This window comes from Reichenbachiella agarivorans (assembly GCF_025502585.1).
In the GTDB taxonomy this organism is placed as follows: Bacteria; Bacteroidota; Bacteroidia; order Cytophagales; family Cyclobacteriaceae; genus Reichenbachiella; species Reichenbachiella agarivorans.
Map to the genome: position 1 here is coordinate 1,767,501 of NZ_CP106679.1, position 57,671 is coordinate 1,825,171.

The window sequence follows — 57,671 nt, forward strand, 5'->3', positions numbered from 1 at the left end:
TGGTTTAATATTACCATACTACCATACTCAGTGATGGGGTGACGGAGTAGTGAAAGCGCTGCGAACTGACGGAATAGTTCGTTGAAGGGTGTAGTTATATAGACAGTAGGAAAATCCGCTGACTATGATGAACCTGATAGTACCACAATCCTTCGGGAGCGTGGATAATGCGCCTAATCAGACTTCCAAGAAAAACCTCTAAACTTATGAATATGGTACCCGTACCGCAAACCGACACAGGTAGTCAAGGAGAGAATCCTGAGGTGCTCGAGTGATTCATGGCTAAGGAACTAGGCAAAATCGCCCTGTAACTTCGGGAGAAGGGGCGCCCGCAGCAATGCGGGCCGCAGTTAAAAGGCCCAGGCGACTGTTTAACAAAAACACATGGCTTTGCGAAATCGAAAGATGATGTATAAGGCCTGACACCTGCCCGGTGCTGGAAGGTTAAGGGGGGATGTTATTTCTTCGGAGAGAAGCATTGAACTGAAGCCCCAGTAAACGGCGGCCGTAACTATAACGGTCCTAAGGTAGCGAAATTCCTTGTCGGGTAAGTTCCGACCTGCACGAATGGTGCAACGATCTGGGCACTGTCTCAGCCATGAGCTCGGTGAAATTGTAGTCGCGGTGAAGATGCCGCGTACCCGCAACGGGACGGAAAGACCCCATGAACCTTTACTATAGCTTCACATTGGTATTGGGTAAATGATGTGTAGGATAGCTGGGAGGCTTTGAAGCTGTGTCGCCAGGCATGGTGGAGCCATTGGTGAAATACCAGCCTTTATTTATCTGATGCCTAACCCTATATGGGGACATTGTGTGGTGGGTAGTTTGACTGGGGTGGTCGCCTCCAAAAGAGTAACGGAGGCTTTCAAAGGTACCCTCAGCACGCTTGGTAACCGTGCGTAGAGTGCAATAGCATAAGGGTGCTTGACTGTGAGGCCTACAAGCCGAGCAGGTACGAAAGTAGGATATAGTGATCCGGTAGTTCCGCATGGAAGGGCTATCGCTCAAAGGATAAAAGGTACTCTGGGGATAACAGGCTGATCTCCCCCAAGAGCTCATATCGACGGGGAGGTTTGGCACCTCGATGTCGGCTCGTCACATCCTGGGGCTGGAGAAGGTCCCAAGGGTTGGGCTGTTCGCCCATTAAAGTGGCACGCGAGCTGGGTTCAGAACGTCGTGAGACAGTTCGGTCCCTATCTGTTGTGGGCGTAAGAAATTTGAGAGGCTCTGACTTTAGTACGAGAGGACCGAGTTGGACGAACCTCTGGTGTACCGGTTGTGGTGCCAACTGCACCGCCGGGTAGCTACGTTCGGTGAGGATAAGCGCTGAAAGCATCTAAGTGCGAAACCCTCCTCAAGATGAGATTTCTTTTAAAGGTCGTCATAGACGATGACGTTGATAGGCTACAGGTGTAAAGGCAGTAATGTCAAAGCTGAGTAGTACTAATTACCTGTAAGCTTTTTATAACGGTGCGCGTTTTCTTTCTTTCATGACACAATGTCAAATCTAGTATTTAGTACCTAGTACTGAGTATTTGGACTTTTAGGATATTAATAGCTAAGGCAGTAGGCCGAAGCAGATTGCATGTTGCAATAAGACATTAGTCTAAGATCTAGAATCTAATCATCTAGCATCTTACAAAGACATTATGGTGACTATTGCGAGGGTGTCCACCTCTTCCCATTCCGAACAGAGAAGTTAAGCCCCTCAGCGCCGATGGTACTCCGGTAATACGTGGGAGAGTAGGTCGTTGCCAGCTTTTATCAAAGCCTTGTAGATTGAGTTCTGCAAGGTTTTTTTATGTCTATACCTCAGTAGAAGTCAATTGTCCACTGTCTTAAGAAATCTTTATTGAAGGGCTGCTTTATAGACCTCTATCGCTCGTAGTCTGGAAAAAAAATGGTCTACTATTTTTTTATTCCTTACTCCTTTTAACCAAAGGATGCATTTTCTTTTAATTTTGTGGATTGTCAACTGTCAGTCATAGACAGTATATTTGTGTTCTGAATTGATATTATGGCGGTAGAAATTAACACAGTAAAAAAGTTGGCCAATTTGGCTAAGCTTGATTTGACTCATGATCAAGAGCTCAAAATGAGTAAGGATTTAGGTGATATTTTAGATTGGGTAGAACAATTGTCTGAGGTTGAAACTAGCGATGTTTTACCCTTGGGTAATGTCAATGAGGATTCTGTTCCACTGCGTCGAGATGTTGCCTCTAATTATTTCTCTGAAAAGGAAGCTCTTCTTAATGCGCCTAAGTCGGACGATGCTTATTTCATAGTGCCAAAAGTTCTAAGCTAATATGCAAGATCCTTGGTTTTGGAAAGAGTGGCAAATCGTTAATCGAGTTGTATTTTATTCTTTTCTTTCGTTATTCTCTTGTCTAATTATCACTTTGTTGGTGGTTGTACTAGCTGATGTTTCTTTCTTTTATTCGTGGAATGTCACTGGTTTTTTGACGTACCAGAGTTTACCAGTATATTCCAATCATTCGCAATTTATTGAGTCTGCCTTATCTGTAGATGTTCCCCTTATTGTTCAGAAGGCAAACGCTACCTATTCTTTACAGAATTTTTCTTCGAATGTAATACTGCCAGTTTCTGTATATGCATGTCTTGCGGTTTGTTTTGCCACTGTTACTTTCCTAAAGCGCTTTTGGTTTATTGTTTCCATGGGCGTTATTGTTGTATTGCTGGCCTTGAGTGGCATAGGTTCAACTGGTTTGTTTGGGTTGGATAGTGAGTTTATTGTAGGTGGGGTCAGTGTTTTAATTATTGCATTGGCTTATTATTTTCATGACATTAATATTAACAGAAGCTATATTGTCAGGTTGGGATGTTTTGTGTTGTTATTTTGTGTTCTTTCCTTTCTTATCACTTACTTCTCAACTGCTGATATACCTCTCCTCGCAATGGCTCAGAACGTCTATTGGATAGGAATGATTTTGGGCATCATATTTACATTTTTGGTTGGGCATGAAGTGGTTTATGGTATTTTGGTTCTTACTACACAAGGGAATAAAAGCAATAACTCTAATGGAAATGGCCTTCACTTTTTGATTTTTTCTTTGATTTATCTACTAAATGTTGCGCTTGTCTACATGCGGAGTGCTAAATATGTGGATTGGGATATTTACTACATCAACCCTTATTTATTGCTCTCAGCATCAGCGATTCTCGGTATTCGGGGACTGAAAGGAAGAGAGGATTTGTATAGAAACACACTTTCTTTTAAGAATACATTGGTGATCTACATGGCTCTAGGCTTTATTTGTTTTTCATCAATTTTGCACTTTTCTATTTCAGGGAATGACTCTGCAATGGAAGTGATGGAGGATGCTATTATTTTCGGCCATATAGGTTTCGGAGCGATGTTTTTCATCTATGTAATGATCAACTTCGTTACTTTGTTGCTTAAAGGATTGCCTATATACAAGATTGCTTTCAAGGAAGATAACTTTCCTTATGCCACTTCTAAATTGGCTGGAATGATTGTAGTTGCTGCCTTTTTCTTTGCTGCAGACTATGTACCCTTAAACCAAGCTATATCGGGTTATTACAATCAGTTGGGGGACATGAATTTGTCCTTGGGCAAGGAATCAGTTGCCAAAGAGAATTACCGTAGAGGTGCTATATCAGGGAATGTTTTGGCGCAATCCAACCACAATCATAAGTCCAACTATATGTATGCTCTCCTATTGGAGGACTATAATCAACAGGCCATCTGGTTGCATCATGCTACGCAACGTCATCCTAGTGAGCAAGCTTTTGTAGGTTTGGGTATGGCTTATGAGCGTGCAAATAGATTCTTTGAAGCAGTCTTTGCATACCAAGACGGGATCAGAACTTTTCCTGAAAGTTGGGCATTGAAAAATAACCTGGCGTTGCTCTACCAGCAGATCAATGAATCTGATTCAGCAGTATATTATCTCCAAAACCATGGCAATGCGAATAGTTGGCAATCTTCAGTCATGCAGTCGAATGCATTGGCTTTGGCGGTTGCTAATGGTAAGGAGGTAGACGAAACGGGGCTAAATATGGATCGAATCGATGTGCAAACCAACCTGCTTGCTAGACGGGTGTTGTATGGGAAAGCAAATGTAGAGCATGAGCCACTCGATAAGATAGAAATTCGACTCAACTTGTTTTCTTACAGTTATTTGAGAAACCTAGGATTGTCCAATATTCAAACTGGTGAGCGTCAATATTTGGATAACATCGATTTGTTTTTGCAGCATCCTGACAATGATGCTTATAGCTACGAACTGTCTTTGATCAAGGCAATGAATCTGTATACACAAGGTATGGTAGCAGATGCATTTGTTGTGATGAACCACTTGGCTGAAAGTAATTCTGACCAAGCTTCTTTTTTGAAAATGATTCTTGGCAAGTGGAGTATGGAACTTGAATCTCCATTGTTGGCTGCCCAGTATTTTGAAATAGCTCATGAGTATGGTTATCCTCTATCCATGATTGATTTGGTGCAGGCTTATGCCCAAATTGGGAAGGGCGAGACTGCCCAATATTTGTTGTCTCAAGAGATCGAAAAATTGGATATAACAAAATCTACAGTCCTGAAACAAATGTCGCAATTAGAGCAATCAATTGCTCAAAATGAAAATCCTTGGTCAAAAAATCAATACTCTTTTGATCATGAAAATAAGTTGTTGCGTCAGGCACAAGAACTCCAATCTGATACTAGTCAGCTGTCTCCATTGTATTTGAGATTAGGAGAGATGAATCCGTTTTATGAGCAGGGTGTGATAGCTGCTGCAACCTATTTTGATCAGGAAGTCGATAATCCTGATCAGGCATATGGGATATTGGTAGATGCCATTGAGGTCAACGAATATTCAGCACCTTTGATTATGGCCTACATCGATCAGTGCTTGAAGATGGGTTTGACGAGCTATGCTGAATCTTCTGTGATTAGGTTGATAGATATACTAGATGAGTCGTCCTATCAGGCGTATGAGGTCTTGTTTGAGCAAAAAAGAAAAAGGGCGGAAGAATCATTTCAGTCCTGGTAAGAGTGAATTACTTGGAGAAATCCTTCTCTCCAGCTCTTACGGCCACATTTAGCATGTTTTCTTTCGGAGGTAGTGGGCAGGAGTAATCGTGGTTATAATTGCAATAAGGATTGTAGGCTCTATTGAAGTCAAGGGTAATCCTTTTTGCTCTGTTAAAATCCAAGTCGAGGTATCTACCTGCTCCATAGGTTTCGGATGCACTGGTCAGATCCGCAAATGCTGTAAACAGGGTTCCTTCACTTACATTTTTCAAGATCAGCAGCGTACATTCTTGATCTTGAAGATTGAAATATACATAGGCATATTGGCGATAGGTGACTTGATTGCCATCAGAACTCCCCAATGTAAGTAATCTATTTTCTTCTATCAATTCTACTCTAGCAATGACCTTGTAAGTCTCATCTATGGGGTAATACTTCAAAGCTATGGTACTATCTCTATGGTTATAAAAGGGGGAATTGGAAGAAGTATTCATGAATTGGTCTTTTTCTATTCGCTCCTTGGTGATAGATTCTATGTAAGACGAAGTAGAGGATTCGTCGCTGTTGACTTGGGTGAAAATATAAAAAATCAATACAGAGAGAAGGAGGGCAAGTAAGATTCGTTTCATTGTTTACATCATGGATTCGTCTGCGAAGCTAAAGTAAGCATGATCCGTAAATATTACATGATCTAATACAGGTATCTCTAGGACTCTTCCAGCTTCTTGTAGTTTTTTGGTGAGGGTGATGTCCTCTTGGCTAGGGTTGAGGTTGCCCGAAGGGTGGTTGTGTACCAAAATGACTGATGAAGCTAACACTTCCAAAGCTTTTTTGAACAGGAGTTTGCTATCTACCACTGTTCCACTCACACCGCCAGAGCTTATTTGCTCCTTGTGAATGACGAAATTGCCTCTGTTGAGATAAACTGCCCAAAACTCTTCGTGGTTTAGATCCAAAAGGTGAGCCTTCATGAGCGCAAAAACGTCATCGGATCCAGTGATTTTAGGTTTTCTTTCTGGTTCGGATTCCTTTCTTCGTCTTCCTAACTCAAGTGCGCTGATGATGGAGATAGCTTTGGCCTCTCCTATGCCGCTGAATTTTTTGAGATCATTCAGTGAAAGCTTCGCCAGTTCGTTGAGATTGTTGTGAGTGCTAGATAGTATATTTTGTGCCACCTGTACTGCTGTCAGACTCTTGGTACCACTGCCTATTAATATAGCGATCAATTCTGCCTCTGATAGTGAGGCTTTCCCTTTTAAAATTAATTTTTCTCTAGGCCGATCTTCTTCTGCCCATTTCTTGATGGTCAGATTGCTTGAATATTGCATAGAGTTATGTTTTGCTGTTCTTAAATTTATCTCATTTCCAGATAAGAACTAGCAAGACACAAAAAAAAGTCCAAACAACTAAGTCAGGACTTACAAAGTCTTTCAGAACTTGCTAATGCTTATAGAGAAGCTACTAGCTTGGTCAATTTTGACTTTTGGTTAGAAGCATTATTCTTGTGAATAATGTTGTTCTTAGCCAATTTGTCAATCATGCCAACTACTGTCTTCAATAATTCTTGCGCTTCAGCTTTGTCAGCAGTGTTTTTCAACCTTTTAACAAAAGTACGAGTTGTCTTGTGCTGATATCTGTTTCTCAATCTTTTAGCCTCGTTAGACCTGATTCTCTTTAAAGCCGATTTATGATTCGCCATTATATAAAATTGTTATTTTCTAATTTTGGACTGCAAATTTAGGTTTTATATGTAGAAATAAAAACCCTTTGCTCATAAATTATTGTAGAATTTTATCTGTTGATATAGAGGCATTTGATAGACATAAAGTACATCTTTGAGTTAATAAATCAAGGTGTTTGTACATGCGAAGGATTACGTTTTGCTTATTGCTCTCACTGCTGTCGGCAGTGTCATATGCCCAGCCGATATTCGATACCCATCGATCTGTGGATTCGTTGATCTATGTTTCTCCCAATTACTTATTTGTAGATTCGATTGCATTGCATACTGGGATAGATTCGATAGTTCATCGAGCTATATCCGAAGGAGCATTTCCAGGGTGTCAAATATTGTTGGCTCAGCATGGCCAGGTTTTTTATCATCAGTCTTTTGGGTACCATACTTATGACAGTATGATTGCGGTTGATAATGCGCACTTGTACGATTTGGCATCAGTCACTAAAATAGCTGCGACCACTTTGGCACTGATGAAACTTCATGATGAAGGTCAATTGGATTTGGATCAAACTTTAGCATACTATTTTCCCTATCTCAAACGATCCAACAAAGGTGACATCACCTTGCGTAAGGTATTGGCTCACCAGTCGCGCATTAGAAGTTGGATACCGTATTATGAAGAGTCACAACGTCGCAATGGACATTACCGACGAAAGACCATCAGTCAGGATTCATCTGTTAACTATCCCTATCGGATTCCTGGTTCTGATTTGTTTCTACATAAGGATTATTATGAAAGGAAGCTTAAACGGATGATCAAGAGGTCTAAACTGTACAAGGAAGAAGGCTATGTATATTCTGGCTTGGCATTTTATTTATTTCCTGAATTGATAGAGCGGTTGTCGGGACAGGGTTTTGAGGAATATTTGACTGCCAATTTTTATCTACCAATCGGATCGACTTCATTGGGTTTTACGCCACTCCATAAATATGCTTTGGATCAAATCGTACCTACTGAAATTGATTCTTTTTTCAGAATGGCTCCTCTACATGGTGTGGTGCATGACGAAGGAGCTGCGGTGATGCAGGGCGTATCTGGCAATGCAGGTTTGTTTAGCAACTCATGGGATTTGGCCAAGGTGATGCAAATGTGGTTGAATGATGGGGTCTATGCCGGACAACGATATTTGTCTGACAGTGTGATTCATGAGTTTACCAGATGTCAGTATTGTGAGCAGGGCAACAGACGAGGTTTGGGTTTTGATAAGCCACTCATTGAATATGATCAAATCAAGAGTAGTGTGGCCAAAGATGCCAGCCCAAATAGCTATGGACATTCGGGATTTACAGGGACTTTGGTCTGGATGGATCCTGACAATGGATTGCTTTTTGTATTTTTATCCAATCGTGTGTATCCCACCAGAGATAATAAGAAAATATATGAACTGAACGTAAGGCCTGATATTCACAATTTGGTATATGAATTGCTGAAAAAGCAAAAATCCTGAATGGGCTTCAGGATTTAAGTATTCATACACCTAAGTTTATATTAGATGATTGCTATGTTCGGGATAAAAATATAGAAATATTAAGTTTACTAAAAGGTAAAATGCAATTATTTCTAAAAATAATCACAAAATACAATCAACGGCTATAAGATAGAATTGGAATTGACTTGAGAGAATGGCATTTTTACGATGTAACACTTACATGACTATGAGTAAAAGATTTTTGGTAGTGATTGGTTTGATATGTGCACTGAACAGTAGGGCTCAAATACAGGTATTCAGCGAGCAAGAATCGATCGGCTATGGGTTGAATACTACCTCAGACGAGAGTGATGTGGTGATCAGTCCTGACGAGAGCCAATTGTATTTTACACGAAAAAATCATCCTGACAATGTAGGTGGAGTGCAGGATCCAGGTGATGTATGGATGAGTGAGCACCAGGTAGATGGGTCTTGGTCTGCGCCAATCAATCTCAAGGAGATCAATACTGCTGGATTGAATCAATTCATTGGTTTTTTGGATATCGAAAGAAGAATTTTGATCAATACAGACAATGGATTGATTTCTTATTTTAGAGTGAGTGGCAAGTGGTTTGAGTCTGACCCAATAGAGGTAGCATATTTTAAGAATCAAGGTGAAATGTTCACGGCTAGTTTGTCCAATGATGCTAAAATCATGCTGTTTGGGATGGAGTCATTTGGGACCTATGGTGTAGAGGACATCTATGTCAGCAAGTTGCAAAGTGATGGAAAATGGAGCTCTCCTAAGAATCTCGGTTCGAAAATTAATACCGCCAATCAAGAAATCACCCCGTTTCTAGCTTCTGATAATAAGACTTTGTTTTTTTCTTCCAATGGACTGGGGGGTGAGGGTAGCTTTGATGTATTTATGAGCACCAGACTGGATGACACATGGCAGAACTGGTCTACGCCAGTCAACTTGGGTCCCAAGGTAAATACTGTAGGAAGGGAAAGTTCTTTTGTCCTACCTATAGAGAAGGAATTTGCTTTTCTCATCAGTACCCAAAACAGTGATGGATATGGAGATATAAAAATGGTGCGTGTAGCCCAAGAGATAGAAAAGGCTGAGGTGGTCGAAGAAGTAGTAAAGGTGCAGAAGACCGAAGATAAGCTGGCTATACTGACTGGAGAGGCGAGAGATATCGTAACGAAGAAAGTAATCGTAGGAGCAGAAGTCGAGGCGAAAGTATTGCCAAGTGGGATAGTAAAAAAGGGCCGTACCAATCGTATGGGGCAGTTTACGCTGCACATACCAGAAGGGGAATCCTATGAGATCAAAGTCAGAGCATATTTGTATATGACTGCAGAGCTGGATCTGAATAAAACGCAAGCCGCCCAAAATCAATTGCATGCTTTTGCCTTGAATCCGATCATCGAGGGGAATACAATTTCGTTGGATCATGTTTTATTCATCCAGGGTAAAAGTGAGTTGGTAGCTGGGTCAGAAAAGGAGCTGGATCTAGTGGTAGAGATGATGAAGTACAATCCTGACATCAATATCTTTTTGTCTGGACATACTGATAACCAAGGCAACTCTGATCTGAATCTAAAATTGAGTGAGGACAGAGTTGAGACTGTGAAAAAGTACCTCTTGAAAAGTGGGGTTGCAGCTGATCGAATCGCAGGTCAGGGATTCGGTGGTACCAAGCCTAGAGCAAGCAATGCCAACGAAGAATCAAGGAAACTCAACCGAAGAGTTGAGTTTACCATTCACAAAAAGTAAATATTTATAGCCTGTCGAAGAGTTGGTCTACATCTTCGATCGTGTGGTACATACCAAAACCAAATCTGAGTCGATCCTCTCGGCTGTCGGTGAGGATTCCTAATAGACTTAATTTCTGTTGAATTTGCTGGGCTATGGCTGTGCGGAAAGTTAAGAAATGACCGAAGGATTTCACGCCTTCTTGTTCATGGATCAAATCTGATGTTGTCAATCCAAAGATGGATTGAGATTCTAGCTTGGAAAGAAAGTGGTTTTGCAATGCGACTACATGGCTGTGAATCTGTCTAATATTAATGTTGTTTTTTTCCCATACATCAAAGACACTTTTCATTCTGTAGAGACCCGAAGGATCAGTTGTCGCTCCCAAGAAACGACTGGCATCTGGTGCATAATTTACAATTCTTTTATGATCGTCTAATTCGTTGAATTCCGCAAACCAACCTGTGTACAATGGTCGATATTTGTCTGAGTCGGTAGGTACACTCATGAAGCAGACACCTTCGCCTGACTGGAGATATTTGTATCCTCCTGCCAAATAAAAAAGTCTATCGTGTACCTTGGATAGGTCGGTAGGAATGGCTCCAAAAGCATGGTAGCCATCTATTATGATCATTGTGTCAGGAGAAGCGTGCAGTATGATCTCGTCTATGAAATCCATAACCAAACCAGAGTTGAAGAACACTTGACTGATGTAGATCATGTCGTAGGTGTTTTCTTTGATCTCCACAATGAATCTATCTTTGAAATCTACAAATGGTATCGTGTTTAGTTCTTTAATCGAGATATTGTCATACTCACTGAGTCTCAAGGCTTGCCTCGAAAAACTGTAGAACTCCGAATCAGTTGACAGGATTTTTAAGGGCTTTCTCAGGTCAAAGCAGCTGACCAATCTAAAGAACAGGGTATGAACATTGGAGGCAAAACAAATCTGATTGGGATTGGGAATGCACAGGAAGTCTGCCAAGCTGGCTTTGACACTGTTTTCTACAGGCTTGATGGCTGCTTCCCATTTTTGATCCGCGAGTCGATAGGCATCTTGCACATATTGATTTTGACCATCTGCTACACAGTCAGGCCAAAGGTGATGACTGTGAGCCGCAAAATGCAACTTGTCCCCCATGCCTTTCAGGCTGTGACTGTACAGATGTTTTAGATTCATTTTTTGCCCTGTCAAATGTTACTTGATGATGTTGTCATCGATTAGTCCTTTGATGAGGACTCGTGCATAGGCTTTGGTAGTGGCATTGGATGGGTCTGTGATTTGACTCTGTGACGCCCATAGCAATGCATCCTCTTTGGATGAATTGTCAGCACTTAGTTCATAGAAGTGATTTTCTAGTAGGAAGGAAGTTGACTCTTGGTAATAACCTGGCTGATAATAGGCTGGGCCATACCTGTAGCCATAGTATCCACCGAATCCACCGTAATAACCATAAGATGCAGAACCTTGAACATAGTTGGTCGATTTTTGACTGTCAATGACTACTGTGGAGATGACAGCATCTACACCTTCTTTGAGTAGGATTCGCTTGACATCATCAGCATTGAGGTCTTTCATTTGAATCGGGTTGATAATTGACATCCCTGATACAGCAGTGAATCCTTCGGCGGCCAGAAACTGAACCATATAGTCTTGAAATGTACTGGATATTTCTAGGTTTTTACCTGCTGAAAAGACAGCGATCTTCTTGTATTTGGCTCCTTGGTAATCCGCTTTGGTCCAAGTGAAGGATAATTTGGGAGCACATGACATGCAAGTAAAAATCAGTGTAGCTACTACGAGTATATTTTTCATCAATAGATTCATTTGTGTTTGAGGATGAAAGATATAAAATCTACCTGGCGTGAAACAGCATTTTGGACTGTATTGTTTCCGTTTGTGCTTTAAAACTTGATGTTGCTCAACAATTGCAATTTGTCCTGACAATCGTAGGCGTATTGGTAAAAGCCATCTTCTCCGACCATCAATAAGGTACCGTCTAATGGAATGACATCAAAGGCGTTGACATTTTTGTGGTGTTTGATCAGGTTTTCGTGAATTTTGAGTGGGTCATTGGCATTGTATAGTTTCAATCCTTGATCACCCTCTGCGATGAACAAGCAATCTCCGTTGAGTCCTAATCCATGTGGGTTGAGCATCTGGTGAGAAATCACCAGCGAAGGATTGCTGAGATCAGAGATGTCTATCACATCCAGTTGATTGGTGAAGTTTTGGCATTCGGTACCAGATCGCAAAGTGACATAGGCGTATTGGCCTTGTACTGCCACTGGGTCACAAGCATTGATGTGTTCGTAGGTTGAGAGGTGGGTTGGGAGTGCTGGGTTGGAATTGTCATAGATGTGCATGCCGCTTTGTGCACCTAGAAATAGATTTCCCTGATAAGGAAAAATGGTTTCAATTCCCCATCCTAGATCAATCGTGTTTCCCTGAATGGGACTGTCCAATGTCTTGATGTCAAAGAGTTTCATTTGATACTCGTTGATCGTGTAGAGATAATCGCTGGCTATGGTGAATCGTGCCATCGAACCTCCGATGCCTGCTCCTGCGCTACTGGCTTGGGTTGAGGACAGTGAAACGTCAAACTCTCTACCCCAACTATCCGTAAATCTCATATCTTCTCCACAGGCTACATCATATTCTCGCTCGACAACATTGTAATCGATCATGACGCCCATCTCTGAGTCGATGTAGTAGTACTGATCAAACACATTTTCGAGCCGGTTTACTTCCATGATGTTGCTCTTGTCACTGATATCTAAGATGACCAAATCCATGTAGTTGTCGGCGTAGAGGAAGTCACCTTTGGCAGCCAAGTCCTTGTTGCCTGGCAGATTGATAAAACCGATTTTGATAGGATTGCTAGGGTTGGTGTTGTTGATGACATGGATGCCTTTGTTGATTTCGCTGATAAAAATATGGTTGTCTTTGAAGTAAATTTTGCCAGGTGCATCTAGTTCTTGAGGGCTGATATAGTCTGCGGTGACCCTTACTTCGTTGATCGGGGCATAGACAGGTTCATAAGAGATGTAAGTAGGTATGTCACAAGTTTCTTGACAGCCCTGTGCCATGATGGACAAAAGGATGACGATCAACGTAGTGAAGAAAATGATCTTCTTTACGGCTTTTTGTTCCTGTCGAATTTGTGCTAGGGTTTTCATAGTGTTAGAAGTTGTATTTGAGTCCAAAGGCTACCCCGATGTTCTGTGGTTTGCCTTGGCTCTCATTGTTGGAGTTAGTGAAATTGGTCAATGCTTGGTTGTAATTTGGTTCCAATGTGATTTGGTACTTGTGCCATACCACATAGCCAAACTCTACACTGGTGAGAAAATTGAAATAAATGCTTTCGTATTCTGCACGTGTATTGAGATCGTTGCTTAGTTTTTGATCCGAATCCTTGTTGACGAGCTGTGCATCCAGTAAGAAGTTGGATGAGAGGCCAGTATTGAGCACGATGTTGAACCGTCTGTCCAAAATGACATACCCTGCTTTGATAGGGACGCTCATGTATCGGTACTCATTGCTCAGGCTGGCTTCTGTGGATTCAAAATTCAACACACTGTTTTCGGTGGCTTCATTCAATGCTTGATCGTTTGAGTTTCTCGTGAGCGCATAGAATTCATGGCCATCCGATACGACAGAGGTCTGTGCATCTGCCGTGTTGAACGCTTGATAGTGCAGACCTGTACTGAAGATCAGCCTGTTTTTCAATTTCGTGCCTACATTGATACCACCAGAGATGGCATAACCAGGATCGTATTGGAGCTGTGAGTTGTTGAGAGATTTGGCTGAGGATTGTGAGACAAATTCCATGCTTTGATCACTCATCAATGAGGCAGATGATGAACTTCCCGAATGGAAAGAAGGATCAAAACTACCTGAAGACATACTGACCCCAGCCCATAGCTCTGCATGCTTTTGGTCGATGATGTAGGCGGTATTGGGCACACCATATAGGAAGTCTGGTATCGCACTGGCCGTGAGTCGAAAGTCATCAGGACTCAAGTGCTCAATGGAAATTTCAGCTAAAAACAACTCATAGGTTTGTTTTCTAGATCTAAGACCTGCTTTGACCTCATAGTTGGGGTCGTTTGTTGCAGGGAGTGTCAATGCTGGTTGATCCAAGGGAGTCAAGGAGGATTTGTTACCCTTCTTTGTAGTCACATTTTCTAGAGGTTGTGGAGATTCTTCTTTTGTCTCCGCGAGAGAATTGGTCGAAGAGCGGACACGGTTGTACTCAGCAGGTGTCGTCACTTGATGTGCATTTTGAGTTGGTTGTGTAGTGTTTCTATAGTCGTGAGACCAATATCCAAGCCCAAAAACCATCAGTAGGAAGACGCACGCGGCAGCCACCCATTGGTAGATCACGAGTCGTTTTTTATACTCCTTGGCCGTCGCGTTGGCCAGTTGTCCGTCAATAGCGACCCATACGTGTGCAGGGGGAGTTTGCTCCGCTTGATCAAAGGCATCCGCCCATTGTTGCTCGAATGAAAAATCAGCCTCTTCCATAGTTTTTCTTCGTTTCTTGCATTCTGTTTTGAAGCAGTTGTTTGGCTCTCGCGAACTGGGATTTTGATGTTCCTTCGCTGATTTCCAGCATCTCTGCTATTTCCTTGTGTTTGTATCCCTCTATCGCATACAGGTTAAAAATCACCTGGCTGCTTTGTGGTAGTTCTCTGATCATGTTGAGCAGCTCATCCATGCTGTACTCTGAGATTTTGAAGCTTTGACTCGGGGTGTTTTTCATATCCTCGATATCTACCATGGGATAGAGATACAGTTTGCTGCGCTGATAGTTGAGCGCGGTATTGATTACTATCCTTTTGATCCAATAGAACAAAGAAGAATTCCCTTGAAATCCTTTCAATTCCTTGAACACCTTGACAAACGCATCTTGTAGGATGTCTTCGGCTTCTTGCTGCGCTTTGGAATAGCGCAGACAGATCGCATACATCTTGGAGGCATACTGATGATACAGCTCCTCTTGTGCATGTCGGTCTCCCTTTAGACAACCTTTGATTAGTTTGCTTTCATCTTGCTGCATGCAGATGTGTAGTTTTCTTTTTGTTCTCTCCTTAGACACAGTGTCGTTCGCTTTGGTTGGAACGCACTAGAATTTTTATCTGTTATACAGATTACTCATGAAATGTAAATTTCAACTTAAATTATTTGTGAATAATCACTGTGCCATCCTTAAGGCTGATTATTATTGAAAGATGAAAATAGACTACATAGGTAATAGGTTGAAAATGTGTGGGTTGATCATGCTGTGCTTTGTTATGTGCTGCCAGCATGTCCGTGCTCAGAGCGGCAAAGTATATGAGAATCAAAAGTTTCATGATCAAGTCGGAGTGGTACAGCTCTATCCTGTACTCAATGTAGGTAATGAGGAAATGGAGACTCCAATCATTCCGATCGGACAAACGACAGACTTGATGCTTCGTTTTGATATGCTGACTGTAGAATACGAAAACTTGCAGGCCAAAATCATTCATTGCAATGCAGATTGGACACAATCAGTACTCAACGACATGGAGTTTATGTATGATTACAATGTTTTCGATATCCGGGATTATGAATATTCGATCAACACTGTGGAACTTTATGTCAACTATTGGATGACACTTCCCAAAGTTAAGCGATCTGGTAATTACATCATCCAAGTATATCGGGACAGCAGACCAGACAAGGTGTTGTTTAATCGTCGTTTTGTAGTATTCGAGCAAGGTGTCAATATCCAACCTAAGATGCGGTCTTCTACTAGCGTCCAATACAGAGTCAACAACCAGCAGATAGATTTTGAAATAGCATACTCAGGCCTACAGGTCAACAATCCGATGGCGGAGTTCAAAGTAGTATTGAGGCAAAACAATCGCTGGGACAACGCCATTGTCAATCTTCGGCCTACCAATGTCAATCGTGCAGCATCAAAACTGGAATACAGACATTTCAACTCTGAGAATAATTTCAAAGGAGGAAATGAATTCAGGTTTTTTGATATTCGAGTCCATACCTTCAGAGGGATGAATGTAGCAGCTGTCAAGAATGAAGAAAAGCGCCTTGATGCTTTTTTGGTGAGAGACAAAATCAGAAGCCAAGCGGTCTATTCGCAGGTACGAGACATGAATGGAGCCTTCTTCATTGCCACCAATGAGTCAGGTGCGAGATACTTGGAAGCCGACTACATTCACGTTCATTTTGATCTGATTTCCCCAGAAACCAACGATGAAGTCTATGTCATCGGTGCGTTCAATGACTGGCGAAAGGATGACAAAAGTCGAATGATTTACAACCGACAAACTCTGTCATATCAAGCATCTGCTTTGTTAAAACAGGGTTTTTATGACTATATGTATTGGGTGGATAGTGACAATCCTTATTGGTTTGAGAACTCCTACTACCAGACGGAAAACAAATATGAGATCATTGTCTATTATAGAGGGTTTACCGATTTGGCAGATAAAGTGGTGGGCTACACTTCCTTTACTTCAGAATTCTGATTCAGAGGTTGACGGTATTTTTGGAAGGGGATGACCAAAATATTGCTGAGACTTTCGTTTTCTTCGGGTGCCATATGCGTGTCGATACCATATTTCAATTGACTCATATCTGGTACATAAGCGAAAGTCCCAAATAGCCGATCCCAGATTGAAAAGATGTTGCCATAGTTGCTATCTGTCCATGGTTGGCGGTAGTGATGGTGTACTTTGTGCATGTCAGGTGTGACAAGGATGTAACTCATCAGTCGATCATACTTGCCAAATAGCGATACATTGGCATGAGTGAGATGTGCAAATAACACGGACAAACTCTGATAAAGCATCACCACAGAGATGGGTGCACCGATGACCAATACCGCCAAAATCGTGAACCCTATGCGAAATACCGTTTCTCCAGGATGATGTCTCAGACCAGAAGTCACGTCAATATGAGTGTCTGTATGATGTACGAGATGAAATTTCCACATCCATCGTACTTTGTGCTCTATGAGGTGAACGAGATATGCTCCTATCGCATCCATCAACAATATTCCTAACAACACTTGAAGCCAAAGAGGCATTTTGACAAGGTATAGCAGACCTATTTGGTGAGACGAGACATAGTCTGAGGCCATCAAAAGCAGTCCAGCCATACCAAAACCGATTACCATGGTAGTGAGTGTAAGAAATAAGTTGAGTCCAGCATGTTTGAATTTTTTGTATTCAAATTGAAAGAGAGGTATGACTCCTTCCAATAGCCAAAAGATCATCAAGCCTCCTACCAAGATCGAGGCTCTAAACCAGGTAGGCACCTGTGCAAAGAAATCCAATAGTGCTTCCATTCGTCAATGCTGTTTGTATAAATCTAAGCAATTATTGTCTTGATTAGCAAAAACTTGAAATGATCTCCGTCAATTTGTATTCATTCACTGGTTGACTATATTATCTTTATCAACCTAAAATCTGTTATGGCTACACTCAAGATATTTTCCCCGTTCGATCAATCCTTGATCAAAGAAATTCCTTTCAATACAGCAGAAGAAGTGTTAGGAGCATTGGATAGAGCACATCGACTGTTTCATGATCGATCTCAGTGGTTGGGCAAACACGAGAGAGTTAAGATTCTTGAGAATATAATATTCTTAATGGAGGAACGCTACGATGAATTGGTCTTTCAGTCGGCACAAGAGGGAGGAAAGCCACTCATTGATACGAAAGTAGAAATGGATCGAGCCATCAATGGGGTCAAATTGGCGATTCAATATATCGGGCAGCAAGGAGGGTACGAAGTGCCAATGGGTCAAACAGCCTCCTCAGTCAACCGCATGGCATACACCATGCGTGAACCCATAGGGGTAGTGGCATCCATCAGTGCCTTCAATCATCCGATCAATCTGATGATTCATCAAACTATCCCCGCGATTGCAGTGGGCGCCCCAGTGATTTACAAACCTGCCAGTGTTACACCACTGACCGCTCTGTTGATGCAGGAGATATATGATGCGGCAGGTTTGCCCAAGGGCTGGTGTACTACGATAGTGTGTGAGCGTGAAGTGACGGAGCAACTTGTGTCAAGTGAAAAAATAAACTTTATGTCCTTCATTGGGTCAGCACAGGTAGGTTGGTCACTGCGGTCAAAATTGGCTCCAGGGACACGCTGTGCCTTGGAACACGGAGGTGCCGCGCCCGTGATCGTGGAGCCAGATGCAGATAGAAAAGAAATGATTCCAGCTTTGACCAAAGGAGGGTTTTATCACGCAGGTCAGGTATGTGTGTCGGTTCAGAAAATCTTCGTACATGAGTCCATCATGGAGGAAGTGCTCGAAGAACTAGATGGAGCAGCTAGAAGCTTGATTGTAGGTGATCCTCTGCTGGAAGAAACCGAAGTAGGTCCCCTCATTCAGCCTCAAGAGGTAGAGAGGATTGAGACCTGGATTCTGGAAGCAAAGAAGTTGGGAGCCAAAGTAGTATGTGGAGGAGAAAGAATTTCAGATACCTGTTTTGCACCCACTATATTGCTCAATCCTAGTGAAGATAGCAAGGTCTCTACCGAGGAGATTTTCGGGCCTGTCATTTGTCTCTACAGCTATACAGATCGCAATGAAGCCATCAGCAGAGCTAATGGATTGAGGTATGCCTTCCAAGCAGCGGTGTTTACCAAGGAGCTCAATGTCGCACTAGATACAGTCAAAAAATTGAATGCAACAACCGTGATGGTCAATGACCATACGGCTTTCAGAGTGGATTGGATGCCGTTTGGGGGACGTGATCAGTCTGGCTTGGGTTTGGGAAGTATCCCCCATACCATGCTAGATATGACCAGAGAAAAGCTCATGGTCATAAAAAGTGCTGTTTTATAGATGGATGTCAATGAAGCAGGCTTTTACACTTACTGTATTGTACTTTCTTTTGCAAGGCTTTTATGTCATTGGTCAGGATAGCACCAAAGTACTTGTGGACTATGGACTCCAGGGACTGTCGTTTACTTATGGAGATTATTATAAAATGAACATGCAGTGGCATCTACAGTTTAGATACGCCAACCTGACTGGAGCCAATCCCGATTTTTATGTAGACGATGAGGATAACCTCAACGGTTCATTCAACATTCAGAGAGCTCGAATAAAAGTATCAGGACATGCATTCAAACCTTATGTGGAATACTATCTGATGTATGATTTTCCTAGTAATAAATTCCTCAACTGGGATGTGACAATCAAAAAAATGCCTGAGTTGCAGTTTAGGTTGGGACAATGGAAAGTTAACTACAATACAGAACGATATGTCTCCGCAGACAAGCAACTCATGGTGGATCGATCGCTGGTCAATCGTTTTTTTACATTTGATCGCCAAATCGGAATGATGGTTATGGGAGATATATTTGAGGGTAAAAGAGGGTCTAGTAGGTACCAAGTCAGTCTGTATAATGGCGAAGGACTCAATACTGATAATGAAAATCGATTCTATCTATGGACAATTAGGTATCAGTGGAATTTTTCACGAACCAATCCCAAAATGTTTTTTGCAGATATCGAACGATCTCAAAAGGTCACTGGTTTTTTGGCGGCAGCTATAGCCGAAAATACCTCGGGATATACTCAGTTTTCGAGTGAAGGTGGTGGGCAGCTCCTTGGTTTTGCAGCAGGTACAAAAAATCAATATCGATTGAGACAGGCAACCGTTCAGATGATGCTGAAGCACAAAGGTTTTTCGATGATGACAGAGGCACACCTCAAGAATGTCTATGACAATGAATCGGATGAAGTCACGGAAATACACGGTGGGTATATTCAAGGGGGATATTTTCTCAATGAGATTTTGGATTGGATACCCAAGCCATTGCAATTGGCAGGACGTATAGGTGTCGTGCATCAGGATAATTTCTCTTTAGATCAAAGAGAGTGGACGATTGGAGCCAATTGGTTTCTTATTGGACACAACAATAAACTAACTTTTGATTTTTCTCGATTGGACAATGTGGATTTTGAAGATACGGGAGACGAGTATAGAATGAGGGTTCAGTGGAATTTTTCTTTTTAACTCACCTTCTGTTGCTAGAATCTTTGTTCCTATAAAGAATGACTTTATTATCGCATAATAAAATAAATGGTGAAAGTATGAATAAGGATAAAACGAAGAATTTTTCGCACAGCGTATTGTTTTGGTTGAAAGAACCTGAGATCGCCACTGTACGAGCAAAGTTCGAATCAGAAGCCAAGAAACTCATAGCCGAATCGAGGTACGCACACTTTAGTCATTTTGGAGTGCCAGCTGGTACGGATAGAGCGGTGGTGGACAACAGTTATACCTACTCGATGATTGTGACTTTTGAGACTGTAGCCGACCATGATGCTTATCAGACCGAAGATGCACACCTTCACTTCATCAAAGAGTGCAAAGAACTCTGGACAAAAGTTGTGATTTATGATGTTTTGAGTCTCTAGATGCGTTTGTTCGAAAAGAAATTTTCAGAGATCAGTCCTTGGAGTCTACTTTGGCTTCTCGCGACTATTTTTGGCAATCCCATCTACAACGTCATCGTGTATCTGATTCTCATTCAGGTAGGTGCATACATAGAGGTCAGTACCAATGTGACTTTGGTGTCTCAGTCGTATTTTATATTGTTCTTGCTGATCATCTTTGGTGTGCGCTATGTGGCATATCGAATCTTCTATGTCGTCAGACTCAAGGACCAAATGAATACGGCCTTCTTTGTAGAGGCATTTTTAGAGAGACACAAGTTTCAGGTCGTAGGTATGGTTACATTCCTGATGTGGACTCATGAGGTGGAGGGAAACATTGCTGGGTTCATTTATTTTCCAGTCACCATCCTCTTGACGCTCTCTGTGTCAATTGTGACGCTGAATCGACTTCTAAAAATGCGTAAGTATTTAGACAAGTTTAAAGCAAGGACTTAAAGAGTTTGTTTTTTGGTTTATCCAAAAAATTGGGCTGTATGAAACGCCTACCAAAATAAATTTTGAAATTATTTACACCCCGTTCTAAGTAGGCCGCTTCCTTCTCTTTGGCACCTGAAGAAGTGGCAAACGCAGATAAACCTCCATAATAAGTTGTTCCGTTATAACCCAGTGCGACTCGAATCGCAATAAACTCATCTAAGACAGTATTGGAATAAGGTTCCCTTTGATCTGTAGATTTTGCTTTCTCTATTTCTGGCCCAATGCCCAAGGTGCATGTCATCGACAAGAATACTCGTTTAAAGACCACCAAGTTGTAAGCATACCCTCCAGTAATACCGAAGTTGTAGTAATCAGTGTTTCTAAAGTCATTTTGATAATTGGCTCTGGCATTTAGTTCGTTAGGGATTAGAGTAGAATCGGCAGTCATCGTAAAATAGTTGAAAAAGATACCACTGACCCATGATCCTGCACTCTTAACCTGACGTTCGGTTTGTGTAAAGGCTGCTCGATAAGAAAAATTTTCATGATTGAATACATATAGACCAGAAATTCCCGCGTTGATTGTTTTTAAATCTGGGCGCTGAGGATAATTCGTTAGATTGTATTGTTGAATGTAGGATTCAGGGTTGCTGATGTAATAGCCTTTATATTGTTGTAGAACTAAATCAATGGCTAAATATCTAAGGAAAACATTAGACTGAATATCTAAGGCCTTAGTTTTTCCATATTTCGCATCATCATTATTCAACAGAGGCCAGTTAAATGCAATGTTGAGAGAAAACCAATCAGTACTCGCTCCCAAACCCATTTTTATATTCTCATTGGGTTTGTAGGTAATGGACTTTCTTGTGTAATCATCATGGTGTGAAATGGCGGTTGACCTAATTGAGGCAAACCCTCTGACAGATAACTGATCAGAATAATCAATGATGTAATTGGGGTTGTAGTCAATAGAGTCTCTCCATTCGTTGGGTTGTCCTCTCATTTCGGTGATCACTGTTCCCCAAAGCGAAATAAAGAAAAGCCAAAATACTCTTTTGCCCATGTTCTAAATTAATAGAACGAAACCGTAAAGAAAAATCGAGAGAACGTTATTACAAATACTGGGTTACATCTATGACATGCATACCCGCTGTTTTAGCTGCGGTCATACCAGGTTTGCCATCCTCGAATACTATGCAATCTTTGGGATCTACTTGGATCAATTCCGAGCAGCGCAAAAAGGTCTCAGGGTGAGGTTTGAAATGAGTCACATCGGTGGCGGTCACCACATGATGAAAATATTCTTGTAATCCGAACATATTAAACATGCGTGTTACAGTGTCTCGATTACTCCCTGTCCCTACTGCCATGGGCAATTTGCCATGAAAGGCACGAACGATATCCATGATAGGTTCGATCAGCGTGATTTGATCCAGCTTGTCATCTACATAATTTCGTTTTCGCTCCAGAGCCAGCTCCACATCAAAATTCACAATGCCATGCTCCTCTTCGATCATGAGCATCGTGTCTTTGGTGGGAATACCACCTCTACTCAGGAAGACAGCTTGTGGATAAGTAACTCCCCATGGCTCAAGGCTGTAATTGTATGCTTTGAGATGCAGTGGCATAGAGTCAATTACCGTCCCATCCAAATCAAATATTAATCCTTTTATTCCTGCTGGTATCGGTATCGTTACTGCTTGCATTTCTTTACTTTTTGTGGCAAACTTAAAGCATAGATATTTCTCATGAAGGACTGAAAATGTAAATAATAGGCTATTTTGGTGAATCTTTTTCCATCACAATAGGTTGACTAGATATGTTTATCATCAAGACTCCAAAATCGTATCCCGAACTTGAAACCATCGAAAAGCCGTTTCGGGATTTGTCCTTGTCCTACCGGGTAGAGCAGGACGATGCACTTAGCGAACCTCTCATCGTCGAGGGAAAGAGAGAGCATGTAGGAAAGCAAGCTATAGAAGGATTGATCCAAGAGCTGCGAGATTACTACGGAGCTCATTACAACTGCAGCTGTGCCAGATGATAGAAGAGATGCTTTACAATTACAAGGATGGTTTGGAATCCGAAAGGTTAATCACACGATTGCTCACCAAAGCAGATATTGACGTTTGGGAAGCATATTATTTGAGTGGAGGTCGAGAAAAGTATTTGCTGGATTTTGGAGGAAACACACCCAAAGAAAATGCCCGTTTGGCAGTGGAGCGTCAACTCAGACGATATGAGAGCAAAACTTACGGTTTGCAAGCATTGATCGAAAAGGATTCAGGTTTATTGATTGGACAGTGTGGTCTATTGGTAGAAGAACTGGACGGAGAGACTCAATTAGAGTTAGGGTATCAGCTGTTCAACGACTACTGGGGAAAGGGATATGCGACAGAAGCTGCTAGGATGTTTATCGACTATGGATTTGCCGTGCTGGATGCGACTTCCATAGTGGCGATCATCAATGTGGACAATATCAGTTCTCAAAAAGTAGCATCACGGAATGCTATGAAACAAGAAAAGCAAATGGCGTACATGGGGTCTCAGGTGTTTGTGTATCGTCTTGTGAGACAAGATTGGGTAAAGTTGTAATAAATCAATATTGCCTGCATACTAATGCTGCATGAGAACAATAGGAAATGTTATTTGGTTAGTTTTTGGAGGAGTGTTCATTGCCATAGAGTATTTGGTCAGCAGTATTGTGATGATGATTACGATCATCGGCATCCCTTTTGGGATTCAAACTTTGAAACTAGCGATGCTTGCCCTTTGGCCTTTTGGGAGTGAAATCAGAGAAGTGCCTCAATCGGTAGGTTGTCTGTCCATCATCATGAATATTTTGTGGTTCTTTGTTGGCGGTATCTGGATTTGCCTATCTCATTTAGGTTTTGGGATTCTCTTTGCCATTACGATCATCGGCCTACCTTTTGCCAAGCAGCATTTCAAATTAGCCTCTTTGGCTTTGACTCCCTTTGGTAGGGAGGTAGTGGATAGAAGATGATACATGGATTCAATAGTAATTTAACCGAGTCAAGAGTTCTGTCAATGCAGGACTTTTTTTGTGTCTGGAGAGTCTTTCTACAAAATAAAGTATGCGCGCATACTTTATTTTGTGGATTCTTTTGTACTTTAGAAGGCATAAAAAAAGGGTTTCTGTTGAGAAACCCTTCTGTTAATGAGGTGTGGTGATGAGTGGATTCGAACCACCGACTCACGGATTTTCAGTCCGATGCTCTACCAACTGAGCTACATCACCCCGTTAACGAGGCACAAAAGTATAAAAGTTTAGCAAGGCTGCAAACGAATTGAACAATATTTGAAAATAAAAAATAACAATTTTTATGACCCTGATCACTCAAGTAATTTTTGTCGTAGTGATGGCTATCCCGACCTATTTGATAGTCAAGAGAATACGACAAATCAGAGGCAATATCCTCCGAGGAAAACCATTGGATCGCTCTGATCAACCTGCTGCCAGATGGAAGTCCATGTTGTTGGTTGCATTTGGCCAACAGAAGATGTTTAAGAAACCGATCCCTGCATTTTTACACTTGTTGATCTATGTGGGGTTCTTGGTGATCAATTTGGAAGTAATGGAGTTTATGATTGATGGCCTACTAGGAACTCATCGAACCTTTGCTCCATACCTTGGTTCATTTTACAATGTCGCGATGAACTTCTTTGAGTTCTTGGCTTTGGGCGTTTTGATTAGTTGTGTAACTTTCTTGATTAGGAGAAACGTGATCAAAGTGCCACGTTTTACCAAGCCAGAGATGAAAGGCTGGCCTGCGATGGATGGCAATTTGATTTTGATTATTGAGATTGCCTTGATGATGGCGATTTTTAAAATGAACGCTGCGGATCAGGTCTTGCAGGCTCGGGGTGTGGAGGGGTATCATGACACAGGTAGGCTTCTAATCTCCTCTTCTTTGATTCCTATATTTAATCTTTTCGGGACGGGTCTTTTGGTGTTTACTGAGCGGGCTGCTTGGTGGTTCCATATCGTGGGCATCATGGCGTTTGCGTTGTATGTGACCTATTCTAAGCACCTCCATATCTTTTTGGCCTTCCCAAATACCTACTATTCTAATTTGAATGCCAAAGGCAAGATTCAAAACATGGATGCTGTGACCAACGAGGTGAAATCCATGCTTGGGTTGCCTGTAGAGGCAGCACCTGCCAACCCTGAGGAGATCGGTAGGTTTGGAGCGAAGGATGCACCAGATCTGAGTTGGAAGAGTCTCATGGAGTCCTATACCTGCACCGAGTGTGGTAGATGCACCGCAGAGTGTCCCGCTAACCTCACGGGCAAGACTTTGTCACCTCGCAAGATCATGATGGACACCCGGGATCGAATCGAAGAGATCGGTCAGGGCAAAGGAGAAGGAAAATCTTTGTTGGGAGATTACATCACCAAAGAGGAAATCAATGCTTGTACCAGTTGCAATGCTTGTACAGAAGCTTGCCCGATCAATATCGATCCGCTGGCGATTATCCTAGAGATGAAACGCTATGTAGCGATGGAGGAATCTGGGTCACCTGCCTCATGGAACGCCATGTTTGCCAACATAGAAACCAATTTTGCACCGTGGAAATTTGCGCCTAGCGATAGGTTCAAGTGGGCGGAGGAATTAAACAACGAAAAGAAATAAGAAGATGAGCGAAACGACGATAAAAGCACCTACAGTAGCAGAACTTCAATCCAAAGGCGAGAGTCCCGAAATCCTGTTTTGGGTGGGCTGTGCTGGGTCATTTGACGATAGATACAAAAGAGTGACGATTGCCTTTACAAAAATATTGAATCATCTGGGCGTGAATTTCGCTGTGCTGGGGCCAGAGGAAAGCTGCACTGGCGATCCTGCTCGCCGTGCAGGCAATGAGTTTCTTTTCCAGATGCAAGCCATGTCCAACATCCAATTGTTGGATATGTACCAAGTCAAGAAAATAGTGACAGCTTGCCCTCATTGTTTCAATACCCTGAAAAATGAATATCCAGACTTAGGAGGCAATTATGAAGTGATTCATCACACGACTTTCCTCCAAGAGATGCTCAACAATGGTCGCTTGAAAATAGCAGGTGGAGACTACAAAGGTCAGAAAATCACTTACCACGACTCCTGCTATCTCGGCAGAGCCAATGGTGTGTACGAAGCGCCAAGAGAGCTGCTTAAATCTCTGGATGCGGATCTGGTTGAGATGAAACGCTGCAAGACCAAAGGTCTCTGCTGTGGTGCTGGCGGAGGACAGATGTTCAAAGATGCTGAGAAGGGTAACAAAGAAATCAACATCGCACGTACCGAGGAGGCACTAGATACAGGTGCAAAAGTGATTGCTGCAGCTTGTCCATTTTGCATGACTATGATGTCCGATGGCGTCAAGAACAAAGAGAAGGAACAAGATGTCAAAGTCAAAGACATTGCGGAGCTGATACAGGAGTCTATGGGCTAGGGACTCTTTTTAGACAATATTTTTTATTAGCTTCGGATCATGGGTTCGAAGCTAATTTTGTTTTTGGGATGTCTGCTTTTGATCAGCGGGTCTGGTCATGCGCAGAGTGTGGAAGAAGTGCTGCAGCGACATTTTGCTGCGGTGGGAGAAGAATCTTTGGCACCCATGCGTTCCGTGCATATAGAAATGATCGAGCGAGATGGGTCGGGCAATACCCGCATCTACCAGATCACTAAAAAGCGCCCCAACAAGATCCGCAAAGAGACAGAGGTCAAAGGTTTTCGTTACGTTGCGGTATTTGATGGGGAGTATGGGCAAGTCCTGGAGGGCTGGCTGGAAGATTCGATTCGGGATCTATCGGTCCAGGAACAGGCAGTGCTTGAGATAGAATCTGCCATTGGTTCGCCCTTACAGCTCGGAAGTCTGCCCGATCATGAGATCAGCTCGATGGGGTTTCCTCAGATAGCGGGGCAGCGATATGCCAAGTTACGCTTGACGTTTTATGACAACTACTTTGTGGATTTCTATCTAGATCAGCAGACACACATGATCTACAAGTATGTAGTGTTTGATGAGAAGAGCGAAAAGGTTGCCTACGAACTATTCTATGCCAACTACAAGAATCTTGGAGGTTTTGTACTGCCGTACTCCTTCGAAAAGCGGATCGATGACTACAACAAAGTTTCCTACAGCATGAAGGACATTGTATTTGGCGCAGGGGCTGCCAATTCATTATTCAGTTTAGAACAGGAACCCTAACATCCGATGCTTATCGGATTTTTTTCTATGCCTATAGGAATTATTTTTATAAGCATAGAAATATTTTTTATGCTTACAACTTTCCATTCTATAAGCATCGCTTTATCAAAGTGTAGGCATGGGTTTGCAGATAACCCTAACAGGGTTGTTAACACCAAGAAAAAAACAACTGTCTGAATCAAGATGTTGTTTCTCAGAGAATAGATATAATTATTACAGCTACCCTAAACCCTGTTAGGGTTTTTAATTAACCCATTCATGACTCAAATCACTTTGTTATATGGAGAGCATTGACTAATATTAGAGTGCAGCTCGAGATAAACTACTTGTTTATTTTTTTAACTTAATTAACTAATTATTATGTCGACAATTCATGTCACGTTGGTGGTAGACCCCACCTTATTACCCTCAGACCCTAATACATCACCAGAGGCAGCTTGTTTATTGTATGATTCTAATCTGGATCCAGACGATACGGGAGCAACTAACTTTCAGATCAATGCTAAGGAAGGAGATACAGTGATTTTTCATATCAGTGCCAGTGACAATGTCACGGTGATGAGCTTGATAGCAATCGAAGCGAAACCAGGGCAGTCCAACTTGTTTAGTACCACACCTTCGTCGCCTAGTTGGAAAGGTACAGTAGGTGCTGTAGATGGTACAGAAGCATTTAATGTCCAGTTTTCAGTTGGTGGGACTACTTATACTTTGGATCCTGAAATCAGGGTACGACCAGCTTAATGATTTTTCAATCTCAAAATTGTTTTCAATCATGGACCTATTTAATTATAGGTCTTTTTGTTTTGCCATTTTTTTCTGTCTTTGGCCAAAATCAATCTATATCGGACAGTTTGAAATACAGACTTGAAGAAGGAAACTACAAGTCTGTATTTAGAATTCTGGAAAGTATTGCTGCTTATGAGACGGATCCAGAAGAACTTTTGAAATATTCGGAAATATTAATAGTTAAGGCGCAAGATTTAAATAATGACAGCACGAATTACTGGCTAGTTCATGGATATGTGCAAAAAGGGAATGCTTTGAGATTACAGGGAAATTTGGATCACGCGATAGCTGCTTACTTCAAGAGTGCTGAAGCTGCTAAGAAAATAAACTATCAGGGAGGGCTTGGTACTGCACTTTTATCTATTGGTGCCATTTATGCGAATAATAATGATCATGAAAAAGGGATCAAGTATAGGAAACAGGCTATTTCAGTTTTGCGAGAAACTGCAGATTCAATTTCCTTGGCCGCAGCTTTAATGAATACGGGATATGGGTATTATTTGATTGATCAGTATGACAGTGCATTGCTTCATTATGAAGAATCTGGAAGTATTTATGAGAGAAAGAATTATGTATTGGGCAAAGCCTATAACCTAGGGAACGCAGGTCTGGTCTATGCCAAGCAAGGAAAAACCAAGGAGGCAGAAGAGCAATTGAATGAAGCAATCAAAATATTAAAGGAACTAGAGGACTCTTATGCCATCACGGAGTTTGAGATTGAGATGGCCAACATCTATGTCCAAAAGGGAGACAAAATTACCGCAGAGAGGTACTTGCACAGTGCCCTGTCCTATGCACAGCAGGACGGACTGAAAGAGAGAATCCGAGACGCCAGCCTCCAGCTCTCTGAGCTATACAGCAGCCAAAAGAAATACGAACAAGCCTACTACTACCAGAGCCAATACATCACCTACCGCGACAGCATCAACAACGAAGAGACCATCCGCAAGATGGCGGATCTCCGTACGGAGTTTGAGGTCGGACAAAAGCAAGCAGAGATAGACCTCAAGCAAAAGGAAGTTGACTTGCTCAACCAAGAGGCCTACATCAACCGAATCTTCATCTGGTCGGCAGTAGCGGTGGTCACCTTGCTATTGATCTTGACCTTTGTGCTCTACAAGCTCTACCGACTCAAAGTACGAACTGTAGAGGTTATCAGAGAAAATAGACAATTGATTGAGGATCAGCGCGACGAGCTAGAGAGACTCAATATGACCAAGGATCGTTTCTTCTCTATCATTTCACATGATTTGCGTGGGCCGGTTTCCAATTTCAGTGGGGTAGCCAGTTTGATCCAGATGTACATCGAGAGTGGCGAATATGATGAGCTTCAACGGATTGGGGGGATTTTAGAAGACTCTTCATATGAACTGTCATCTCTCTTGGACAATCTGCTTGACTGGGCGATGAGTCAGCAGGGGCATTTTCCTTACAATCCTGAGGAGGTCAGTCTGGAGGATATCTGCAATCCCTCCCTCAGGGTACTGAGCAACTCCGCTAAGGCCAAGAAGATCAACATGACAGAGGAGGTCTGGTCCGAGTATATGCTGTATGTAGATCAAAACTCCGCCACCACCATCATCAGAAATCTCCTGAGTAACTCACTGAAGTTTACACCAGAGGGAGGTGAGGTGACGCTCAGTGTCGATCAAGTCGATGACATGGCAGTCATATGCGTGCGAGACACAGGTATCGGTATCCCGCAGGACAAGATGGAGACGCTTTTTGGTTTCGAGGGCTCAAGGAAGCGCTGGGGCACCAAGGGAGAGAAAGGTGTAGGTCTGGGATTGAATCTCGTCCAAGAGTTCATCGCACTCAACAAAGGCCGTATCGAGGTAGATAGCGAGGAGGGCAAAGGCACAGAGTTTAGGGTCTATCTGCCGTTGTTTGTTGAGAAAGTTGAAAGTTGAAAGTTGAAAGTTGAAAGTTGAAAGTTTTTTTGTAGAGGGTTTTTATTTCTACAAAACGATATCTGACATTAGGTGTCAAGATTTTAGAACCCATGTTGAGTTACGGGGTTCGCTAACCATCGACTAAAACTCGCTGACCATCCACTACGACTCGTTATTGTATCACTAAGACTCGCTAATCATCGACTATGACTCGTTGATCATTCACTACGACTCGCTAGGCATTGGCTAAGACTCGTTATTGTATCACTAAGGTTCGTTAGTCATTGGCTATTTCTCGCTAAGTATTCACTACGACTCGCTGGTTATTCACGACGGGTAGTTCACCACTAACGAAAGATCGCTGAGAGTTACCGAATGCTATATCTCACAAGAATTTCTCGTGCAGTGCCAATACTTGCGGTATGAGCAATTGCTGTTCGTCGTTGTGGAGGATGTAGTCGGCGATGCGGTTGCGCTCTTCGTCGGAGAGTTGTTTGTTGATGATGCCTTTGATTTCTTCTTCGCTGCGGAAACTGTCTCTTTTTTTGATTCTGGCGATACGGATCTCCATCGGTGAGGTGACATTGATCAAGGCGTCCAAGCTTTGGTAAGAACCAGACTCTATGAGTAGAGCTGCTTCTTTGATGACATAAGGGCTGTTTTGCTCACTAGCCCAGGCTTCAAAATCTTTCCCAACTGCAGGATGTACAATGGAGTTGAGCACTTGTGTGTTTTCTCCCTTGGTGAATACCTGGTCAGCGAGGTAGGCTCGGTTCAGTACACCATCTTGATAGGCCTCTTCACCAAAAGCAGCGATGATCTGGGTTTTGATGAGAGGGTTTTCGTTCATGAGCGCTTTGGCTCGGGTATCAGCATCATAGGTTGGAATCCCCAGCGAACGGAAGATTTCGCAAACCGTACTTTTGCCAGATCCTATGCCGCCCGTGACACCTATTTTTTTCATGGTCTTTTGTCTTGGTATTCTACCTTGATATAGTCAGTAGCCAATACAATGTCCAACGCTTTCTCATGCGCGTACATCAGGATGGGAGAAATTGTAGAGTCACGCTTATTGAGCATGCTGTAGTCCACCGTCACACTAAAATCCGATTTTAATACCTCATCCACTTCCTTCTCATTGATGGTGTAATATATTTTGATGTCTTTTTGCCTTGGCACGATGGATGAGTCCACCGGGAAATTCAAGAACTCGATAGGTATGGTCACATCCTTGTAGAGGAATCTTGAGACCGAAAACTGAATATTTGTTTCTTTGGGTTCAGCTGTGATGATTTTTTCGGTCTGATATCCGAGTTCTTCGTCATAGTTGCTGGAGATGTTTTTGTCTTTGAATGCCAGCAAAACGGGGCTGGAGAGTTGTGTCATCAGTGATCTTGGTCCTGTGAAGGTCACAGAGTCATTGGCTATTTTGATAGGAGAGGTGATTCTATAGCTTTCTTTGAGAGGGACATTGATGCTGTCTATCATGATGGGCAGCCTTTTGATTACTTTTTCTTCTATGTGAAAAAATATGGTGTCTGTGACTACATAGGTCAGCTTCAATCCGTCCAGTTGATCAGAAATCATGGGTATGAGACTAGCACGTGTCAAGAAACGGATTTCTGTCGGGTTGTCTAGTCTAACTTGGATAGGGCGAGCATTGATGCGCAAGGTTTTGCGTAGGAGGTTCCATCCACCACTGGATACCACAATCTTTACGTTTTGGGTGAGGGGCTCTACCACCACTACACTGTCTCTTTTGAATAGGTAATTGATTGGATAATCTAGGCGGGTATCGTAGTTTTTGTTCATGGCGTTGAAAAACCAGAAGGTAGCCGCTCCCAATACTGAGAGTAGGACTACCTTCCAATTTTTTCTTAATCCAGGTGCAAAAAACCTAAAGAAACCCATATGTAATTAGGCTTGATTGGCTTTTTTACTCAATTCCATGGAGATTGAACTTTTTTCTATCACCAACTTGGTACCTCTGTCGATATCCAAAGTGATGGTAGAATCAGTAATTTCTACGATTTTGCCATGGATTCCACCGATGGTTACAGCTTGATCTCCTTTTTTCACTTCTTCAGTGAATTTTTTCTGATCTTTTTGTTTTTTCTGCTGTGGTCTGATGAAGAACATGTAGAAAACTACAGCCATCACACCTAGCATGATGTATTGCGTATAATCAGTGCCACTAGCAGCTGCTTGTAATAATATTAGATTTAGCATTTATTGATCTGTATAAGATTGTTTTCGTTTGTCTTATTCTGCTGATGCAGCTGGAGTTACGTCTGCCTTGATTTTGATCCTAGATTGTTTAGGAAAAGTATTGGCAGTGATAGTAACGGTTTTGTTTTGGATACCAGGCTTTTTGCTACTGTTGAATTTGACTTTGATTTGACCTTTTTCACCAATGCCAATTGGTTCTTTTGGCCATTCTGGTACAGTACATCCGCATGACCCTTTGGCATCAGAGATGATCAATGGAGCATCTCCAGTGTTTGTGAACTGGAATACGTGCTCTACCTCATCACCTTCATTTATTTTTCCAAAATCATAGTCTTCTTCTGTAAAAGTAAACACGGGTAACGGACCATCAGGTTTCATTTCAGGTTCGTTGGTAGCTGCTGGCTGAGTTGTAGCAGTTGCTCTGGTGTTTGCCACACCTTTTCCTTCTAGTTCTGCCACTCGGCCTTCTAGTCTTGTTACTCTGCTTTCCAAATCTGAATTAGAGCATCCTGCTACTGCCAATCCCAATACAGCGATGGTGGCTGATAATAATGTTATGTTTTTCATTTTAATAAAAATTGTGTTGATTAAAGTGTGAAATCTGTGACTGAGTGTCAGAGTCTCACAATCCATAATTTTTTAATTGATCAAATATCGAACAAATGTAATAAAGTCAACCGAATGGTTGTAACTCAGCGGACTTGTTAACAAGCCCTTAACAAGCTGGGCATGTTTTATTTTGGTGAAACTTCCTCTCCTTTGATTTGACTAATTAGTCCGTTGACATCATCGAGGAGTCTTTCGGCTTTTTCTTTGGCGTCTTTGACGATCTTTTGTCCTTCGGTTTTGGCGTGATTGTCAGTCAACTCTTTGCCATCTATGAACTCCTGAATGGCTACATCTAATTTTTTTCTATATTTATCTAGCTGGTAACTGAGTTTGTCTCGGGTATTTTCTCCCTTGTCTGGAGCATATAATACTCCCAAGACTGCGCCTGTAGCAGCTCCAATGATAAATGCGAATAGTGAATTTGAATTGTTGCTCATATTATTTGTTATCTAAAAGTCCTCTTCCACTCTTTTTAATGCGACCTTGCTCTTGTAAATCTACAGAAAGTACATCAAGCAAGCCATTTACAAACTGTTTACTTTTCGGAGTACTGTACTGTTTTGACAGTTCGATATACTCGTTGATAGTCACCTTTACGGGGATCGATGGAAAATGTGTCATTTCAGCTATCGCCATCTCCAGTATGATTCGATCTGTGAGTGCCACTCTATCGATTTCCCAGTTTTGAGATTTCTCCTTGATCAGTACGGATAGCTCTTCTTCATTGTCGATGGTCAAGTCATACAATTCTTTGAGGAAATCTAAATCTTCCTCCCAGTTTTTGGATAATTCCATCAGCAACGGTTCATCTCCTTCTTTTTCTATGGATTTGATGGTTTTGAGCACCATGCTTTTTAGGATCGGCTTGTCTTCTGTCCATCCTATATCCAGGGACTCAAAATAATCATTGATGTTGTCATGTTTGAATATGACGTTTTTATAGATGTCGAGACATAGTTCCAAATCATCTTCATATTTGGCCTGAGAGAGGTTATCATACTCTTCGTAGAATTCTTGGCTTTTGATATACTCCTTGTGCCAAGCACGAATCAGGTCGCTGTCCCAAGAAATATTCTTTCGAGACTTTTCATTCTGAAAAGGCTCGTATTTTTTGAGAGCAGTGATAATGATATTTTTCTTGAAGTTGTTGTGCTCTATCCCTTTTTTTCTTTTTTGGGCATCTATGAGTTCTTCGATTTCGATGATCAATGAGAGCAGTTTGATGTAGTCATCATAGATGGCAGACAAGTCAGCAATCATTCTTTTTTTGAAATGAATTTTGTTCTCTGGCAGTCTGTTTTGCCAATCACGACGAAAGTGCTTGACTTCTTTGATGATGTCAGGTTTGATGTCTTCGCCTATACTATCGAAACCTCCCTGATTGACTTGGTCGAAGACCTTGCCAGTAGTCTCTCTGTCTTGGCTGAGCATCTTCTTGTCCTGAACCTCCATAGAGTTGAGGTCTGGCAAGAATTGATCTTGCGCTTTTTGTTTACAAATATTGTAATCTGCCTCTTTGGCTGTGAGATATGCAAATATGGCTTGCATTCCCTTGATACGTAAAGAACGTCTGTTGAGCATTGTATCCTATCCCCGAATGATTTATGAGGGTAATTTAATATTACCTATTGATTTAATTCTGTCTTCTGCAATTTTTATGGCCGATTGATGAGGAGTTTGTGCTGATTTTTGACTCATCTCAAAAACTCTCAAAGTCGTATCGTAGATCAATTCCGTCTGTGCCATTACTCTTTCTCTGCTATGATTGCCTGCATATTCGTAATATACGTTGGTGATCCCACCTCCGTTGATCAAGAAGTCTGGTGCGTACAATATTCCTTTGTCTACGAGTGCTTGACCGTCCGAGATTTCGTGGAGTAATTGATTGTTGGCAGCTCCTGCAACAATGTCACAATGTAGCAATGCGATGCTATCATGGTTGAGCGTGCCTCCCAAGGCACAAGGAGCGTAGATGTCTACATTGGCTCCAGCGACTTGATCGGGAGCGATGATTTCTACCTTGTATCTGTCAGTGACTCGTTTGATTTTGTCTTCGAATATATCAGAGATTGTGACTAGCGCACCTTCTTTGATGAGCAGGTCAATCAAGTTGATACCCACATTGCCTGTGCCTTGCACCAATACTTTTTTCCCAGTCAGGGAGTCCAAACCATAGGCTTCTTTAGCAGCAGCCTTCATGCCCATATACACACCGTATGCGGTGTATGGTGATGGGTCGCCTGCTCCACCTACATACTCTGGTAGCCCCGTGACGTAGGGAGTTTCCATCCGAATGTACTCCATGTCGCGAGTAGTCATATTGACATCTTCGGCGGTATAGTATCGGCCACTGACACTATGGACAAACTTGCCAAAACGTCTCATCAATGCTTCATTTTTGATTTTGGAGGCATCTCCGATGATGACAGCTTTGCCACCTCCGATATTTAGTCCAGCGATGGAGTTTTTTAGGGTCATGCCTCTGGACAATCTGAGCGCATCGGTCAGGGCCTCTTGATCAGTAGCATAATTCCACATCCTGGTGCCGCCCATAGCTGGGCCTAGCACAGTGTTGTGAATGGCGATGATTGCTTTCAAACCTGTTTCTTTGTCATGGCAAAGTACGACTTGCTCATGATTCATGTCTTCTATTTCTGTGAAAATGGAGACAGTTTCTTTGTGCGTAGCTTCTGTCAATTCTATCATTTTGGGTATCGAATTTTTATGGGTTAAAAATTACGGACGCAAATTTAGACGTTTTTTGGTCAGAATTTGCGCTGGGGTTCGGTATTAATGTTATCCTTATGTTTCTCTCAATATAACAGGCCAACTTTCCAAAAACAATACCGTTTGATTCGTAATATTGCAATTCTGACAAAAAACATACAGAGTCGATTGAATGAGAGATCTCGCGCACATCAATAAATACCTCCTGAAATACAAGTATCATCTGCTGCTGGGCACTGTCTTCATCATCATTGCCAATTTGTTTGGGGTGGTACCTGCGGTAATCGTACGACATTCATTCGATCTGATTCAGGAGAGCTATCAGTTGCACAACCTGTTTGACGGGCTCAATCTTCAACAGACGACTTATGATTCTTTCATCCTGAGTATTTTCGTGTTTGCTGCCATTATCATAGCTTCTGCACTGCTCAAAGGTGTTTTTATGTTCTTTATGAGGCAGACTATTATTGTGATGTCACGATTGGTGGAATTCGATCTTAAAAACGAGATTTATGAGCACTACCAAACTCTGCCGTTGAGTTTTTATCGCCGCAACAACACGGGTGACCTGATGAACAGGATTTCTGAAGATGTGAGCAAGGTGCGGATGTACATAGGTCCAGCGATCATGTATGGAATTAACCTAGCCACGATGTTTATCATCATGATTCCTTTCATGTTGTCTATCGATGTGGAACTGACACTGTATTCATTGATTCCTCTCCCTTTTTTGTCGTTCAGCATCTATTTTGTCAACAACATCATCAATCAGCGTTCTGAAGAAATCCAAAGAAGCCAGTCAGGTCTATCGACTTTTGTGCAGGAAGCATTTTCTGGTATCCGTGTGATCAAATCGTTTGTCCGAGAAATGGATTACGATAAGTCATTTAACGCAGCGAGTGATGATTACAAGAAAAAATCTTTGCGCTTAGCTTTTGTACAGGCTTTGTTTTTCCCACTGATTATGAGTTTGATTGGACTCAGTGTGATTTTGACAGTGTATGTCGGGTCGACAGGCGTATTGAAAGGAGAATTGAGTACTGGTAACATTGCTGAATTTATTATTTATGTGAATATGTTGACATGGCCTGTGACATCTTTGGGATGGATCACGAGCATTATCCAAAGTGCTGCTGCGTCACAAAAGCGTATCAATGAATTTTTGGAAGTAAAAAATGACATCATCTCAGAGAAAAATATCCAAAAGGAGATTACAGGGGATTTGAAATTCAGCCATGTTAGTTTTACTTATCCAGACTCTGGAATCCAAGCATTGAAGGATATCTCATTTGAAGTTTCATCAGGGCAATCGATTGCGATCATCGGGACGACGGGTTCGGGCAAAAGCACCATTGCCAATTTGATCTGTAGGATGTATGATGCGACGACAGGAGAGGTGCGTTTGGACGGTATTTCGATCAAAGATTTTCATATCCCTAACATTCGAAGGGCGATCGGTTATGTGCCTCAAGATGTGTTTTTATTCTCCGAAAGTATCAAGGCAAATATTGCGTTTGGTAACTCACAAATTACGGACGAACAAATCATGGAAGCTGCTGATCATGCCGATCTGACCGAGAACATGTCACGGTTTCCTGAAGGGATGGATACGGTACTAGGAGAACGTGGAATTACCCTGTCAGGAGGGCAAAAACAGCGTGTCTCAATAGCGCGCGCGATAGCTAGATCTCCCAAGATATTGATATTTGACGATTGTCTGTCAGCGGTCGACACCAAGACTGAAAATAGTATCCTCAACAGCATGAAAAGGATCATGGTCGACAAGACAACGGTGATCATTTCGCACCGGGTATCCAGTGCACAACTGGCTGACAAAATCATTGTTTTGGACGATGGGATGATTAAAGAACAAGGCAGCCATCAAGAGCTCATCTCCCAAAATGGCATCTACAAAAGTCTCTACGACAAGCAAATTCAAGGAGAAGAGAGCGTCTCTGAATTTTAATTCACAATTATTTTTCAATCCTGAACATTTGCCTTTTATGCCCTGGGTCGTGGGATGCATTTGATGGAGAATGGTTGATAAAGTGCCTTTTTTGTTCATTAAGGGGTGATTTTTACTATCATTCCAATTAGAATATTTCACCATTATTGATCCAGCTTTTTTGTTGGTATTCTCCCTACTTTTCGTTTTTCTTTTGTCTCACATACAACTTTGAGAGACTGATCTGAATTTCTGTTTCAAACACGAATGATGATTTGGATGAGAATGAAAAAACGAAAACCAATTGTTTTTGTCTGGTTGACACTGGTTGCTTTGGCGGGGATTTGGTTGTCTACGATGAGTGGTTGCTCGCAGGTAGATCCTGAGATTGGCTCGGATTTTTTTGATGAGGTTTCTTTCGAATTGGTGACATGGGATACACTCACCATGGAGATGTCCACTGTGCAATTGGATAGTGTAATCACCAATGCTCCAGTTAGACTTTTGGTCGGTGAGGCAGTACAGGAGGACTTGGGAGAGATGTCTGCCGAAACGTATTTTCAATTGGGAGGAGATGTGCTTACAGATTTTCCAACGGGCTCCCGTTTTGATTATTCTAGGGTGACTATGACACTCTATTTTGATGATTATTACTATGGAGATACGACGAAGCTGATGACTCTGGAAGTACAGGAATTGTCGGAGGATCTGGAGCTCGATGAGGATGGATATTTGTATAACTCTTCATCTTTTGGGACCAAGACAGACTTCTCAGGCCAGCCTATCATTTATGGAACTACGTCTTTCTATCCTAAACCTACACAAAAAGACTCTATTGAGATAGATTTATTGACAGAACGGGGGTTAGAGATTTTTAATTTTCTGGCTGATGGTGAAATCGCTGCGAGCGATTTTAAAGATTACCTCAAGGGCTTCAAAATTGTCTCTAAAGATGCTCATTGCATATTAGGCTTCACAATTAGCCCTTCTTTGAAAATATACTATGACGATCGATCCGACGAGGACTCTGAGGAGCAAACCTTAGAATTCAATACAAGTGTTGATGATATATATTTCAATCACTTGGTTGCATCTACATACAATGAAGCGTTTTTGACTTTGGATTCCGAAGATCGATTGTCATCCGAGTTGACCAATAATCAAAGCTATGTACAATCAGGAATCGGCAGGGCAGTTAGGATAGATTTGCCCCATATCAGGAACATCTTGTCAGGAGATGACGAGCTGCTTTTGGATAAGGTAGAGCTAGTGCTCATGATAGAAAACGAAATTCCCGAAGAGACCTACATGCTTCAAAATCTATCGGTGTACCGAGTAGATAAAAACAATGATTTTTTGGCAGTCTATGACCTGCCTTACACGCTGAGTGTGGATTCAGAATATGGTTATGGCCGATCATATACGATAGATATCACAGATTTTGTAGAAGAGCAAATCGCACTAAATACTGTCATCAACGAAGATGGAATTTTGCTCAGGTTTGAAACAGAGCAATTTTTTGGAACATTGGATCATCTCATCCTGGCAGACCAACATAGTGACAAAGAAAAAAGCATAATCAAGTTAAACGTAGTAAAAATCAAACAATGAAAAGTAAGATAGGAATATGGATTTCAATTGCCCTGTTTGGGCTCATGATGTCGTGTACTACAGAAGAGGACTCTACTGTAGAAGAAGGCAACTGGATCAAAAGGTCTTCATTTGATGGGGTAGGTAGATCAGGAGCAGTGTCCTTTGTGATAGGAGATAAGGCTTATATAGGTTTGGGTTTTGATGGAGATGATTATCTCACTGATTTTTGGACCTATGATCCAGATCAAAACTATTGGCAAAAGGCGGCTGAATTTCCTGGAGTTGCTAGATCAGGTGCGGTGGCTTTTTCGATCGGAGACAAAGGCTATGTCACGACAGGATACAATGACGATGAGCTTGTGGAAGAGCTAGGTGATACTTGGGAATACAATAGTGCGACAGACACATGGACTCAGCTGGCTGATTTTGGCGGTAGTGCCCGATATAAGGCTGTGGGTTTTGCTACTGGAGGATATGGCTATGTAGGGACTGGGTATGACGGGAGTCATTTGAAAGATTTTTGGCGATTGGACCCGGCGTCTGGAGAGTGGACTCAAATCGTCAGTCTCACGGGGGAGAAGAGAAAGGGAGCGGTTTCTTTCGTCATAGATTCTTATACCTATGTCTGTACGGGTAGCAACAATGGGCTTTATGAAGCTGACCTTTTGGCATTTGATCCATCTGAAGCTGGCTGGAGTCAATTGGAAGATGTAAACGAAGATGATGATGATCAAGATGCGATTCTAAGAGAGGATGGTGTTGCCTTTGTTTTGGATGGCAAAGGTTATGTGACAGTAGGCTCGCTGGGATCCAACCAGAATACAACTTGGGAATATACCCCTGGTAGTGGTGTATGGACAGAAAAGACGGCATTTGAAGGTACAGGTAGAACGGGTGCGGTGGCATTTACGATCAATGGACGTGCATTTGTAGCTTTGGGTCAGAGCGGTTCTTCTCGTTGGGATGATATTTGGGAATTTGTACCAACTGAAACCTATGACGAGGATGATTGATAGGGCGAGCGTTGAATTGAAACCTAGTAAAATAACTATTTTGCTAGGTTTGGTTCTCCTGTTGGTTTCTTTTCACTCGTTTGGGCAAAATGCATCTGGGTCAGTTTATTCTATGTTTGGGATTGGAGAGCTGAATCAGACGACCTCTGTGCAATCCAGAGGAATGGGCTATGCTTCGATAGGTCTGTCATCTAAATACGATGTGAATTTGGTCAATCCAGCTGCCAATGATCAGTTGGGGTACTATTTTAATCACATGACCAACATTGGGTTTTATTATGCCAGTACCAATTACAAAACGGATGATGCGTCCGAAAATGGATCGTACGGAGGAATTTCTAACTTCAATTTTTGGTTCAAAATTGGAAATAAATGGAGCAGTATAGTAGGTCTAGGTCAGTACAGTAATGTTGGATACAATATCAATCAAAGGGATGTCAACTCATTTCAGTCCAGTGATTACAGTGTATTGCATCAGGGCAGTGGAGGACTCAATGAGTTTTATTTTTCCAACGGATATTCGATTGTTGATAACCTGTCCTTGGGATTGAAACTGGCCTTTGTCTTTGGGAATATTGAGCATACAGAATGGGCTGCCAGTAGTCAAAATTCACAGCAATTTTATATCTCAGACCAAGTAAACATCAAGGACGTCTATGCTGAGTACAGTTTGAATTATCGAATCCAAAGACCCAAATTTGATGTCAATTTTGGTCTCATCTTCAAAAACGAGAATACATTGAAGGGAAGTACTAGTTCACAGATTACATCTCAAAACACGACCAGCGGAGAAGTTGATTTGATATATGAAGATCAAGAAAGTACGGATGACTATGTATTGCCTCGAAAATATGGTTTTGGCTTTTCTGTGAATACGGAAAAAATATTGCTGGCAGGAGACGTGGAGTATAATCAATGGAGTCAAGCGCATATACCTGACTATGAAAATGATTTGAATGATACATGGCGCTATTCTTTGGGGTTGGAACTGACACCTAATCGTGCAAGTGAGTCTTATATGAGTAGGGTGAGTTATCGAATAGGCGGATATACCGAAAATTCTTATTTGAAGATCGATGGGACGACATTTTCTCAATATGGAATCACTGGTGGATTGAGTATGCCCTTGAGGACAGGGAGTGCTGTAAATGTCGCATACCAACGAAAGCTGAATGGAACTGTGCAAAACAATCTGATCTATGAATCTACTAATGAGATTTCTATCAATTTGACGATTAGAAACCGATGGTTCCAGCAGCGAAAGTTCAATTAACAACTATTCTGCAAACATCTCTACAAGGATGGAATTGTCAGGGTAGAATATTTCCATGCTGAAATTTTGCAAGCTGTCACCATAGGTGGCAGCATGTTTTCTCAAAGCTGTTTCGACTTTTTGGGAATTGGGCATGACTAATGGATGCATAGACAAGGCGGCTTTGTAAGTAGCATGGGATTGCAACTCGATGACTTTGAAACCAGCAGGAATTGCCGACACATCATCTCCCAAGAGTATGCCGATGAAGCGATTGATTTCACCATCCTCCAGTGTGTCTGGTCTATAATCGATCAAGCATAGATCACCATTCAATTTTCCATTTTGGATCAAGTCTCGGATTTCTACAAATAGTTTACTTTCCACTTGATGCATTCTATGACCATGTACAAACTTGCCAGCGATGCTATAGACATTGTTGGTCGAGCGAGCTGTCACCAATGGATCAAACCCACCCATAAAAAAATAGATAGACATGGCTATTCCTGTCAAGGAGAGAAGCGACATAGTCCAATAGAGATATTTTTTTGTATTAAAGTTCACGTAGCGTACAGTTCATCATGTGGGCTAAATTAGGTACTTGCAGTCAGATTGAACTTTGAAATCGGGAAATAAAATATCTAAATGTGTTAAGTCAAATTTTCTTCTTCTAGTAATTTATTCATCCTTGTGATTACTTCATCAAGACTTTTGGCAGAAAGATGAATCTTATCGATTACTTCTTCATGGTCTTGTCGGGTTATTCCGTCTGTTTTGGAGATGCTAATAAGGCCTAATAGGTTAGCTAGTGGGGCACGCACTTCATGAGAATTAGAAAAGGCATATTCTTTGAGTTTCTTGTTTTGGGATTCTATTTTTCGAGTTCTTTCTTCTACCAGATTCTCAAGTGATTCATTCATTTTTTTCATTTCCGAATTGACTCGCTGCAGTTCATCTGCTTGATTAGAAATCTTTTCTTTCTGGCCATGTATTTCGGTATTGAGGTGTCGCAACAGACGGATGGTTCTGATTTTCTTGATGTAATACAAATACCATAAAGTCACTGCGATAAAGGCGAAAATCAAACAGACAACCAGCGCATACTGGATAGTGTTTTGGCGTTGGATTTTCAGATTGGAGGCTTCCAATTCCTTTTGTCGCAATTGGTTTTCTTTGGTGAGTAGGTAATTGCTTTGTTCTATTTCTGTGAGTTGTCTTCGAGATTCCAGTTGAGCAATGTACTCTAACCTCTGCTGTGCGAATAGGCTGTCTTTCAAGTTGAGGTATAGTTGTGCATATTCATACAAATTCCTACCATCTGCACTGTTGCCATAGATATGGTAGAGTATTTCCGCAGCACTGACAGCCTCTTTGAGAAGACCTATTTCTTGAGCTATTTGTAATGCTTGTTTTGCTTCCGAGAGTGCTTGATGAGGATTGTTCATTTCCAGATAGCATGAGGCAATATTAGTCAATACTTGAGATTGCCCTAATAGGTATCCTTGTTGATCATAAAGAGACTTTGCTTCTTTTAGATAGAGCATCGCTCTGTTATAATCCTTTTTTAAGATCAAGGTTTTTCCTAAAAGATTCAGTGAGCCAGCCATGTCTCCCAAAGTTTTTTGCTGCCTAAAACTTACGATGGCTTTTTCAAAATCTGCCTCGGCTTGATCAAGATTGCCAGTTTGCATGTGTAGCATCCCCATATTTTCATAATTATTGGCAATTCCCCAAATGTCGTTTTGCTTGATGTCTAAATCCAGTGCTTTGGTCAAATATGATTCGGCTTCTTTGTAATCGCCAAGGTTCAACTTGATCAAACCAATGTTGGTATAGGATCCTCCTATACTGGAAGAGTCTTTTAACAAAATTCGGATTTCAAGTGCTTGAAAGTAATGGTTGATAGCACTGTCATATTCTCCCATTGTCTTAAAGAGAACACCTATGTTGTTATGAATAATAGCCTTCAAAGCTTTATTTTCTTCTTTTTCGGAGATTCTTAGTGCTTTCATATGGTGGTCAAATGCCACTGCGTATTTCCCCATGTTTCGATAAACAGAGGCAAGGTTGTTATAGGTTTGTGCAGTTTTTATATCTTCATTCAAGGATTGAAAGCTGACAAGGGCTTGATTGAGGTATTTTTCTGCACTCTTAAATTCATCTCTTTTGGAATAAATCATCCCTATTCTTCTGTATGCATTTGCTTGTCCAAGAGGATATCCAATTTTTCTAGATATTTCTAAAGCTCTATTTGCATAGATGAGAGCAGTATCCGTATGGTTTCGATAGAGTTTGTCCGCAAGGAGGTTGAGAATGTTAGCTGAGACGAACTCATCCGTTGTCTGCTCAAGTATATTTTTGAGGCTGTCTAGTTTGTTTGCTTCTGCACACAACGGTAAGGTTGAGAGTGTAATTATACAGCTCACCAAACATGCTCCAACATATTTTATCATATTGGTATTTAATATTAAGAAGATTAGAATATAGAAGTTTTATCAACGAGATTTTATAAAACTCTAACGGCTGCTACAGGTAGGGATTGGTAATTCAATTTAGCCATCTCAATCATTTCCTAAAGTTAAGAAATGATAACTGAATCATTAGCTTAACACTTTAACAAGTTGTGAAAATATTTCCGTCCTGTATCGCACAATCATAGATTTCTATCAACACTTAGAGAGTGAAGAGCTCTTTGGCTATCGGGACTCACCTAAAATACTGTGCGGTATATTTTAGGGTCGAGAGTAGTAGCCTTCTGATCTAATTTTTTTATTTAGGATTTAGTGGATGATGAAGGGGTATTTTTTCTCCCAATTCGATAATTAGTTGTGGAGAAAAAAATAGCTTGTTGCTCTAGTAGCAATCAAAGGGATCTCTATGTGTTTTGTTTGAGCGGATCAATAATTTTGAAGATCAGAAAGAATCAAATCCAGCTCGTTGCGTGATTTGTTGAGTTTGTTGCTCAATTGTACGAGGACCGTTTCTTTGTTTTCTTCATCATGTAGAAAATCCTCGTCACTTAGGACGGGAAATTTCCATTTGAGTAATATTTTCAACTCTCTCCAACTTCGAATATTCGTCATATGGCTAAGGTACAATCTAGATTGATAATTAATTCATTGATTGTCAATGAATTTGCTGTTTGAGCAAATTTTTATGCCCTTCCCAGCGTACGCAGATGCATCAAATGCGAACTGATGGCTTTGAGCATGGTATTGTACTCATTGTATGTGATGTTGAATTCTTCACAAGTTTCTTTGACCAATCTGCTGATTGTAGGATAATGTACGTGGCTGATACGAGGAAAGAGATGGTGTTCAATCTGGAAATTTAAACCACCCAGCATCCAATGAAGTGTCTTATTGGTAGTTGCAAAATTGGCAGTACTTCTCAATTGATGGATTGCCCACTCTATTTTACTTTCTTCTTCCTGATTGTCTATTGCGTGAAAATTGGTGTCTTCTACTACATGCGCCAGTTGGAACACCGTACTGATGATCAATCCACAGGTGACAGTGATGATACTGAACCCGATCAGCCAAGGCAACCAACCCAAAACCAAAATCGGAACTACCATATAAACACACATGTACATGATTTTAGTAAACCAAAAAATGGCGTGCTGCTTCAAAGTCATTTTTTTGGTTTTGGTGACGGGAGCAATTCTACCACTAAAGTATTTTTCGAAATCCTCGTAAAAAATCCAAGCCAGATAAGAAATACCATAGAGTACTACCCAATAGATATGTTGAAATTTGTGGTAAAATCGTCTAGGCTGTCCCTCATGTAGTCTCATAAATGGTTTGACATCAATATCAGAATCCAAACCTTCGATATTGGTAAAGGTGTGGTGGTTGATGTTGTGTTTGATACCCCAGTAATATGAGTTCCCTCCCAGGATATTGAGAAAGTAGGCAGAGATCTTATTGATCCATGAGTACTGAGAAAAACTCTGATGGCTACCTTCGTGCATCACGTTGAAACCAATCAATGCTAGATTCAATCCCAAAATCATACAAAGCACAACAGATACAACAGGTATCGGTGTAAAGAAAACCAGTACGACGTACAAGGCTATCGCAGAAAGCACCAGCAGAATCCCTTTGTAGTACAACTTACCATCACCAGATGGTTTTAGATTTTCAACCGTAAAATAGTTGTCTACTTTTTTCCTGAGTATGTTGAAGAATGAGTTGGTACTGGTGTCGAATGAGTACTTCTGCATTGCACTATGTTTTGGGTAAGAATATTGTTTTCTGTTACCGATCAATTTTGATGTATGACACGACAAGTGCAGTGACGACAGTTTTTGAAAAGTAGTCGTAAATATCGGCATTCCCATTGATGGAAAAGCCTATTCTTACTTTTATTTACTCCGTAGGTCTAGAATAGTCCGATTATTTGGGATGCATGGCTTCTTGGAGATAGAATCCCACTCGACGTAGAATGTACTCAAAGGCAGTGACTAGGTGAAGTTACAAACTTCACTTTCTTATCATTAGGAAGCAGAAAGCAGCATTTTCCTCCTCTGGCGGACACGTGTAAATGCGGTATTGATCAAGGACAGTATCTTGAGGTGTAGTTATAACCAGCTGATTCGACGTTTCCATCCTGATTGCATGGCACTTTATAGGGAAGGCTACAACATACATTTATACCCGTTCCGAAATACAACAAATCCATAACACTGGCTTTTCATCCAGTACACATCAAAGGAATAGGTTTGCGCTTTTTAGCCATTGTTTTGTTTTTGGTAAAATGGTGGTTTGATGAACTAAATGCTATGCCACGTCATTTGATTTTATTTGCTTTCCTTCTTTTGCTATCAGCTTGCTCGTTGACGCACGAGGACAGCTCACCTCAAAACAATGAGACAGTTGACCAATTGCTCCATCAGATCGAATCACAACCCAAGCTGAGCCGTGACAGCACCCTTTTCTTGGCACGTCGTGGACTGATTCTCTCCCAAGAGTTAGGGTACAAATTTGGCATAGCCCGTAGCAGTCATTTGTTAGGAGCCTTGTTTTACAAGATTGGCAATTTGGATTTGGCACTCAACCATTTGCATAGTGCTATCCATGTCTACGAACAGTCAGGTGACAAAGACCACCTAGCAGAGGCTACCAGTCTAATAGGTCAGGTGTATTTGAGATCCGAAAACTACAATCAGGCACTGATTCATTTGCGAGAATCCTATGTTCTTTTCGTGGAGCTCCATAACCACACAGGAGAGGCACGGATTCAAGGACAACTAGGCCATCTCTTTGAGAAAACTCAGCAATACGATTCTGCTCTGTACTATCAGCACGAAGCGTTGGATTACTTTATTCAATCCATGGATTCGGCAGAATTGGCAGCCATCTATGACAACATTGGTAGTATCTACGAAGACCTGGAGGTGTACGATCAGGCCTACAAAAATTTTGTCAAGGCCTATGATTATAATTTCGCATTGGGCTATCTCGACGAGGCAATTGTCAATATGAACAACATCGGGGACACCTATCGCAAGCGTGGGCAGTATGATCAAGCGATGCAAGCGACCCGCCAAGCCTACGACATGGCGCTCGTACAGCAGAATCAATATCAAATCCAGTCAGCTGCCAGAGATATTTCTTTGATCCACAGAGAAACCAATCAATTGGATAGTGCCTATTACTACCTCGATCAGAGTTATCAATTGAATGAAGTCATCTTTGGTCAGGAAATCGCCCGAAAGATCGCCAACGCACAGAGTATTTTTGATCTGGAACAAAAACAACAAACTATCCTAATGCTCGAAAATGAAAAATCTTTGAGTAGAAAAATTGCCCTGGGTGGGGTTATAGCTGCAGCAATATTGTTCCTCCTGATTGCCTATAGTTCCTATCAAAAGGTAGCCAAGACCAGCAAAGAACGAAAGCTGCTGCAAATCGAAAACGAACTGAGCAAAGCAGAACTCATCAATGCACAGCTCAACGAAGAGAAACTAAGAACAGAACTAGAAAATAAGCGCCTGCAGGAGTCCCAGCTCCAAATGGATCTGGAAATGAAAAATAGCGCTTTGAGTAGATCTGCACTGCACCTGATTCAGAAGAATGAATTCCTAGAAACACTCCGAACCAACCTGAAGAAGATCAAGAAAAGCGAAAAAGAAGATGTCCACCAAAAGATCCGAAAGCTCACCAAATCTATTGATCTCAATTTCAACATGGACGAAGACTGGGAAGAGTTTGAAAATATTTTTCAGCAGATACATACGGAGTTTTTTGATCGCCTGAGAGAAAAACACCCCACCCTGACCAATTCCGAAGTGCGACTTTGCGCCATGATTCATATCAATCTGCACTCCCACGAAATCGCCTCGATCATGAATATCTCCAGCGATAGTTTGCGGATAGCTCGGTATCGCCTCCGAAAAAAGCTCGGATTAGAAAAAGGTGAAAATTTATACAACTATATCGTGAGTGTGGGTTAACGCTCTCGTAACATGCAACTAGCTGATAATAAAATAATTGTGTGGAGGTGCTTACGTTTGGTTGCCATGAATTTTGAATCTGATGCCATTTTGTTGATTGCCCATTTAACACCCAATTCATACTAGGAATCATTATTTGCCGAGTCAAATAATTCGATGACTTCAACTAAGAAATAATGAAGAAAACACTTACAATTTTACTTTTAAGTCTAATCGGTTTCGGTGCCTATAGCCAAGAGATAGTGGTGAGAGGTCTGATTACCGAAGGGGTCAGTGGAGAGCCACTACCCGGAGCAACGGTACTCATCGAGGGTACTACACAAGGTACCATCTCGGATGTCAATGGTGAGTTTACCTTGAGGCTATTGCCAGGTAGCAAATCTATTTTGGTGAAGTACTTAGGGTACAAGGATTTTACCACGACGATAGATGCAGCGACTAGTACCAATGTGGAAGTCCAACTCAGCGAACTCAATTCAGAATTGCTGGAAGTAACCGTTTTCGGGTCTCTACAAGGACAGCAAAAAGCACTGAATCAACAAAAAAGTGCTGGCAACATCAAAAACATCATCGCTGCTGATCAGATCAGTAGATTCCCAGACCCTAACGTCGCTGAAGCGATCCAGCGGATGCCAGGGGTGACACTGCAGAGAGATCAAGGCGAGGGACGCTACGTCATCGTGAGAGGATTGGCTCCACAGTTTACCAACATCAGCGTCAATGGCGAACAAATCCCTTCTCCTGAAGCAGGTGTGCGTTTTGTGGCACTGGATGCCATACCCGCGGATCAGCTTTCGTCTATAGAAGTATCCAAAACCTTGACTCCTGACATGGATGGTGATGCCATCGGTGGATCTGTCAACCTAGTGACCAGAAAAGCCAAAAGCAGTGACATGGAAATCCAAGGAACTGTAGTCGGTGGATACAACCACCTAATGGGTCAACCCAACGGGCAAGGGTCACTCCTCCTAGGAAAAAGATTTGGTGCGGATGAAAAATTAGGTATCCTAATCAATGGTAGCCACTTCTACACCGACAGAGGCTCGGACAACTGGGAAAGAGACGGTGATGCAATCGAACTGAGAGATTATGCACTGAGAAGAACGCGAAGTGCAATCAGCGGTACTTTGGATTACCGATTCAACGACAATAGCGAAGTGTATTTTAGAGGAATCTACAATACATTCTCTGATCGTGAACATAGAAGAGCCTATGTAATCAGCCCGAATGTGGATGATTCCCCTTTTGAGAGCAACGAGATCGAAAGAGCGACCAAAGATCGTTTCGAACGCCAAGATATCTCTAGTTACAACCTCGGAGGCAAGCACGTATTGCCAGGTTTTTCGGTCAATTATGAAGTGTCCTATGCTGATGCAGTACAAGACACTCCTTTTGATTACGAAGTGACCTTCATCGGTGAGCCTGATGGATTGTCTACAGACTTTTCAAATTCTGACTTCCCTAGATTCATGACCAGCGAGGATTTCGACTACCTCGACAACAGCAACTATGAATATGATGAGCTAGAGGCGGGCAATACTTTCGCCAAGGATGAAAACATCACAGGTAAGATCAACATCGCTGTTCCCTACGAAATAGCAGGCAACCAAGGGGCGATCAAATTTGGAGGTAAGTACAGAGCCAAAACAAAGAGTCTAAAAGTGACCAGTAACAAGTATGGATGGGCTGGAGGAGACGTCTCCTTCGAAGGGCAAGAAGGTGATTTCACCCTAGAGAAATTTGATGGTGGTTTGGTGGACGACAACTTCCTAGGAGGTGAGTATGAGATAGCAGCAGCGCCAGATATGGACAAGATCGTTCGATTCTTCAATGCCAACCGAGCTGGCTTTGAGCTAGAGGCTGAAGACAAATTGGTAGATGAAAATGTAGAAAGCTACAAAGCCACAGAAGATGTATTTGCAGCCTATTTGATGACAGATGTGACTTTCAACAAACTGCAAATTGTAGGCGGTGTGCGTTTCGAGAAGACCAATGTTGACTACCAGTACCACACGGTGTTGTTTGATGACGAAGGAGATTTGGACGAAATTTTGGATGAAGAAGGATCTACGGATTATGCTTTTATCTTACCACAGATCAATTTCAGGTATGCGCTCAATGGTCTGACCAATCTAAGGTTGGCTGCTACGACTTCTTACTCTAGACCCAATTTTGAATCCATCGTGCCAGCACAAGAGATCAATCTAGGTGATAGAGAAGGTACCATCGGTAATCCAGACCTCAAGCCCGTATCTGCTGTCAACCTCGACTTGATGGTTGATCACTATTTCGGAACAGTTGGCGTGCTGTCTGCAGGTGTTTTCTACAAGAATCTCGACAACTTCATCTACAAGCGCAGGTTTGAAACAAATTCTTACGAAGGCATTGATTTCGGAACTGATGTGGATTTGATACAAGATGTCAACGGACAGTCTGCCAACATCGCAGGAGTCGAACTTTCTTATCAGCAGAATTTGACCTTCCTGCCAGGAGCTTTGGCTGGCTTGGGCATCTATGCCAACTATACCTATACGGCTTCCTCAGCTACGCTCAAAGACAGATCTGGCATAGACGAAGAGGAAGAAATCAATCTGCCGGGTCAGGCAACGCATGTGGCCAACTTGAGCTTGTCATACAACCTGAAAGGCTTCACCGCCAGAATCTCGGGCAACTATGCAGGAGCTTATATTGAGGAGCTGGGAGAGGATGCTGACGAAGACCGCTCGATCAAAGGACGTCTTCAAGTCGATGCTACTGCCAGCTACAGAATCAGCGATCACTTCAATGTGTTTGCCGAAATGCTCAACATCACCAACGCACCTTTCGAAGCATATTTGGGAGGAAACGAAGACCAATTGGTGCAGAGAGAATTTTACTCTTGGTGGTCTAGAGTAGGTGTCAAATTCAATTTCTAATTACAAAAGAATCAAATCATGAAGATTAAAAATATATTGAGTGTAGCGGTGTTGGCCTTGCTGTCAGCCTGTGCTCTCAACGAACCAGATGTAAAAATTCAGGATACTGACTTCCCTCTTCGTCTCGAAATCGACGAAGAAGGTGCCGATCTACCGGATGCCGAAGATTACACCATAACGATTTCATTCGCAGATTATTTGGGCGATTTGCCAGCTCATGCGATCACTTTGACATACGAGTTATCTGGCGAGGGAGACTTCTCTGGAGCCTTCATAGACGAGATTGTGTATGAATATGAGGATGAAGACTGTGTGTTTGTACGCGAGATTGAGTTCACTGCCACGACTATTACCGTCCCTGTAGATGCTGATTTGGGTACTGTACCTGAAGAGTTTGAAATCGTAGTATTGATGAACGAAGCTGGTATTGATGCCACGGATGGGGAGTTCAAACTGGAGATCACGGGAGTAGAAACTCCAGACAATGTAGCATTCAGTTACACCAACACTTTCGAATATGGAATCCTAGACAATGATGTAGCAGGCGAGTGGGTGTTAGAATTGGAAGATGAAGCAGCTTTCGCTTCCTTCCAACAAGTTTTCGGACCAATATCGCCTGACTTGATGGAGCTGACTTTTGCAGACATCACTGGAGAGGTCAAGTTTGAGTTCGAATTTGAGGAGATGAAAATAGAAGTCGAGTTGGTCGAGGAGGAAGAAGTTACCGAATGTGAAGATGGAGAGATCGAGACCGATACAGAGAATCTAGTGATTGAAATCGAAGCGGATTATGACGCAGAAGATGGGGAGCTTGAGCTAGAAGGCTCGCACTTCAACGAAGATGATGAGGAGTTGGATTTTGTCATGGAGGCAGAATATGAGTTGGGAGATGATGATGACATGATCATTACCTTCAAATCCATCATCGACGAGGACAATTACGAAGAAGGTGAAGAACTCTTCTCTGGATCTATTTCATTCACCCTTATCAAAGATTAATTATGCATCAATACACCAAATATATCGTGTTGGGCTTGCTCGCTGCATGCAGCCAACCCCAACAACCAACAAGCACAGAAGTAACTCCTATTCAACCCAAGTACGTGACCGACACGGTCAATTTTGACAGTGACGACCCTGCGATTTGGATTCATCCGACAGACCCGAGTCAATCTTTGATTCTAGGTACGGACAAGCGTGAAAATGCAGAAGGTGGTGTTTTCGTTTTCGATCTCAAAGGAAAAGAAGACAGCACACGACGCATCACAGGAATCGACCGTCCCAACAATGTAGATATCGCTTATGGTTTCCGATTGGACAGTACGAGGACAGTAGATGTCGCAGTATTCTCTGAGCGTGGCAAGAACAGCATCCGTGTTTTCAGCTTGCCAGATATGCAGGCCATTGACGGAGGAGGCATTCCGGTATTCGAGGACAGCCCGAGTCGTGACGTGATGGGCGTAGCACTTTACAAACGTGCCGCTGACGATTCGCTCTTTGCGATCGTGAGCCGCAAGGGTGAAAACTCACCTGCTGAGGGCTACCTCTACCAGTATGCGCTAGAGATGCAGGACAGCACAGTGGTGGGGCGACTGGTGCGCAAGTTTGGCAAGTTCAGCGGGGGAGCTGGAGAGATAGAAGCCATCGCCGTAGATCACCAGTTGGGCTATGTTTACTACTCTGACGAGTTGTTTGGAATCAGAAAATACTATGTTGATCCAGCGATGGGCAATGAAGAATTGGCCGTGTTTGGTACCGATGGCTTCACCGAAGACCGTGAAGGTATCACCATCTACCAAAGTTCTGACACGACAGGTTACATCATGATCTCGGATCAGCAGGCAGATGCTTTCAGGGTTTTCCCGAGAGAGGGTTCCAATGGCAACCCACATGATCATCAGTTCATCAAGAGCCTGCCAGTATCCACGCACGAAAGTGACGGGTCAGAGGTCTCACATGTAGCCTTCAACGAGGATTTCCCCAAGGGTTTTTTCGTAGCAATGTCGGACAACAAGACCTTCCAAATCTACGATTGGCGTGACCTGGAAAAAGTCTTGGTCGCTACTGACGAGAAATAGAAAATACTTTTTCATTCTGAATCAGGTCTTCGGACCGACCCAAGCCTTCTCGCGAGAGAGGGCTTTTTTGTTTCCGTCCAAATAGTAAGAAGCATTTCAGGAGTCATGGTAGATCATCCGGTGGTAGTAGTGGATGGTCCGGGTGTGGTAGTGAAAGAATCCAGAGTGTCAGTCGATAGATCAGGAGTGATAGTGATAGAATCCGTAGCGGTAGTGAATGGTTCGGGTGTAGTAGTGGAAGAATCCGTAGCGATAGTGAATGAATCCGTGATCCTAGTCAATGGTTTCGGAGTGATAGTGAAAGAATCCGGAGTGATAGTGAATGGTTCCGGAGTTCTAGCCAATGAAAAAGGAGTTTGGGATGAAGTATGCAGGGTCAATTATATCATTTCTACTGCTGCATCACAAGATAGTACTTTTGACGAAAAAAGCATTTACACGTGTCCGCCAAAGGAGGGAAATGCTACTTTCTACCTCCCAATGATAATAAGGCGTAGTGAATACTACGCTTAGTGGGGTTTTTTATTAGATTACGGCTTGGCATAAATAAACTTATAGTCATGTAATTTAATTAATCACTAAAATCAAAATAATGAAATCAACTACCTATTTTAAACTCCCACTTTATTTCGTGATCCTTTTAACGATTTTCTCCTGTTCGGAAAATGATCAACTTTCAAACACTCTGGTTTCTGAATCATATTCGCTACCTGAATCTCTAAAACCTAAACTTTGTCATGAAAATGGCATTTTAGTTTTTGAAAGCATCGAACAATTCGAACAAATCAGCAATAATTTGATGGCAGAGTCAGATAGATACTATATCAATTATATCAATGGTCTGGGAGAAAATCTGACGGAGGATGAAATAAATGATCTGATGTATGAAAATGAGTTTAATCCTTATTTAGTGTTTGAAACTTTTGAGAATTATCACGGGATTACTAGCTTAAGATCCGAGCTTCAAGCACGTAGAGAAGTTTGGTTAGATAATCAGGAATTAGTTGGAGATGACCCCAGTCAATACCCTATTTCTGATCGAACATTACCCTTTACGAACCTAGAAGGTGAATATATTATAGGGTCAACTATAATGCACATTGAAAGTTCTGGTCTTGGTTATGAGATATTGAACAAAGATTTTGAAGCTCTTGACCGAGTACGTTCAGGCTCTTTCAAACTTTCTGAAGACACCCGCTCTGGAGTTCGTCTATCCTCAAATGTGATTGTTCATAATCCTGAAGTAATGCAAAATAAAAATGCAAGATCTTTGGCAAGTTGCCAGATTTATGCAGATGCAAATGGAACTTATAAAAACCATGATGACAGTAATTACAAGTTGTTTTGGAGATTAAATTCTAGCTATGATGGTCTGCATACAACTATTCAAGCTAAAGTGTATGTAGAAAGAAAAAAATATGGGGTATGGCGTCCTTATATGACAAGTTTAGAAGCTTATTTTACAGCAAATGTTTATAACCCTGAGACTTGTAATTTGCATGGTGAATACAATGACTACACTAACAGAAGTTGGGCACTTTATGCAACTGCGCAAAAACAATTTTTGTTGGGAATTAAGTCAGTGAAAAGTGGTGAGTTTAAAGGGATTTTCAATAGCGGAAAACATGATGAGATAGTGAGAGTCTATGGAGTAGATAGTGGTTATTCGACTCACCGCTAATAAAAATAACACACATACACAGGCTCTCCATGAAAATAGATAAGTATCTGTAACACAGCAGATCAATAGAGGTTATTATCAAATAAAAACCCGCTAGGTCGCAATTGCATTGCGACTTAATCTTTGGGCATTTGTAATGCCGTTAATACTACAATAAATCCACTTTCATTACCCTGCTGTTCGACTTTTGTAAAATCGAACAGCGGGTAAAAAGAAGCTAGGCCTAGACAATTTCGGGATTTACACATTATCCCAAATATTTCAGTTTAAATCTCTTCTTTCACAGAGCCACATCGGAGCATTTGACCCCCAAAGTAAGGGTTCAAAATTTCCTTTTCACTACTGAGCCAGTAGGCACCTTGGTTGTTTTGTGCCATGGGGCAATACTGACGATAGATGGTGTTTTCGTCCGCCAAATGCTTTTTGACCAAGGTATAGACATTGTCAGATAGGTTGGAAAAAGTGCTGCGCTGTGCAGCTATGTCATTGGTTGTTGCGATGTATTTGGCATCTACCTTGATTTTGAGGCTTAAATCATCTTCTTCTGTCAAGAAAGAAACCATCTTGGCTGCTGCTTCTTGTGAGGCGGTGGTGTCAGTCTCTACCAAAGCATCCTTGATCTGCAAGTATGACGCTAATATCTGCTGCGCTTTGATTTTGGTCACCGTGACAGAGTCGGTGACCTCAGTCAACTCAGACATGAAATGTCCCTCACGAGCCTGAGTTTCGTCTGTAGTTTTTCTATTACCGCAAGCTGCTAGACTGAGTCCGATACTTGCTACAAGTACCATTGACTTAATTGGATTGATATGATTCATGTTTTTAGTTTTTCACAGAGATTTAAAATTAGTTGATTAATGATTAAAAACGTTTGATAATCTCTCCACATTTTGGCATCTCTGCCCCAAAGTAGGGATTAATTATTTCTTCTTCCAGACTGAGCCAAGAGGCGCCATTGTTGTGATTGGCCATGGGACATTTTTGTACAAAGATGGCTTCCTCTACTGGAGAAAAGATTTCTATCACATTGACCATGTCCTCTGACAATGAGATAAATGCAACTCTTATTTCTTGGATGTTGGTAGCTCTATTTATCAGTGCCAGTGACTTAGTCATTGAGACTGACAAGTCCACCCACGGTTGTTGTGCTTTGCCTTTGAGTGTTTTTTTGTCTATCTGAGACAAGTCTTTGGCGAATTGTTCTCCTGCAGTTTTTGCTCCTAAATAGTTGTCTTGTGTCAAGGCATTTTTCATCTGCATATAATCGGCTAACAAAGGACGCAAGGCAGCTTTGGCATCTGCACCTACCGTGATTTCTTGTGGACTGTTAGCTGTTTTTTCCTGAGACATGTTCATGTTTCCATGCTGATGACCAGTCATGGTCGTGCCTCCTGCTTTGTTCATCATGCTGGGCTTACCAGCCAGTTGCGCCGCGGCATCCACACTGAATGTGCCATACACCACGATTTCCTCTCCCTCTGACAATCCTGAGGACACGACATAGCTATCTCCCAGCGATGTTCCCAAGACAACTTCACGCATCATGAAGTTGCCTTGACTCAGCTTGATGTAGACAATTGACCGCTGACCCGTCCACATCACCGCAGACTTGGGTACGACAGACACTTCTCCTTGTCCGATGGGGCTTTCCAAAATCCCCGTCGCAAACATCTCTGGTTTGAGCCTGCCTGTGTTATTATTGACAATCACGCGCGCTTTGGCTACCCGAGATTTGGAGTCGATGACAGGGTCGATGAAACTCACCACACCAGTGAATGTTTCTCCGGGAAGGGATGGGATGGTGAACGAAAGTTGGTTACCTGTTTTGACCCATGCCATGTCGCGCTCATAGACATCAAAGAGCACCCAAAGTTGGGACAAATCCGCAATCTCGTAGAGTGCTTGACCCTGAGTGATGTGATCCCCGACGTTGACTTTTTTGGCTATCACGACACCATTTTGATCCGCTAGGATGGGGAAATTGTCTGCGGGTTTTCCTGAAGCGAGAATACCATCAATTTGCCTATCGGTCAGCTTCCAGTTTTTGAGTTTCTCTCTGGCAGCTTGAAACAACGTAGGTTGGGTAGCTTTGATTTTCTGCGCTTCAAACAGTTCTTTTTGTGCGGTCAATAGCTCTGGGGAATAAATGTAAGCGATGACTTGTCCGCGTTTGATGTATTCTCCAGTGAAGTTGACTTTCAGCTTTTCGATCCGACCTGTGATGTGAGACACTTGGGACGAGACATGCTGTTCGTTTGGCTGCACTTTTCCTGTCAATCGCAGTTGTTTCACAGGTTGCTGCAAGACCACTTTGGCCGTTTGCAAGCTCGCTAGTTGCATCGCTGTAGGTGACATTTGGATAGACAGGGGATCGGCATTCAACTCTTGATCCGTATCTATTGGGATCAAGTCCATGCCACAGATGGGGCACTGACCTGGTTCTGCCTGACGAATCTGTGGATGCATCGAGCAGGTCCATTCGCTATGTGCCACCTCGCTGTGTTCGGTCTCATCTTTGGGTGCAGATGAGCCATCTCCAAATATCAACCCTCCTACCACAAAGCCTACTAGCAAAGTAGCCAAGGCTATGATTATTGTTTGTTTATCTATCTTTTTCATCTTATTCTGATTTGGCGGTGAGGTAATCCAATTGTGCCTGAGCGATGTAGTAGTTTTTGATCGCCGTGGCTTTTTCCATTTCGTATTTGAGCAACTGCTGTTGCATGCGCAGGACTTCTTCGAACTCTTTTCCTGAATTGCTGTAGGCTGTGTAGAGCAAGTCTATTGCCTGTCTCGTTTTGATAATTTGTTGGTCATAGAGTTGGTAAAGCTGTGCTGCTTGGTTGACAGCATAATCGGCCATTTCGTAGTTCGATACGAGACTATTGGTCATTTCCATTCTCCAGTGCGCCAAAGCTGTTTGTGTGAGCTGCGCTTCTTGGACAGCTGCTTTGTACTTGCCTCGGAAGATGGGGAGCGTCATGGTTATCATAGGCATGATCACATCTCGCCCGTTGTGGCTGATGTCCATGTCTTCTCTCTTGCCCACAAAGGCATAATCTAGCCCCACCCCGAACTGCGGTGCACCACTTTTTTTTGCCATGCGTTCGTTGGCCTTGGCAGCTTCTTGTTGTAGTGTAAGTGCTTGCAATTTAGGATTCTGTACCAAGAGGCTATCTCGAATAACAGGAGAAGTCCTCTCTATCAAGCCCAATGAATCCGAAACGATGATCGCAGCAGTGTCTACACGGTCGAGCAGACGGTTGAGAACTATCTCCAATGGAGCAACTTTTTCCTCCAATAGCTGAATCGTCATCTCGGTATCGTCCATCATGATGTCCGTCCTGATCACATCGACCATACTGCCCCTCCCGCTCGCAAAAGAAGTCGTAGACAGTGCCTTGTACGAAGCAAGAATTTCCAGATTCTTTTGTTGCCAATGGATCTGCTGCTTGAC

52 protein-coding genes, 1 tRNA gene and 2 rRNA genes (2 of these 55 cut by a window edge) are annotated in these 57,671 nt (G+C 42.1%); 29 read left to right on the top strand and 26 right to left on the bottom strand.

Features of this window, described 5'->3' with window-relative positions; genetic code table 11:
• The 4 genes from N6H18_RS07415 to N6H18_RS07430 form a co-directional block, all read left to right on the top strand.
• Positions 1 to 1,470 (top strand): 23S ribosomal RNA (locus N6H18_RS07415) (it extends 1,410 nt beyond the left edge of the window).
• A gap of 181 nt (positions 1,471 to 1,651) precedes the next feature.
• Positions 1,652 to 1,763: ribosomal RNA gene (gene rrf / locus N6H18_RS07420) — 5S ribosomal RNA — on the top strand.
• Between the two features lie 257 nt (positions 1,764 to 2,020).
• Positions 2,021 to 2,308 carry an Asp-tRNA(Asn)/Glu-tRNA(Gln) amidotransferase subunit GatC gene (gene gatC, locus N6H18_RS07425; RefSeq protein WP_262311203.1) on the top strand — a complete coding sequence of 96 codons (288 nt, stop codon included), beginning with the start codon at positions 2,021 to 2,023 and terminating at the stop codon, positions 2,306 to 2,308.
• Positions 2,309 to 2,678: 370 nt separating this feature from the next.
• Complete coding sequence (locus N6H18_RS07430) at positions 2,679 to 5,036, top strand: tetratricopeptide repeat protein (protein ID WP_262311204.1); 2,358 nt, start codon at positions 2,679 to 2,681, stop codon at positions 5,034 to 5,036.
• Between the two features lie 7 nt (positions 5,037 to 5,043).
• Here the strand turns inward: N6H18_RS07430 and N6H18_RS07435 are convergent, their stop codons facing one another.
• The 3 genes from N6H18_RS07435 to rpsT all read right to left on the bottom strand — a co-directional run bounded on the left by N6H18_RS07435 (position 5,044) and on the right by rpsT (position 6,716).
• Positions 5,044 to 5,646 carry a DUF1684 domain-containing protein gene (locus tag N6H18_RS07435; protein ID WP_262311205.1) on the bottom strand — a complete coding sequence of 201 codons (603 nt, stop codon included), beginning with the start codon at positions 5,644 to 5,646 and terminating at the stop codon, positions 5,044 to 5,046.
• 3 nt (positions 5,647 to 5,649) lie between these two features.
• Complete coding sequence (gene radC, locus N6H18_RS07440) at positions 5,650 to 6,345, bottom strand: RadC family protein (protein ID WP_262311206.1); 696 nt, start codon at positions 6,343 to 6,345, stop codon at positions 5,650 to 5,652.
• A 119-nt stretch (positions 6,346 to 6,464) separates the two neighbouring features.
• Positions 6,465 to 6,716 carry a 30S ribosomal protein S20 gene (rpsT, locus tag N6H18_RS18735; protein ID WP_262311207.1) on the bottom strand — a complete coding sequence of 84 codons (252 nt, stop codon included), beginning with the start codon at positions 6,714 to 6,716 and terminating at the stop codon, positions 6,465 to 6,467.
• Positions 6,717 to 6,880: 164 nt separating this feature from the next.
• On the opposite strand from rpsT, the gene N6H18_RS07450 reads away from it, so the two are divergent.
• Positions 6,881 to 8,203 (top strand): serine hydrolase domain-containing protein, encoded by a 1,323-nt coding sequence (locus N6H18_RS07450; RefSeq protein ID WP_262311208.1) that lies wholly within the window; start codon positions 6,881 to 6,883, stop codon positions 8,201 to 8,203.
• Positions 8,204 to 8,411: 208 nt separating this feature from the next.
• A complete protein-coding gene (locus N6H18_RS07455; RefSeq protein ID WP_262311209.1) occupies positions 8,412 to 9,947 on the top strand; it encodes an OmpA family protein in 1,536 nt (511 codons plus the stop codon).
• A gap of 4 nt (positions 9,948 to 9,951) precedes the next feature.
• Here N6H18_RS07455 and N6H18_RS07460 read toward each other — a convergent pair whose 3' ends face one another.
• The 5 genes from N6H18_RS07460 to N6H18_RS07480 form a co-directional block, all read right to left on the bottom strand.
• Positions 9,952 to 11,106: an aminotransferase class V-fold PLP-dependent enzyme gene (locus N6H18_RS07460; RefSeq protein WP_262311210.1), complete on the bottom strand. Its 1,155-nt coding sequence runs from the start codon at positions 11,104 to 11,106 to the stop codon at positions 9,952 to 9,954.
• Positions 11,107 to 11,124: 18 nt separating this feature from the next.
• A complete protein-coding gene (locus tag N6H18_RS07465) occupies positions 11,125 to 11,742 on the bottom strand; it encodes a hypothetical protein (protein WP_262311211.1) in 618 nt (205 codons plus the stop codon).
• Between the two features lie 89 nt (positions 11,743 to 11,831).
• Complete coding sequence (locus tag N6H18_RS07470; protein WP_262311212.1) at positions 11,832 to 13,106, bottom strand: LVIVD repeat-containing protein; 1,275 nt, start codon at positions 13,104 to 13,106, stop codon at positions 11,832 to 11,834.
• A gap of 4 nt (positions 13,107 to 13,110) precedes the next feature.
• On the bottom strand, positions 13,111 to 14,454 hold the full coding sequence (locus tag N6H18_RS07475) for a hypothetical protein (RefSeq protein WP_262311213.1): 1,344 nt from the start codon (positions 14,452 to 14,454) through the stop codon (positions 13,111 to 13,113).
• The gene (locus tag N6H18_RS07480; protein WP_262311214.1) at positions 14,441 to 14,989 is read right to left on the bottom strand and encodes an RNA polymerase sigma factor; all 549 of its coding nucleotides are present in this window, start codon (positions 14,987 to 14,989) and stop codon (positions 14,441 to 14,443) included. The genes N6H18_RS07475 and N6H18_RS07480 overlap by 14 nt, the downstream gene beginning before the upstream one ends.
• A 172-nt stretch (positions 14,990 to 15,161) precedes the next feature.
• On the opposite strand from N6H18_RS07480, the gene N6H18_RS07485 reads away from it, so the two are divergent.
• Positions 15,162 to 16,445 (top strand): type IX secretion system plug protein, encoded by a 1,284-nt coding sequence (locus N6H18_RS07485; RefSeq protein WP_262311215.1) that lies wholly within the window; start codon positions 15,162 to 15,164, stop codon positions 16,443 to 16,445.
• Here the strand turns inward: N6H18_RS07485 and N6H18_RS07490 are convergent.
• Positions 16,418 to 17,266, bottom strand: coding sequence for a sterol desaturase family protein (locus tag N6H18_RS07490; protein WP_262311216.1), 849 nt, complete (start codon positions 17,264 to 17,266; stop codon positions 16,418 to 16,420). The two genes, N6H18_RS07485 and N6H18_RS07490, sit on opposite strands and share 28 nt — an antisense overlap.
• Before the next feature lie 126 nt (positions 17,267 to 17,392).
• Here N6H18_RS07490 and N6H18_RS07495 point away from each other — a divergent pair, with 126 nt between their 5' ends.
• The 4 genes from N6H18_RS07495 to N6H18_RS07510 all read left to right on the top strand — a co-directional run bounded on the left by N6H18_RS07495 (position 17,393) and on the right by N6H18_RS07510 (position 20,842).
• Positions 17,393 to 18,784 (top strand): aldehyde dehydrogenase family protein, encoded by a 1,392-nt coding sequence (locus N6H18_RS07495; protein ID WP_262311217.1) that lies wholly within the window; start codon positions 17,393 to 17,395, stop codon positions 18,782 to 18,784.
• Between the two features lie 10 nt (positions 18,785 to 18,794).
• Complete coding sequence (locus N6H18_RS07500; RefSeq protein WP_262311218.1) at positions 18,795 to 19,964, top strand: hypothetical protein; 1,170 nt, start codon at positions 18,795 to 18,797, stop codon at positions 19,962 to 19,964.
• A 77-nt stretch (positions 19,965 to 20,041) separates the two neighbouring features.
• Positions 20,042 to 20,368, top strand: a complete 327-nt coding sequence (locus N6H18_RS07505; RefSeq protein ID WP_262311219.1) for a Dabb family protein — start codon at positions 20,042 to 20,044, stop codon at positions 20,366 to 20,368.
• The gene (locus N6H18_RS07510) at positions 20,369 to 20,842 is read left to right on the top strand and encodes a hypothetical protein (RefSeq protein ID WP_262311220.1); all 474 of its coding nucleotides are present in this window, start codon (positions 20,369 to 20,371) and stop codon (positions 20,840 to 20,842) included. It begins immediately after the preceding gene.
• Here the strand turns inward: N6H18_RS07510 and N6H18_RS07515 are convergent.
• Positions 20,826 to 21,890 (bottom strand): DUF4421 domain-containing protein, encoded by a 1,065-nt coding sequence (locus tag N6H18_RS07515; protein WP_262311221.1) that lies wholly within the window; start codon positions 21,888 to 21,890, stop codon positions 20,826 to 20,828. The genes N6H18_RS07510 and N6H18_RS07515 overlap by 17 nt on opposite strands.
• 49 nt (positions 21,891 to 21,939) lie before the next feature.
• Positions 21,940 to 22,533, bottom strand: coding sequence for an HAD family hydrolase (locus tag N6H18_RS07520; RefSeq protein ID WP_262311222.1), 594 nt, complete (start codon positions 22,531 to 22,533; stop codon positions 21,940 to 21,942).
• Between the two features lie 113 nt (positions 22,534 to 22,646).
• Here N6H18_RS07520 and N6H18_RS07525 point away from each other — a divergent pair, with 113 nt between their 5' ends.
• Genes N6H18_RS07525 through N6H18_RS07535 form a run of 3 tightly spaced genes read left to right on the top strand, consistent with a single transcriptional unit; the run spans position 22,647 to position 23,831 of the window.
• On the top strand, positions 22,647 to 22,871 hold the full coding sequence (locus N6H18_RS07525) for a hypothetical protein (RefSeq protein ID WP_262311223.1): 225 nt from the start codon (positions 22,647 to 22,649) through the stop codon (positions 22,869 to 22,871).
• Complete coding sequence (locus N6H18_RS07530; protein ID WP_262311224.1) at positions 22,868 to 23,422, top strand: GNAT family N-acetyltransferase; 555 nt, start codon at positions 22,868 to 22,870, stop codon at positions 23,420 to 23,422. Before N6H18_RS07525 ends, N6H18_RS07530 begins: the two co-directional genes overlap by 4 nt.
• A 31-nt stretch (positions 23,423 to 23,453) precedes the next feature.
• On the top strand, positions 23,454 to 23,831 hold the full coding sequence (locus N6H18_RS07535; protein ID WP_262311225.1) for a YccF domain-containing protein: 378 nt from the start codon (positions 23,454 to 23,456) through the stop codon (positions 23,829 to 23,831).
• 182 nt (positions 23,832 to 24,013) lie between these two features.
• Here the strand turns inward: N6H18_RS07535 and N6H18_RS07540 are convergent.
• Positions 24,014 to 24,086 (bottom strand) — tRNA-Phe (locus tag N6H18_RS07540).
• 85 nt (positions 24,087 to 24,171) lie between these two features.
• Here N6H18_RS07540 and N6H18_RS07545 point away from each other — a divergent pair.
• From N6H18_RS07545 to N6H18_RS07565, 5 genes are all read left to right on the top strand, one after another.
• Complete coding sequence (locus N6H18_RS07545) at positions 24,172 to 25,482, top strand: (Fe-S)-binding protein (protein WP_262311226.1); 1,311 nt, start codon at positions 24,172 to 24,174, stop codon at positions 25,480 to 25,482.
• 4 nt (positions 25,483 to 25,486) lie between these two features.
• Complete coding sequence (locus N6H18_RS07550) at positions 25,487 to 26,278, top strand: (Fe-S)-binding protein (protein WP_262311227.1); 792 nt, start codon at positions 25,487 to 25,489, stop codon at positions 26,276 to 26,278.
• Between the two features lie 39 nt (positions 26,279 to 26,317).
• Positions 26,318 to 27,037: a hypothetical protein gene (locus tag N6H18_RS07555; RefSeq protein WP_262311228.1), complete on the top strand. Its 720-nt coding sequence runs from the start codon at positions 26,318 to 26,320 to the stop codon at positions 27,035 to 27,037.
• Between the two features lie 360 nt (positions 27,038 to 27,397).
• Positions 27,398 to 27,778, top strand: a complete 381-nt coding sequence (locus tag N6H18_RS07560) for a hypothetical protein (RefSeq protein ID WP_262311229.1) — start codon at positions 27,398 to 27,400, stop codon at positions 27,776 to 27,778.
• A 110-nt stretch (positions 27,779 to 27,888) separates the two neighbouring features.
• Complete coding sequence (locus tag N6H18_RS07565; protein ID WP_262311230.1) at positions 27,889 to 29,733, top strand: ATP-binding protein; 1,845 nt, start codon at positions 27,889 to 27,891, stop codon at positions 29,731 to 29,733.
• A 367-nt stretch (positions 29,734 to 30,100) separates the two neighbouring features.
• On the opposite strand, the gene coaE is transcribed toward N6H18_RS07565, so the two are convergent.
• The 7 genes from coaE to N6H18_RS07600 all read right to left on the bottom strand — a co-directional run bounded on the left by coaE (position 30,101) and on the right by N6H18_RS07600 (position 35,259).
• Positions 30,101 to 30,679 (bottom strand): dephospho-CoA kinase, encoded by a 579-nt coding sequence (gene coaE, locus N6H18_RS07570; protein WP_262311231.1) that lies wholly within the window; start codon positions 30,677 to 30,679, stop codon positions 30,101 to 30,103.
• Entirely contained in the window at positions 30,676 to 31,626 is a 951-nt protein-coding gene (locus N6H18_RS07575; protein ID WP_262311232.1) for a YbbR-like domain-containing protein, read from the bottom strand. Before N6H18_RS07575 ends, coaE begins: the two co-directional genes overlap by 4 nt.
• A gap of 6 nt (positions 31,627 to 31,632) precedes the next feature.
• Positions 31,633 to 31,944 (bottom strand): preprotein translocase subunit YajC, encoded by a 312-nt coding sequence (gene yajC / locus N6H18_RS07580; protein ID WP_262311233.1) that lies wholly within the window; start codon positions 31,942 to 31,944, stop codon positions 31,633 to 31,635.
• 33 nt (positions 31,945 to 31,977) lie between these two features.
• Positions 31,978 to 32,511 (bottom strand): DUF1573 domain-containing protein, encoded by a 534-nt coding sequence (locus tag N6H18_RS07585; RefSeq protein ID WP_262311234.1) that lies wholly within the window; start codon positions 32,509 to 32,511, stop codon positions 31,978 to 31,980.
• Positions 32,512 to 32,678: 167 nt separating this feature from the next.
• Positions 32,679 to 32,990 carry a YtxH domain-containing protein gene (locus N6H18_RS07590; RefSeq protein WP_262311235.1) on the bottom strand — a complete coding sequence of 104 codons (312 nt, stop codon included), beginning with the start codon at positions 32,988 to 32,990 and terminating at the stop codon, positions 32,679 to 32,681.
• 1 nt (position 32,991) lies between these two features.
• Complete coding sequence (gene nusB, locus N6H18_RS07595) at positions 32,992 to 34,101, bottom strand: transcription antitermination factor NusB (protein WP_262311236.1); 1,110 nt, start codon at positions 34,099 to 34,101, stop codon at positions 32,992 to 32,994.
• Between the two features lie 54 nt (positions 34,102 to 34,155).
• Positions 34,156 to 35,259, bottom strand: coding sequence for a Glu/Leu/Phe/Val dehydrogenase dimerization domain-containing protein (locus tag N6H18_RS07600; protein ID WP_262311237.1), 1,104 nt, complete (start codon positions 35,257 to 35,259; stop codon positions 34,156 to 34,158).
• A gap of 193 nt (positions 35,260 to 35,452) precedes the next feature.
• Between N6H18_RS07600 and N6H18_RS07605 the strand changes: the two genes are divergently transcribed.
• The 4 genes from N6H18_RS07605 (at position 35,453) to N6H18_RS07620 (ending at position 41,104) form a co-directional block, all read left to right on the top strand.
• Positions 35,453 to 37,246, top strand: coding sequence for an ABC transporter ATP-binding protein (locus N6H18_RS07605; RefSeq protein WP_262311238.1), 1,794 nt, complete (start codon positions 35,453 to 35,455; stop codon positions 37,244 to 37,246).
• Between the two features lie 264 nt (positions 37,247 to 37,510).
• On the top strand, positions 37,511 to 38,836 hold the full coding sequence (locus tag N6H18_RS07610) for a DUF4270 domain-containing protein (protein ID WP_262311239.1): 1,326 nt from the start codon (positions 37,511 to 37,513) through the stop codon (positions 38,834 to 38,836).
• Positions 38,833 to 39,831, top strand: coding sequence for a Kelch repeat-containing protein (locus N6H18_RS07615; protein WP_262311240.1), 999 nt, complete (start codon positions 38,833 to 38,835; stop codon positions 39,829 to 39,831). Before N6H18_RS07610 ends, N6H18_RS07615 begins: the two co-directional genes overlap by 4 nt.
• Complete coding sequence (locus tag N6H18_RS07620; RefSeq protein WP_262311241.1) at positions 39,815 to 41,104, top strand: hypothetical protein; 1,290 nt, start codon at positions 39,815 to 39,817, stop codon at positions 41,102 to 41,104. Before N6H18_RS07615 ends, N6H18_RS07620 begins: the two co-directional genes overlap by 17 nt.
• Positions 41,105 to 41,107: 3 nt before the next feature.
• Here the strand turns inward: N6H18_RS07620 and N6H18_RS07625 are convergent, their stop codons facing one another.
• The 4 genes from N6H18_RS07625 to N6H18_RS07640 all read right to left on the bottom strand — a co-directional run bounded on the left by N6H18_RS07625 (position 41,108) and on the right by N6H18_RS07640 (position 45,308).
• Positions 41,108 to 41,611 (bottom strand): hypothetical protein, encoded by a 504-nt coding sequence (locus N6H18_RS07625; protein ID WP_262311242.1) that lies wholly within the window; start codon positions 41,609 to 41,611, stop codon positions 41,108 to 41,110.
• Between the two features lie 122 nt (positions 41,612 to 41,733).
• Complete coding sequence (locus tag N6H18_RS07630; protein ID WP_262311243.1) at positions 41,734 to 43,476, bottom strand: tetratricopeptide repeat protein; 1,743 nt, start codon at positions 43,474 to 43,476, stop codon at positions 41,734 to 41,736.
• 504 nt (positions 43,477 to 43,980) lie between these two features.
• Complete coding sequence (locus N6H18_RS07635; RefSeq protein WP_262311244.1) at positions 43,981 to 44,166, bottom strand: hypothetical protein; 186 nt, start codon at positions 44,164 to 44,166, stop codon at positions 43,981 to 43,983.
• 71 nt (positions 44,167 to 44,237) lie between these two features.
• The gene (locus N6H18_RS07640; RefSeq protein ID WP_262311245.1) at positions 44,238 to 45,308 is read right to left on the bottom strand and encodes a fatty acid desaturase family protein; all 1,071 of its coding nucleotides are present in this window, start codon (positions 45,306 to 45,308) and stop codon (positions 44,238 to 44,240) included.
• Between the two features lie 558 nt (positions 45,309 to 45,866).
• Here N6H18_RS07640 and N6H18_RS07645 point away from each other — a divergent pair.
• The 6 genes from N6H18_RS07645 (at position 45,867) to N6H18_RS07670 (ending at position 54,214) form a co-directional block, all read left to right on the top strand.
• Entirely contained in the window at positions 45,867 to 47,540 is a 1,674-nt protein-coding gene (locus tag N6H18_RS07645) for a tetratricopeptide repeat protein (RefSeq protein ID WP_262311246.1), read from the top strand.
• 176 nt (positions 47,541 to 47,716) lie between these two features.
• On the top strand, positions 47,717 to 50,455 hold the full coding sequence (locus N6H18_RS07650; protein WP_262311247.1) for a TonB-dependent receptor: 2,739 nt from the start codon (positions 47,717 to 47,719) through the stop codon (positions 50,453 to 50,455).
• Positions 50,456 to 50,473: 18 nt separating this feature from the next.
• Entirely contained in the window at positions 50,474 to 51,454 is a 981-nt protein-coding gene (locus N6H18_RS07655; RefSeq protein WP_262311248.1) for a hypothetical protein, read from the top strand.
• A gap of 2 nt (positions 51,455 to 51,456) precedes the next feature.
• Complete coding sequence (locus tag N6H18_RS07660) at positions 51,457 to 52,533, top strand: phytase (RefSeq protein ID WP_262311249.1); 1,077 nt, start codon at positions 51,457 to 51,459, stop codon at positions 52,531 to 52,533.
• Positions 52,534 to 52,638: 105 nt separating this feature from the next.
• On the top strand, positions 52,639 to 53,046 hold the full coding sequence (locus N6H18_RS07665) for a hypothetical protein (RefSeq protein WP_262311250.1): 408 nt from the start codon (positions 52,639 to 52,641) through the stop codon (positions 53,044 to 53,046).
• Positions 53,047 to 53,125: 79 nt separating this feature from the next.
• Positions 53,126 to 54,214 (top strand): hypothetical protein, encoded by a 1,089-nt coding sequence (locus N6H18_RS07670; RefSeq protein WP_262311251.1) that lies wholly within the window; start codon positions 53,126 to 53,128, stop codon positions 54,212 to 54,214.
• A gap of 266 nt (positions 54,215 to 54,480) precedes the next feature.
• Here N6H18_RS07670 and N6H18_RS07675 read toward each other — a convergent pair whose 3' ends face one another.
• The 3 genes in view from N6H18_RS07675 to N6H18_RS07685 are tightly spaced (at most 43 nt apart) and all read right to left on the bottom strand, a layout consistent with a single transcriptional unit that may run on beyond the window.
• A complete protein-coding gene (locus tag N6H18_RS07675) occupies positions 54,481 to 55,032 on the bottom strand; it encodes a DUF3347 domain-containing protein (RefSeq protein ID WP_262311252.1) in 552 nt (183 codons plus the stop codon).
• Positions 55,033 to 55,075: 43 nt separating this feature from the next.
• A complete protein-coding gene (locus tag N6H18_RS07680; RefSeq protein ID WP_262311253.1) occupies positions 55,076 to 56,833 on the bottom strand; it encodes an efflux RND transporter periplasmic adaptor subunit in 1,758 nt (585 codons plus the stop codon).
• Between the two features lies 1 nt (position 56,834).
• Positions 56,835 to 57,671: the 3' portion of a TolC family protein gene (locus N6H18_RS07685; protein ID WP_262311254.1), read on the bottom strand. 399 nt of this gene lie beyond the right edge of the window; only the last 837 of its 1,236 coding nucleotides appear in the window; the start codon falls outside the window, past its right edge; it ends in the stop codon at positions 56,835 to 56,837.

Excerpts from the sequence above, each read along its gene's own strand:
- N6H18_RS07575 (WP_262311232.1), bottom strand. The coding sequence starts at position 31,626 with ATGGGTTTCTTTAGGTTTTTTGCACCTGGATTAAGAAAAAATTGGAAG.
- gatC (WP_262311203.1), top strand. The coding sequence starts at position 2,021 with ATGGCGGTAGAAATTAACACAGTAAAAAAGTTGGCCAATTTGGCTAAG.
- N6H18_RS07505 (WP_262311219.1), top strand. The coding sequence starts at position 20,042 with ATGAATAAGGATAAAACGAAGAATTTTTCGCACAGCGTATTGTTTTGG.
- coaE (WP_262311231.1), bottom strand. The coding sequence starts at position 30,679 with ATGAAAAAAATAGGTGTCACGGGCGGCATAGGATCTGGCAAAAGTACG.
- N6H18_RS07650 (WP_262311247.1), top strand. The coding sequence starts at position 47,717 with ATGAAGAAAACACTTACAATTTTACTTTTAAGTCTAATCGGTTTCGGT.
- rpsT (WP_262311207.1), bottom strand. The coding sequence starts at position 6,716 with ATGGCGAATCATAAATCGGCTTTAAAGAGAATCAGGTCTAACGAGGCT.
- N6H18_RS07645 (WP_262311246.1), top strand. The coding sequence starts at position 45,867 with ATGCCACGTCATTTGATTTTATTTGCTTTCCTTCTTTTGCTATCAGCT.
- N6H18_RS07470 (WP_262311212.1), bottom strand. The coding sequence starts at position 13,106 with ATGAAAACCCTAGCACAAATTCGACAGGAACAAAAAGCCGTAAAGAAG.
- N6H18_RS07460 (WP_262311210.1), bottom strand. The coding sequence starts at position 11,106 with ATGAATCTAAAACATCTGTACAGTCACAGCCTGAAAGGCATGGGGGAC.
- N6H18_RS07535 (WP_262311225.1), top strand. The coding sequence starts at position 23,454 with ATGAGAACAATAGGAAATGTTATTTGGTTAGTTTTTGGAGGAGTGTTC.
- N6H18_RS07670 (WP_262311251.1), top strand. The coding sequence starts at position 53,126 with ATGAAATCAACTACCTATTTTAAACTCCCACTTTATTTCGTGATCCTT.
- N6H18_RS07465 (WP_262311211.1), bottom strand. The coding sequence starts at position 11,742 with ATGAAAAATATACTCGTAGTAGCTACACTGATTTTTACTTGCATGTCA.
- N6H18_RS07675 (WP_262311252.1), bottom strand. The coding sequence starts at position 55,032 with ATGAATCATATCAATCCAATTAAGTCAATGGTACTTGTAGCAAGTATC.
- N6H18_RS07530 (WP_262311224.1), top strand. The coding sequence starts at position 22,868 with ATGATAGAAGAGATGCTTTACAATTACAAGGATGGTTTGGAATCCGAA.
- N6H18_RS07640 (WP_262311245.1), bottom strand. The coding sequence starts at position 45,308 with ATGCAGAAGTACTCATTCGACACCAGTACCAACTCATTCTTCAACATA.
- N6H18_RS07480 (WP_262311214.1), bottom strand. The coding sequence starts at position 14,989 with ATGCAGCAAGATGAAAGCAAACTAATCAAAGGTTGTCTAAAGGGAGAC.
- N6H18_RS07610 (WP_262311239.1), top strand. The coding sequence starts at position 37,511 with ATGAAAAAACGAAAACCAATTGTTTTTGTCTGGTTGACACTGGTTGCT.
- radC (WP_262311206.1), bottom strand. The coding sequence starts at position 6,345 with ATGCAATATTCAAGCAATCTGACCATCAAGAAATGGGCAGAAGAAGAT.
- nusB (WP_262311236.1), bottom strand. The coding sequence starts at position 34,101 with ATGCAAGCCATATTTGCATATCTCACAGCCAAAGAGGCAGATTACAAT.
- N6H18_RS07625 (WP_262311242.1), bottom strand. The coding sequence starts at position 41,611 with ATGTCGCTTCTCTCCTTGACAGGAATAGCCATGTCTATCTATTTTTTT.
- N6H18_RS07655 (WP_262311248.1), top strand. The coding sequence starts at position 50,474 with ATGAAGATTAAAAATATATTGAGTGTAGCGGTGTTGGCCTTGCTGTCA.
- N6H18_RS07490 (WP_262311216.1), bottom strand. The coding sequence starts at position 17,266 with ATGGAAGCACTATTGGATTTCTTTGCACAGGTGCCTACCTGGTTTAGA.
- N6H18_RS07585 (WP_262311234.1), bottom strand. The coding sequence starts at position 32,511 with ATGAAAAACATAACATTATTATCAGCCACCATCGCTGTATTGGGATTG.
- N6H18_RS07560 (WP_262311229.1), top strand. The coding sequence starts at position 27,398 with ATGTCGACAATTCATGTCACGTTGGTGGTAGACCCCACCTTATTACCC.
- N6H18_RS07430 (WP_262311204.1), top strand. The coding sequence starts at position 2,679 with ATGGGCGTTATTGTTGTATTGCTGGCCTTGAGTGGCATAGGTTCAACT.
- N6H18_RS07680 (WP_262311253.1), bottom strand. The coding sequence starts at position 56,833 with ATGAAAAAGATAGATAAACAAACAATAATCATAGCCTTGGCTACTTTG.
- N6H18_RS07455 (WP_262311209.1), top strand. The coding sequence starts at position 8,412 with ATGAGTAAAAGATTTTTGGTAGTGATTGGTTTGATATGTGCACTGAAC.
- N6H18_RS07590 (WP_262311235.1), bottom strand. The coding sequence starts at position 32,990 with ATGAGCAACAATTCAAATTCACTATTCGCATTTATCATTGGAGCTGCT.
- N6H18_RS07520 (WP_262311222.1), bottom strand. The coding sequence starts at position 22,533 with ATGCAAGCAGTAACGATACCGATACCAGCAGGAATAAAAGGATTAATA.
- N6H18_RS07450 (WP_262311208.1), top strand. The coding sequence starts at position 6,881 with ATGCGAAGGATTACGTTTTGCTTATTGCTCTCACTGCTGTCGGCAGTG.
- N6H18_RS07485 (WP_262311215.1), top strand. The coding sequence starts at position 15,162 with ATGAAAATAGACTACATAGGTAATAGGTTGAAAATGTGTGGGTTGATC.
- yajC (WP_262311233.1), bottom strand. The coding sequence starts at position 31,944 with ATGCTAAATCTAATATTATTACAAGCAGCTGCTAGTGGCACTGATTAT.
- N6H18_RS07665 (WP_262311250.1), top strand. The coding sequence starts at position 52,639 with ATGGTAGATCATCCGGTGGTAGTAGTGGATGGTCCGGGTGTGGTAGTG.
- N6H18_RS07475 (WP_262311213.1), bottom strand. The coding sequence starts at position 14,454 with ATGGAAGAGGCTGATTTTTCATTCGAGCAACAATGGGCGGATGCCTTT.
- N6H18_RS07605 (WP_262311238.1), top strand. The coding sequence starts at position 35,453 with ATGAGAGATCTCGCGCACATCAATAAATACCTCCTGAAATACAAGTAT.
- N6H18_RS07555 (WP_262311228.1), top strand. The coding sequence starts at position 26,318 with ATGGGTTCGAAGCTAATTTTGTTTTTGGGATGTCTGCTTTTGATCAGC.
- N6H18_RS07510 (WP_262311220.1), top strand. The coding sequence starts at position 20,369 with ATGCGTTTGTTCGAAAAGAAATTTTCAGAGATCAGTCCTTGGAGTCTA.
- N6H18_RS07620 (WP_262311241.1), top strand. The coding sequence starts at position 39,815 with ATGACGAGGATGATTGATAGGGCGAGCGTTGAATTGAAACCTAGTAAA.
- N6H18_RS07550 (WP_262311227.1), top strand. The coding sequence starts at position 25,487 with ATGAGCGAAACGACGATAAAAGCACCTACAGTAGCAGAACTTCAATCC.
- N6H18_RS07600 (WP_262311237.1), bottom strand. The coding sequence starts at position 35,259 with ATGATAGAATTGACAGAAGCTACGCACAAAGAAACTGTCTCCATTTTC.
- N6H18_RS07660 (WP_262311249.1), top strand. The coding sequence starts at position 51,457 with ATGCATCAATACACCAAATATATCGTGTTGGGCTTGCTCGCTGCATGC.
- N6H18_RS07495 (WP_262311217.1), top strand. The coding sequence starts at position 17,393 with ATGGCTACACTCAAGATATTTTCCCCGTTCGATCAATCCTTGATCAAA.
- N6H18_RS07435 (WP_262311205.1), bottom strand. The coding sequence starts at position 5,646 with ATGAAACGAATCTTACTTGCCCTCCTTCTCTCTGTATTGATTTTTTAT.
- N6H18_RS07500 (WP_262311218.1), top strand. The coding sequence starts at position 18,795 with ATGAAGCAGGCTTTTACACTTACTGTATTGTACTTTCTTTTGCAAGGC.
- N6H18_RS07635 (WP_262311244.1), bottom strand. The coding sequence starts at position 44,166 with ATGACGAATATTCGAAGTTGGAGAGAGTTGAAAATATTACTCAAATGG.
- N6H18_RS07525 (WP_262311223.1), top strand. The coding sequence starts at position 22,647 with ATGTTTATCATCAAGACTCCAAAATCGTATCCCGAACTTGAAACCATC.
- N6H18_RS07545 (WP_262311226.1), top strand. The coding sequence starts at position 24,172 with ATGACCCTGATCACTCAAGTAATTTTTGTCGTAGTGATGGCTATCCCG.
- N6H18_RS07615 (WP_262311240.1), top strand. The coding sequence starts at position 38,833 with ATGAAAAGTAAGATAGGAATATGGATTTCAATTGCCCTGTTTGGGCTC.
- N6H18_RS07515 (WP_262311221.1), bottom strand. The coding sequence starts at position 21,890 with ATGGGCAAAAGAGTATTTTGGCTTTTCTTTATTTCGCTTTGGGGAACA.